Below are 57,671 nucleotides of genomic sequence, written 5' to 3' on the forward strand. Positions count from 1 at the left end.
AGAGGATTGGTCACGGCTCCTGATCCCAGGTCGACGGCAAGCAGCCCGTCGTCGAAGGTGTTCGCCAAGAGGCTGTTACCGAGGACTTCGGATGCCCCCTGCCTCAGGGGCGAGCCGGTTGCGGAGATCTGCGTTCGCCAGCGTTCGGTGCCGTCGGTGAGGTTGCGGGCAACCAGGTCGGACGACTTCGGCTTGCTGTTGCTCTTCTCGTAGGACAGGACGAGGTCGCCGGTCACCTTGAAGGAGTCGATGAGCCAGTAGCCGAACTGGTTCTTGAAGTCGTGCTTCCACAGTTGTTTGCCGGTTCGATCGATGCCGGTCATCCAGGTCTCGGTCATCAGGGTCTTGCCTTGATCGGACGAGCGGCGGGAGATCACTACCGCGACGTCCTTGCCGGTGCCGACGACGTTACTGATCCAGCCTCGATCGTCGGGTCCACGGTAGGACCAGGTCGGCGTACCGTCCGCAGCCGACCGCGCCACGACGGCACCCCGATCCCTGACCGGCGGCTCCGACTTGCGGTCCGGATCGAGTTTCCGCGAGCGGCCGATGTCGTCCAGGTCGGTGGGGAACCGGCTCAGCAGGACCTGGTCGTGCAGCAGCTGCACAGAATCGGCCTCGTCGAGGCCCGCGACGCGCTTGTTCCAGTTGACTTTGCCCGACCGGGTGTCGATGCGGGCCAACCGCACGTCATGATCCGATTTCTTGGTCGCGTCGGATGGGCGGACGACGAAGAGCGCATCCCCGGACGCCGCCGAGCCGAAGGTCCAGCGCGAGTCCGTATCGCTGTCCTTGCCGACCTTCGTGCACCAGGCGATATCGCCGTTGCTGGTGTCCACGGCCGTGATCCGTGGCGCCTTGTCCCTGGGCATGCGCATCAACAGCATGCGGTTGGCCAGGTCCCCACCGCCGGCGCCGTAGCCCACCTGGTGGCGTCCCCAGACCGGCTGTCCGGTCTCGCCGTCGACCTGCACGAGGGCACCGCCGGTACCCGGCCCTAGGAGGCCGCCGTCGCCTACCTCGAATCGGACGTCCCCGTCGTTCGAGTTGGCCAGAGTCGCGATAGCCGTACCCGTTTCACTGGGTAGGACGACGGCACTACGGGCGGCCCCGAGCGGTGCCACCGGATGCTGTGCGACCTCCAGCAGATTCCGGAGGTCCTGCCGAACCCCGTCGTAGAAGTCGTCGACCTTGACCTGGTCCAGCGGCACCGCGTGGAGCCTCGCCAGCTTCGCGACCGGAACCTCTCCGAAACTCGCCGCGCACCGCCCCGTCCACAAAGGCCGGACGATCAGAACTCCGGCCGCGATCACCGCGACGCCGGTGACGACGGCGATGGCCCGCCGGTTCATCGTGGTCTCCGTTCGAGGTAGGGATCCGTAGCGGGCCGAGCCCGGCCCATCAGAAGGTTCGGTCGAAGGTGATGAACAGGCCGTTGGCGTCGATCGTCACGGTGCGGCCGTCGCTGACGATGCGGTCGATCGGGCCGATCTTCCGACCCGGCAGCGGATTGGACACGGCTCCCGAGCGGAGGTCGACGGCCGTGAGGCCGCCGCCGTAGGTGCTCGCCAAGAGATCGTTGCCGAGGGTTTGGGCTGCCTCGGGCCGCAGTGGCGACCAGGTTCCGGTGAGCTGGGTTCGCCAGCGTTCGGTGCCGTCTGTCAGGCTGCGGGCGACCAGGGTGGAGGTATCGGCCTTACTGTCTCGCTGCTCGTGGGACAGGACCAGATCGCCCGTCACCAGGAAAGAATCGCGCCGGAGGTCGGTGAACTGGCCCTTGAAGTCGTGCTTCCACAACTGCTTGCCGGTCCGATCGATGCCGGTCAGCCAGTTCTCGTTGACCAAGAGCTTTCCCTGATAGGACGAGCGGCGTGAGATGACTACCGCGACGTCCTTGCCGGTGCCGACGACGTTGTTGATCCAGCCTCGATCGTCCGGTCCGCGGTACAGCCAGGTCGCGCTACCGTCCGCAACCGACCGGCCCACAATCGCGCCGCGGTCGTTCACCGGCTGCGACATGTCGCCCGACTCCAGGACCTGCCTTCGGCCGTTGGCGTCCAGATCGATGTGGAACGGGCTCAGCAGGATCTGGTCGTGCAGCACCTGCAAGGAGTCGGCCTGGCCGAGACCCTCGACGGGCAGGTTCCAGTTGACGTCGCCGGACCGGGCGTCGATGCGGGACAACCGCACGTCGTCGTCGGATTCGTTGTCCGCATCGGATTCGCGGACGACGAAGAGTGCGTCTCCGGACGCCGCCGAATCGAAGGTCGGACGGTACCGGGTCTCGCTGTCCTTGCCGAGTTTCGTGCACCAGGCGAGGTCACCGTTGCCGGTGTTCACCGCCGCGACGCGTGGCGCCTTGTTCCTGGGTGTGTGCATCAGGATCAGGTGGCCGGCGAGGTCGCCGCCGCCGGCGCCGTAGCCCACTTGGCGGCGTCCCCACACCGATTGACCGGTCTTCGCGTCGACCTGCACGATGGCACCAGCTGTCTCCGTCCCGATGAGACCGCCACCGTCGAGCTCGAATCGCACGTTCCCGTCGTCGGAGTTGGCCAGGCTCGCGGCACCCGAGCCTCCTACATGAGGTACGACAACGGCGCTTCGGGCCGGTCCGAGTGGGCCCACCGGATGCAGTGCGACCTCCAGGAGATTCCGGACGTTCTCCCGATACTCCTCGTCGAAGTCGTCGACCTCGACCTGGTCGAGCGGCATCGCATGCAGCGTCGTCAGCTCCGCGGCCGGGATCTTTGCGAAGCTCGCCGAGCACCGCCCGGCCCACAAGGGCCGGCCGATCAGAACTCCGCCGGCCGCGATCACCGCAACGCCGACGGCAATGGCGATGATCCGCCGTTTCATCGTGGTCTCCGTTCGGGGGTAAGAGCAGTTCTGATGCTATGGGCAACGATCGTCGACCTGGACGTCCGGTTCGGCATCGAGTCCGGTGCCGGTCAGGAGCCGCCGGGCACACCCGGCATCCGGTCGGCGGACACCCATTTCCCGGACCGTCCGATCAGATGGTTGCCGCCGGCGACCGCGAGCTCGGTCGCGCGCATCCTCGCAGAGTTGCGGTCGAAAGGCCGTCAGAAAGTCGTTGATTGCAGCAACCTGCAACAGGCAACTGCGTGGGACCGGTGCGGGCGACAGATGCGTCCGGCTCGATGGACGGCCGGTCCAGCCGGGCTGAAATCGTCAACGCGATGTCCTCTCGCGAGCAGCTGCCTGTGGTTCGCCGGGGTTCTCGTCGGTGACCAGGCCGAGGGTTCTCACAGCCGAGATTTTGAGGGGCCTGGGCACCTGGATGGGTGGGGCTGGGCCTACTTTCGGGCCAGTTCGGCCAGAATCGGGATCCGGTCGGTACAGAGTGGAGACAGCGAGCCGTACCGACGACTGGAGGAGACATGCGACAGGTGGTGCCGTGGCTGGTGAGGGTGTGCGTGGGGTTCGCGCGGGCCTGTGTTCTGGTCGGGGTGACCATGGTGGTTCCGGCCGTCTGGGCGATTGCCGCGGTGGTGTGGATCTGGTGGGGCGGCAACCCCTGGTCGCTTTTCGCACCGGTCGTGCTGGCGGCCATCGGCACGTTCGCCCTGGCCCGGCCGGTCTGCCGGATGATCCGGTACTTCGTAGCGCGCTGGACCGGCACCGTCATCCCCGGCGGCTACCTGGAGCCTGCACCCGTGACCCAGATGTCCACCGGCTACTGGTGGAACGGCCGCTCCTACTCCCCCACGCAGAAGGAAGCCAAGGAGGACCAGGAACTCGCGAACCTCTGGCGCGATCCCGCGACCTGGCGCGACCTGCGCTTCCTGGAGATCGCCCCCTTCGCCATCGGCCTGCCCGCCGCCATCCCACCAGCCGGCATCGCGCTGGCGATCCTCGCGTTCATCGAGCCGTCAGGCCTCACCATTCTGCTCGGCGCTCTGGGCGTGATCGCCGCAATCGCCGTCTCCCCCTACGCCTGGCGCACCACCGAGCCAGTGGCCATCCGCTTCCTGCGTCCGTCGCAGGAACAGCTCCTGGCAGAGCGAGTCGATGAGTTGACCGCCCAGCGTGCCGACAGCACCGTCGCCCAGGCTGCCGAGATCCGCCGGATCGAGCGCGACCTCCACGACGGCGCCCAAGCCCGACTGGTCGCCCTCGGCCTCGCTCTGGCCACCGCCGAGAAGCTGATGGAGACCAACCCCGAGCAAGCCAAGGCGCTCATGCGCGAAGCCCGAGCCGGCGCCGCCACCTCCCTGACCGAGCTCCGCGAACTGGTCCAAGGCATCAACCCGCCCGTCCTCAACGAGCGCGGCCTCATCGACGCGGTCCGAGCCCTCGCGCTGGACAGCCCACTCGCGGTCACCGTCAGCGCCGATACCCGCCTCACCCTCGACCCACCCATCGAGTCCGCCCTGTACTTCGCAGTCGCAGAACTACTCACCAACACCACCAAACACGCCCACGCAACGTCAGTACGAATCACCTTCACCCGCTCGCCGGTGCCGGACGAGGATCGGAAAGGCGCGGCGCTCGTCGTCGAGGTCTCCGACGACGGCAAGGGCGGCGCCACCGCTCGCAAGGGCGGCGGACTCGAGGGGTTGCAACGACGGCTGGCGGTCTTCGACGGCGGGTGCGAGATCGCCAGCCCGCCCGGTGGCCCGACGACGGTCAGAATGGTGGTGCCATGCGAATCCTTGTAGCCGAAGACCTGTACCTCCTCCGCGACGGAATGGTCCGCCTGCTCGAGGCCTACGGGCACTCGGTCGTCGCGACCACGAGTACCGGTCCAGAGACCCTCGCCGCCCTGCTGGAGCTCCGGCCCGACGTCTCGATCATCGACGTCCGGATGCCACCGACCCAGTCGGACGAGGGCCTCCGCGCTGCCCTTGCCGCGCGCAACGAAGTACCGGGCCTGCCGGTCCTGATCCTGTCCCAGCATGTCGAACAGCTCTACGCCCGCGAGCTCCTCGCCGACGGCACCGGCGGCATCGGCTACCTGCTCAAGGAGAGCGTCTTCGACGCCGACCAGTTCGTCGACGCCCTCGAACGCGTCGCCGCCGGCGGCACCGCGATGGACCCGGCCGTGATCGCCAAGCTGCTCAACGCCGGCACCCCCGGCAAGAAACTCGGCCGGCTCACCGAACGCGAACACGAAGTCCTCGCCCTGATGGCCGAAGGCCTCTCCAACCAGGCCATCTGCCGGCGCCTGTACCTGAGCGAGAGCGCGGTCAGCAAACACACCACCGCCCTGTTCACCAAACTCGGCATCACCGACGACACCACCACCAACCGCCGGGTCCTGGCCGTCCTCGCCTACCTGAACCAAGTCACAAGCTGAAGTGGGAACCGGCGGCGGCCGGAACAGGTCCAACTGGCCAAAGGGATCCAGGAGGACACCAGGATGAGAGCGGCTGCGTTGTCGTTGCACGAGTTGTCCTACCTCTGTGGTGGGGCTCGGCGGGCTGTGGTGACGGCGGTGCTCGCGCTGTGTCAGTCGGAGCAGTTGGAACTCGGCGCGGACGGGCGCGCCTACCGGGTGGACGAGGCACCCTCCGCGCCGGACGCGGTGAGCGCCGTGCCGGGTGCGGCGCCTTGCGCGCCGGGTTGGTCTGTTGAGGTCGACGGCGTGGAGCAGGCCGTGCTTGAAGCGGTAGGGGCGGGCGGGGTCGAGTTGAGCGCGATTGCGGACGCCGTCGATGGGTCCAGGGGCATGCGGCAGGCGCGGAGCATGTTGGTTGCGCGGGGGCTGGCGAGGAAGTGGTGGCCGGGGCTCACCGGGGCGGGTCGGCGGGCACGTCGTGAGGTGCTGGCCAACCCGCCCGATGGGCTGCGCCGGATCGCGGTGCTCGGGCCTGAGGCGATCGAGGACGCGCAGCTCCGGCGTACCCTCAGCGAGTCGTCGTACCGGCCAGAACGGCAGGGAGTTCACCCGACGCCAGTACGCCGAGGCGCCGCGTCGAGCGCGTGACCGCGACATACAGGTCGGACAACCCCCTGCCTGAGTCGGCGATGATCGCGCCCGGGTCGGCGATCAGCACTCCGTCGAACTCCAGTCCCTTCGACTGCGCGACATCGAGCACGACCGTCATCGAGTCGAGCACCGAAGGATCCGGCCCGTACGCGATCCCCGGCACCTTGGCCGCCAGCAGCACGGTCAAGGCAGCATGCCGTGACGACGGCACGATCACCGCTAGCCGCCCGTCACCGACCGCCTCCTGCTCAGCCAGAACGGCCTCCACCAGCGCTGAGTCAAAGGCCTCCGGAGCCACGACCTGGCTCCAAGGCGCCGCGCCGGTCTCACGGACCGACGTAGGCGGGGTGAGTGAGGGATTGATCGCCGCCAGCACATCGGCGGCGACCGCCATGATCTGCGCCGGTGTCCGGTAGTTGACCGTCAACTCCTCCGTCCGCCACCGCTTCGGCGCATACCGATCCAGTACCTCCGCCCAAGACCCGGTACCAGCCTCAGACCCGGTCTGCGCGACATCCCCGACCAGCGTCATCGACCGCCGCGGACACCGGCGCATCAGCGTCCGCCACTCCATCGCGGACAGCTCCTGCGCCTCGTCCACGATCACATGCGCGAACTGCCAGCTCCGATCCCCGTAGGCCCGCTCCACGATCGTCGCCAGCGGATCCCTGACCCGGTTGCGATTGGCCGCCTGCCCGATGAACTGCTCGATCTCCCACGGCATCAGCGTGATCCGGTCCGAGCCCGCGTCGAGCTCCTCCTTCACCACCGTCTTCATGTACTCGAGGTTCTCCCGTACCGCCGCCGTCTCAGCCGCAGCAGCGGCGGCCCGTTCCTGGGTCGCCGACTCCGGCTCCCCCAGCAACTCGGCAGCCTCATCCAGCAAGGGCACATCGGACTGCGCCCAAGCCGAATCACGCGGCCGAAGCAGCAAGGCCAGCTCCGCCTCGGACAAGTGCGGCGCCGCCGAGGCCAACCGCTCCGGCGAAGACAACAGCAGCGCGACCACCGGCTCCGGCGTGAGCTCCGGCCACAACTGATTGATCACCGACCGGACCAGATCGTCCTCACGCACCTCCTTGCGAAGATCCGCGACGTCCTCCTCCCCCATGTACCGCCCGCCGACCTGATTGACGACCTGCTGCGTCAGCTCCTCGATCACCCCACGCGCGAAGTGCCGCCGAGCCTGGTTGTGCCGATCGTCGCGACGCCTCGCCCGCTCCCCGAGCTTCAGCACGACGGCCGGCTTCAGCTGCAACCGATACCCACCGATCTTGATCGCGATCGGCTCGTCCGGCACCAGCTGGAAGTCCCGCACAGCCCTAGCGACGACATCGACCATCGCAAGATCACCCTTGAGCCGGGTGGCGGCGACTGACTCAACAGCGGTTCCGACGACTCCAGGGAACAACTCGCCGGCCGTCGACAGCATCACGTCGGTCTCACCGAGCGACGGCAGCACCTGATCGATGTAGCGCAGGAAGGTGGAGTTCGGCCCGACGACGAGCACGCCCTTCTCGGACAACTGCTCCCGATGCGTATAGAGCAGGTAGGCCGCCCGATGCAGCGCGACCACCGTCTTGCCCGTCCCCGGCCCACCCTGCACAACCAGTACTCCGGGCAGCCCCGACCGCACGATCTCGTCCTGCTCGCTCTGGATCGTCGCGACGATCTCCTTCATCCGCCCGGTCCGGTTCGACGCGACCGAAGCGAGCAACGCAGCCTCGCCGGTCAGCGAACTCCGATCGCTGATCCCGTCGAGGTCCAGCAGATCGTCGTCCACCCCCACCACCGTGCGGTGATGCAACTGGATGTGCCGCCGCCGGGTCGCCCCGAGCGGATTGGCCGCGGTCGCCCGGTAGAAAACCTGCGCGGCCGGTGCCCGCCAATCGATCAGCAGCGGTTCGTAGTCGTCGTCGAACAATCCGATCCGGCCGACATGGAAACGGCTCTCGTCCGCGTTGTCGACCCGGCCGAAACACAATCCACGCTCGACCGACGACAACTGGGTGTGCCGCCGGGAATAGAGCGTGGTGAGCGATTCGCGTTCACCCAACGCCTGGTCGGTACCGGTCGTCTGCTCGCCGAGCACCCGGCGCAGATCGGCCGCCGCACGCTCCCGGAGTACGTCCAAACGGTCGTAGAGCAGGGTCACCTGCTCCTGCTCTTCGGCGATCTCATGCTTCTGCGTTCCACCCGTCATGCGCGCTCCCCGATCCCCTGCTGCCCTTTCGGGCATTCCACGATTTGCCTTTGACACACCGCGCCTGAATGCGTTAAGCTGTTAGCAGTTGCTCCCTTGAGGGAGCTTTTTTTATGTCCAGACACAAAGACAAAAGGCTACTCCGGTAATACCGGGCCGGCAATCAGCAGTTGACCCTGACACCGTGTCAGACCGTAGAGCTGACGCCATGAACAGACTCCGTACCGCCACCGAGGCCGCCGCGGCGATCCGCACCGGCCAGACCTCCTCCCGCGAACTCACCGAAGACCTGCTGGCCCGCATCGCCGCCGACACCACCGTCAACGCGATCGTCGAGACCCGACCCGAGTACGCGCTGGCAGCAGCCACAGCCGCCGACAAGGCAGGCGGTGCCGGCCCGCTGCACGGCGTACCGATGACCGTGAAGGACGCGATCGACGTCGCCGGTCTGCACACGACCTGGGGCGACCCGGCCTTCGCCGACTACCTCCCGACCACGTCGGCGCCATTGGTCGAGCGGTTGACCAGGGCCGGCGCGATCATCGTCGGCAAGAGCAATGTCCACACCATGCTCGGCGACTTCGGCCAGACGGCCAACGAGCTCTACGGTCGCACCAACAACCCCCACGACCCCGCCCGTACGCCGGGAGGCTCCAGCGGAGGTGGCGCCGCCGCACTGGCCGCCGGCCTCACGTACCTCGAATACGGCTCCGATCTGGTCGGCTCCATCCGCCTCCCCGCTGCATATTGCGGCGTCTACGGCCTCAAACCCACCGCGGGCGTAGTGCCGCTCGACGGCTTCCAGCCCCCCGGTCCGCCCGCCCCCACCACCGAGTTCCCCAATCCCTCAAGCCTCGGCCCACTCGCATCCTCGGCCGCCGACCTCCGCACTGCTCTCGCGGTCACCGGCGGCCCGACTGGCAAAGCGATATCTTGGCACCTGGAGCGGCCTCGCCATCAAAAGCTCGCCGACTACCGGGTAGGCGTAGTCCTCGACCACCCCGACGCGCCCGTCACCGACGAGGTGGGCAAGGCACTCTCCAACCAAGTCGACGCGCTGGCAAGCCAAGGCGTGAAGATCGTCGAAGGCTGGCCGGACGGCGTCGACCCGGCAGCCCAGGCGGAGGCGTTCGGCTTCCAGATCGGACTGTTCTTCGCGACCCACGGCGAGAACGCCGACTTCGCCCCGCTCGCTCAGGTCATTCACGAGGAGCAGAACCGGATCGCCGCACGAGCCGCCTGGCAGACGTACTTCGAGGACATCGACGTCTTCCTCTGCCCGACCAGCTTCACGACCGCCTTCCCGCACGACGACCGCCCCTTCGAGGAACGGACGATCGACGGCCGCCCGTACGACGCGCAGGTCTTCTGGATCTCGCACGCCTCCCTGGCCGGGCTGCCCGCCGTCAGCATGCCGATCCCGGCCGACGGCCTGCCGGTCGGCGGTCAAGTGATCGGCCCGTTCCACGAGGACGACACCGCGATCACCTTCGCCGAACTACTGGCTGATTGACTTGCACCATGTTCGCGATCGGGGATTTCGCCAGGCACGGCCGGGTGTCCGTGCGGATGCTGCGGCACTACGACGCCATCGGGCTGCTCCGGCCGGCCCACGTCGACGAGGCGACCGGCTACCGCAACTACGACGCCGCGCAGCTCGCCGACCTCAACCGGATCGTCGCGCTGAAGGATCTGGGCTTCAACCTCGAGCAGGTCGCGACGATGCTCGCCGACGAGATCAGCCTGGTGGAGGTACGGGCCATGTTGTCGTTGCGGCGGGCCGAGCTCGAGTCCGCCGTGGCCGAGAGCGTCGCGCGGCTGACCCAGGTCGAGTCACGGTTGCGCAGCATCGAGCAAGGCGACGACGTGCCCGCCGTGGTCGTCAAGGACCTTGCGGCCGCCAGGTTTGTCGAGCTGACCAGTACCGCGGCCAGCTTCACGCCCGACGACATCGGACCGGTCGTCCATCCGCTCTGCGCCGAGCTCGGTCGACGGTTGCCTGAGGCAACTGGAGTCCGGCCGGCCGGGCGGTTGACCTGCTATTACGAGGCGTCCGGCGACGAGGTGATCGTGCATGCCGCAGTACCGGCCGCCGTCGACTCCGATGCCTCGCTCAACGGCCTGGCGGTGGTCGATCTGCCCGAGACCCGCGCCGCCACACTCGTCCACCGCGGGCGCATCGACGAAGTACTGCCGTCCTGGCAGGCATTGGCCCGCTGGATCGACGACAACGGCCACCGCTCCGGCAGCCCGTCCCGCGAGCTCTACCTGGACTGCCCCGACGACCCCGCAGCCTGGGTGACCGAGCTCCAGGAGGCTCTACTTCTCAGCGAGTGAAGCCAGCCCGGCCACGATCACCTGTACGCCGAACTCGAACCGCTCATCGCCCCCGGCGCCCGAGGTGAGCGCACCGGCCAGCGCGACCATCATCGGGAACTTCTCCGGTGGCAGCCCTTCGAAGAACCGGCGCAGTCCCCCGACGAACTCGGTGACGTCCTGTTCGCTCCACTCGTCGGCGCGCTGAACGCTCTCCTCGAACGCCGTCGCGGTGACGAACAACGGGATCAGGTCGACCGCGAAGGCCGCGACCTGATCCGGCAGCTTGCCCGCCTTGAGGATGCCGAGCATGTTCTCGCTGCTCTGCAGTGCGCGCTCCCCCAGCGGAACCTGCCCGATCGCCGCCCGCGCGACCCCGGGATAGGCGCGCATCATCTTCAGCATCTGCCGCATCGAGTCCTTCAGCTGCTCCTGCCAGCGCTCCGGATCGGGCTCCTCGAGCTCGAGCCCCTGCGCCGCCCGGTCGAGCATCAGCTGGTCGAGCTCCTTCTTGTTCGCCACGTGCGCGTACAGCGAGGCCGGCCCGGTGTTCAGTACCTGGGCGACCTTGCGCATCGAGACCGCCTCGTAGCCCTGCTCGAGCAGCACGCTCAGCGCCGCGTCGACGATCCGCTCCCGGCTGAGCGGCTCGCGGACCGGCCGGGCCGGCTTCTCGGGGCTGATGGGCTGCCACGGCGACTGGTTCATACCGACCACTGTAGCGAACACCGTACTTGACACGAACACTGTACGCGCGTAGAACAGTGTTCGTAGACGAACACTGTTCGACAAACGATACTTCTGGAAGGGGCGCCACCGATGAGCACCCAAACCCTGACCGAACCGGCCGCGCCGGCCACCTCCCCGGCGTACAAGTGGCGCTGGATCGTGCTCGGGACCGTGCTGGTCGCCGAGATCATGGATCTGGTCGACGCCACCATCGTGAACATCGCGGCCCCGTCGATCCGGGCCGACCTGGGCGGCTCCGAGGCGGCGATGCAGTGGATGCTGGCCGGTTACACGCTCGCCTTCGCGATCGGGCTGATCACCTTCGGCCGGCTCGGCGACCTGGTCGGCCGGCGCCGGCTGTTCCTGATCGGCGCGGCCGGCTTCACCCTCACCTCGGCGCTCTGCGGACTCGCCACCTCGCCGGAGTTGCTGATCGGCAGCCGGATCGCCCAGGGACTACTGGGCGCGGTGATGATCCCGCAGGGCTTCGCGATCCTGAAGTCAGTCTTCCCACCGGCTGAGATCGGCAAGGCGTTCAGCCTGTTCGGTCCGGTGATGGGTCTGTCCGCGGTGGCCGGCCCGATCATCGCCGGCGTCCTGATCGATGCCAACTGGTTCGACTCGGGCTGGCGGATGATCTTCTTCATCAACGTCCCGATCGGCGCTCTGGCCCTGTTCGGTGCGCTGCGCTACATGCCCGAGCTGAAGACACCTGGCGCCTCTCGACTCGACCTGCCCGGCGTGCTTCTGGTCAGCCTCGCCTCCGGCCTGCTGGTGTACCCGCTGGTGCAGGGCCGCGAGCTCGGCTGGCCGGCCTGGTCGATCGCGATGCTGATCTCGTCCGTGGGTGTGTTCGCGCTGTTCGGCTGGCGTGAACGCCGGTCCGGCAACCCGGTGATCGACCCGTCGCTGTTCCGCAACCGCGGCTACGTCGCCGGTCTCGGCGTGATCTCCACGTTCTTCCTCGCGATGTCCGGCTTCATGCTGGTGTTCAACCTGTTCACCCAGCTCGGACTGCACTACAGCCCGCTGAAGGCCGGCCTCGCGATGGTGCCGTTCTCGCTCGGGATCGCGGTCGGCGCGCCGCTGTCCGGCGGACTGCTCGCTCCCCGGCTGGGCCGGACCGCGCTGCAGCTGGGCATCGTGGTGATGACGGTGGCGATGGTCGGCGTCTGGTTCACGCTGCACACCCAGGGCGACGCGACGACGATCTGGAACCTGGTACCGGCCACGCTGGCGACGGGGATCGGCGCGGGCATGGTCTTCGCCCCGCTGTTCGACATCATCCTGGCCTCGATCGACGACCAGGCGGCCGGGTCGGCTTCCGGCGTACTGACCGCCATGCAGCAGTACGGCGGAGCGATCGGCGTCGCGGTGATCGGCACGATCTTCTTCCAGCTCCTGCCGGCCCACCAGTTCCTCGGCGCCACCAAGACGGCCACCCTGGTCGCCGTCGCCCTCTTCATCGTCAGCTTGCTGGTCACCTTCGCCCTGCCCAAGCGGGCGCGTGAAGGCGTACAGGCTCACTGATTCGTTGAACCGGCCGGCCTCCGTTGTCCGGGGGCCGGCCGGTTCATGCGTTCAGCCCGGGATCATCCACTCGAGGACCGTGGCTTGGAGCAGGGCGATGAGGCCGACGATGAAGGCGAGGATGAGCGACCACCAGAACGTCATCCGGAGTAGCTGGCCCTCTTTGCCGCTCTGGCCGATCGCGGTGGCGCCGATCGCGAGGTTCTGTGGCGAGATCATCTTGGCCATCACGCCGCCCGCGGTGTTGGTGGCGCCGGCCAGGATCGGGCTGATGTGCAGTTGCTGGGCGGAGATCACCTGCATCGGGCCGAACAGGCTGTTGGCCGACGCGTCCGAGCCGGTGAGGAAGACGCCCAGCCAGCCGATGTACGCCGAGAACAGCGGGAAGAGCACGCCGGTGGTAGCGAGCGCCAGGCCGAGGGTCTGGGTCGCGCCGGAGTAGTTCATGACGAAGGCGATGGCGAGGATCATGAAGATCGTCAGCAGGGCCCAGCGCATTTGGTGGAGGGTTTTGCGGTAGGTGGCGACGAGCAGGCCGGGCTTGGCGCCCATGGCGAAGCCGGCGATCAGGGCCGCGATGAGGGCGATCGTGCCCGGGGAGAACAGCCAGTCGATGGTGATCGTGGCGGCGTACGGTGCGTCCTTGGCGGTGATCGGGGCGTGCTGGATGACCTCGTTGTGGAGGCCTGGCCAGGGGAACTTCCAGTCGGCGCGATGGAGCAGAGCGCTCAGGTCGAGCCAGGCCGGCAGGTTCTTGATGATCGAGCCGATCCGGGACAGGAAGATCGCGACGATCAGGATGACGTACGGCATCCACGCGGAGAGCGTGCCGGTCCTGAGCCCCACACTCTGTTGTGCCGGGGTGGGCTCGTCGTCGAAGCGCCAGATGGCCGGGGGCTGCCAGAAGCGGGTGAGCAGCCAGAGCGCGCCCATCGCGGAGAGGGCGGCGATCACGTCGACGAGGCTGGGGCTGATGAAGTTCGACGTCACGTACTGCATGACGGCGAAGGTCAGGCCGGTGGTCAGTACGGCCGGCCAGACCTCGATCATCCGCTTCCAGCCGGCCATCACGATCACCAGGAACGCCGGGACGATCCACGCGATCAGCGGAAGCTGCCGGCCGACCATCGAGGAGTACAGGTCGGTGGCTTGATCCTGCTTCATGCCGAGGATCGGGGCCGTCAGCCGGCCCAGCACGATCAACGGGTTGCCCAGGCCGCCGAAGGCCACCGGCGCGGTGTTGGCCAGCAGCGCCAGTACGACGGCTCGGATCGGGGGGAAGCCGAGCGCCGCCATCATCGCCGCGGTGATCGCGATCGGCGAGCCGCCACCGGCGATGCCTTCGAGCAGCGCGCCGAACCCGAACGCGATCAGCAGTGCCTGCAGCCGCCGGTCCTCACTGAAGCCCGCCAGCACCGACTTGATCTGCTCGAACCGGCCGGTCGCGACGGTGACGTTGTGGAAGTAGACGGCATGGAACGCGATCCAGGCCACCGACCAGACTCCGAACACGATGCCCATCGCGGCCGAGTCGAACGCCAATCGGGCCGGCATGCCATAGCCGATCAGAGCGACGCCGAGCGCCGTGAGCAGCGACAGCGCGGCCGAGAGCGGTGCCGAGAGTCGCGCGATGCCGAGCGCGACGAGCAGTACGACGACTGGTAACGCGGCCATCAGAGCGGAGAGCCACAGTGGGCCGGCCGGTTGATAGTCCTGGATCCAACCCATGTCATTCTCCCCAGGTAGGTATGGCGCAAGTCACACCGAGCGAGGGGACGCTAACACCGGGTATCTCCGGCCGGGAAGAGTTTTCGGCAAGCGCTTACACACGTCACACTCCGGATGGAACTCGGTTCATCGGAGGTCCGCTACAAGGCCCTTTTCAGCCGGTTCAGGACATGACAAAGCCCCGCGCACCGGAGTACCGGTGAGCGGGGCTCTGCTGGCTAGCTCAGTTGAACGAGTCGCCGCAGGCGCAGGAGCCGGTCGCGTTCGGGTTGTCGATCGTGAAGCCCTGCTTCTCGATCGTGTCCACGAAGTCGATCGACGCGCCCTTGAGGTACGGCGAGCTCATCCGGTCGGTGACGACGCTGACGCCACCGAAGTCGGTCACCACGTCGCCGTCGAGCTGACGCTCGTCGAAGAACAGCTGGTACCGCAGCCCGGAGCAGCCGCCCGGCTGCACCGCGACACGGAGGGCCAGGTCGTCGCGACCTTCCTGGTCCAGCAGCGCCTTCACCTTGGCGGCGGCGCCATCGGTCAGCAGAATGCCGCTGCCCGTCGTGGTGCCCTCCGTAGTCTGCACTGCCTCGGTCTGCGCTTCAGTCATTCCTGACTCCAGTCATCTCATGAGCGCCCGGCCGCTTTGGGCAGGCGGCCACGCGCGGAAAGTCCGCTGTCATTCGAGCCAACATCAGCTGATCCCGAACCATTCCCATGGTCGCACACCATTTTCCAGACTCAACTCCCCACCACACCCCTGAGACCGCCCCGCCTCCCGCCGGCCCGCCCTCTCCGTCGACCTCGGACACCCACCCGCGACCCCGGACGCCCATCCGCGACCTTGAACACCCATCGGCGACCCTGAACACGTTATTTCATGTCCGAGGTCGCCATTGGGTGTCCGAGGTCGCCGGATCTGGTACGCGTCAGCGGGCCCAGGTGCGGGCTACGCGCTCGGCTACCGTCGCGAGCGAGCCGTGGGGGTCGGCGAATGCCTGGTCCTCGCCGACGGCGTCGACCAGCGAGTACGCCGACTCGACGCCCATCGTGCGCATCTCGCGGGCGCCGATCTGGACCTTGCCGGCCAGTACGACGCACGGCCGCATCGCGTCGTTGGCGACCTTCGCCACCCCCGAGATCACCTTCCCGTCCCGCGACTGGAAGTCGAACGCGCCTTCGCCCGTCAGCACCAGATCAACCTGCTTCGCCTTGGTCTCCAGCCCGGTCAGCCCGGCGACCAGGTCGATACCCGAGACGCGCTCCGCGCCGAGCAACAGCAACGCGTACCCGAGCCCACCAGCAGCCCCCGCGCCCTTCTGATCAGCCGTCTTCCGCCCCGCCAGCTCCGCGAACTGCGTCAGATAACCGTCGACCGCAGGCTTCCGCTCGTCGGCGATGCCCTTCTGCGTACCGAAGATGTTGGTCGCCCCGCGCAGCCCCAGCATCGGGTTCTCGACATCGCTGGCAGCAACGAACTCAACGCCAGCCAACCGACTCCGCGCCGGCTCCAGATCCACCGCCGTCAACGTCGCCAGCCCCGTGGCCCCTGCCTCGAGACTCCCGCCCTCGGAGGTAGCCCCGAGCGCCGCGAGCAACCCAGCCCCCGCGTCGTTCGTCCCCGACCCACCCAACCCGAGAATGATCCGCTTGGCCCCGGCATCCACCGCCGCCCCGATCAACTGCCCCACCCCGTACGTCGACCCGTCCTCCGGCCGCCGATCCGCCACCTCAACGAGATGCAAACCACACGCCTGCGCCGTCTCGATATAAGCGGTCTCCCCCGCCACCAGCACCGTCGCCGGCACCTCGTCGCCCAACGGCCCCCGCACCGTCACCGACAGCAACGTGCCATCCACCACAGCCGCCAGCACATCGATGAACCCCGGCCCCCCATCAGCCATCGGCGCCACCAACACCACAGCCTCCGGATCTCGCCGCCGCCACCCCTCCTCAATCGCAGCCGCAGCCTCCACAGCCGTCAACGTCCCAGCAAACTTGTCCGGAGCAATCAGCACGCGCATGCCCACATCCTCCCTTACCCCTCACCCACCCCGCCGCCACCCAGCCCAACCCCCGGACAAACGCTTACCCGCACCGGTACACCTGTCAGGCGCGATAGCCTCCGCGGAGTGGACTGGCCTACGACAGCAGCTGAAGCGATTGCGGTGCAGGAAGAGCTTCGGGGGCAGGTCGATGGCGTCGGGCCCGGACCGTCGCCCGACAGCGCGCGGTATGTCGCGGGGCTGGATGTTGCTTATGACGGGGATGAACTGGCGGCCGCCATTGTCGTGCTCGATGGGCAGAGCCTGGTCGAGGTGGATCGCTCGATCGTTCTCGGGCGCACAGGCTTCCCTTACGTTCCCGGGCTTTTCGCGTTTCGGGAGATTCCGGTGCTGCTGGAGGCGTTGGGCAAGCTGTCCGTCACGCCGGATCTGCTGGTCTGCGACGGGCAAGGGCTCGCGCATCCGCGGCGGTTCGGGCTGGCTTGTCATCTTGGGGTGCTGACCGGCCTCCCAACGATCGGAGTCGCCAAGAACGCCTTCGTCGGCACCTTCCTGCCACCCGCCGCTGAGCGCGGGGCCAGCTCCGACCTGGTGCTGGACGGTGAGGTGGTCGGAGCGGTCGTTCGGACTCAGAAGGCGGTCAAGCCGGTCTTCGTGTCCGTTGGGCATCGGGTTGATCTGGCGACCGCTGTCGCGCACACGTTGCACCTCACGCCGAAGTACCGGTTACCGGAGACCACCCGGGCCGCCGATCACGCCTGCAGGTCGGCGCTCACGAGCTGAGGGCGGTGGCTACTGCGTTGGCGGCTCGGTGGCCGGAGACCAGGGCGCCTTGGATGGAGGCTGTGTCTCGGTGGTCGCCTGCTACGAAGAGGTTGTCGCCTAGGGCTACGGGTTGGCGGGTGACGAGTGGAGCGGGTTGCTCGGGTAGTGCCTCGTGGATGTCGTGGCGGATGAGCAGGTCCCAGGCGCCGGCTGAGCGGCCGTAGAGGCGGGTCAGCTGGATGCGCACCTCGGCCTCCGTGGCATCTGTGGGCCAGAGGGTGGTGGCCTGGACCAGGTGGCGTCCAGGAGGCGCATACGACGGTGCCACGTTGGAGATGACCGCTGTGTTGAGCACAGGTCCGTTGCGGCGGCCGTCGACGACCAGGAGCTTGTCGGCCCTCGGCGCTTCCTCGGTGGCGAACCAGTAGGTGCGCAGTCCTTTCATCCGAGGACGCGGCAGGTCGGTGAGTCCTGCGGTCGGGTTGGCGGCGACCACCACGGCGCGGGCGGTCAGTTCGCCGTCGGCGGTCTTCACCGAGCGGCCGGTCACCGCCTCGGCCCGTACGCCGGTACGCACGGGCTCGGCCAGCCGGGCGGCCAGTTGCCGGGGTAATGCCGACATACCGGCGGCCGGCAGGCCCGGAGTACCGAGCAGGAAGGCCCGGAGCAGGAGTCGCACGAAGGCGGCTGACGTGGATCCGTCGTCCGAAGCCAGTACGCCGGCCAGGAACGGCTCGAGAATCTCGTCCCGCAGTCGGCCGCCAACCCCGGCGTCATCCAGCGACTCGGCCAGCGTGGTGTCGCGCCCGCCGAGCAGACGCGGTACCGGCCCCAGCGCGGGAGCTGCCCACGCGGCGAGACGGGCTACTTCGAGCGGACGGACGTAGCCGCTGAGGAGCGAGCGCCCGATGAGTCGCGGCTCACGCCGGGGGTCCGCGACCGTCGTAGTACCGGCATCTCCCCCGACCGCGACCCCCGCGGCGAAGGACTGCAGCTCGAGGGCCGGCAGGTCGACGTACCGGCGTACGGCCGGATAGCTGGGGTTGAGTAACTGAAAGCCACGATCACAGCGGAAGCCGTCGACCAGATCGGTCCGGACCCGGCCACCCACCTCATCGGCCGCTTCGACGACCGTGACGGTGAGGCCGTGCCGTTGCAGGCCGATCGCGCAGCTGAGTCCGGCGAGCCCTGCCCCGACCACGATCACGTCAGCCATCCACCGATGCTTGCACAAGCGTTCGCGCTTGTGCTTCCGTGCACAAGATTTCGCATGCTGGGCAGTGACGTGGACCATGAAATCCGCTGGCGGGTGCGTGGCACGATGGGTGCCGTGACAACCATTGCAGAGGGCTCGAAGTCTCTCCCGTTGCTGTTCCTGGGCCGCGACACCGACCCACATTCGGAGCGTGGGGTGGAGTGCCCGGGCGCGCTGCCGCCGGCCTCCGACCCCGACCTCGTCGAGCGCGCGCTGAAGGCCAAGGCGGCGCTCGGTGACCAGGTCTTCGTGCTCGGCCACCACTACCAGCGCGACGAGGTGATCCAGTTCGCCGACGTCACGGGTGACTCGTTCAAGCTCGCGCGCGACGCGGCGAACCGGCCGGACGCGCCGTACATCGTGTTCTGCGGTGTGCACTTCATGGCCGAGTCCGCCGACATCCTCACCAACGACAACCAGACGGTGATCCTGCCCGACCTCGCGGCCGGGTGCTCGATGGCCGACATGGCCCGGATCCAGCAGGTCGAGGCGGCCTGGGACGCCCTCGCCGACGCCGGGATCGCCGACGTCACCGTCCCGGTCACCTACATGAACTCCAGCGCCGACATCAAGGCGTTCTGCGGCCGCAACGGCGGAGCGGTCTGTACCTCGAGCAACGCCGACGTCGCCCTCGACTGGGCCTTCCAGCAGGGCGAGAAGGTGCTCTTCCTGCCGGATCAGCACCTCGGGCGCAACACGGCGGTACAGAAGATGGGGATCAGCCTCGACGAGTGCGTCGTCTACGACCCGCACAAGCCGGGCGGCGGCCTGACCAAGGAGCAGCTCGCCAAGGCGAAGATGATCCTCTGGCGCGGGCACTGCTCCGTGCACGGTCGCTTCACCGCAGCGTCCGTCGACGACGTCCGCAGCCGCGTCCCCGGCGTCAACGTGATCGTGCACCCCGAGTGCCAGCACGAGGTGGTCCTGAAGGCCGACCTGGTCGGCTCGACGGAGTACATCATCGACACCATCGACAAGGCCGAGCCCGGTACGTCGTGGGCCGTCGGCACCGAACTCAACCTGGTCCAGCGGCTGGCCAAGCAGCACACCGACAAGAACATCGTCTTCCTCGACAAGACGGTCTGCTACTGCGCCACGATGAACCGCATCGACCTCCCCCACTTCGTCTGGGCCCTGGAGAACCTGGTCGCCGGCCACGTCGTCAACCCCATCAAGGTCGACCCCGACACCGAGAAGTACGCCAAGATCGCCCTGGACCGGATGCTCGCCCTCCCCGGCAAGACCGCCCGGGACTGATGCCTTGAGCAACTCGGCCTTCCACCTGCTCCAAACCGGCACGGACCCAGCAGACGCCGAAGCGCTCGTCGCGCGGCTGCTGGACCTCAACGGCTCGGAGCAGGTGAGGGTCGAGCTCCAGCTCGACACCGACAGCCACGCGGCTACGCGGTACTTCGACCTTGCCCGGATCGCGCAGGTCCAGATGGAGTACGTCGTACCGCCGGAGCACGCCGAGCTGATCGAGTCGCTGCTGGTGGTCGACGATCGGCCGCGCACCGGCGTACCGGGCGACGACGGCGTCGACCTGTGGGTACTGCCAACGGACACCAAGGCGCTCGAGCAGGTCGGCGAGCTCGCGCCGATGCCGGTGTCGGTCCACCTGTACTACCGGTCCGCACGAGACTTCGACTGGGAGGTCGTCTCGCGCATCGGCGAGTCGGAGCGGGCGGCCGTGCAGTGGACCGACTGCTGGTGGCGGCCGGTTCCAGAGGCCGGCCTTCCGGGCGACTCGAAGCATGCCGGCGTGATGCTCTCGGTCAACTCGTCCGGGCAGTGGGAGCTCATCCCTGCTCCCCCAGGGTTTCGCCTGTACGTCGAGACCCGCGAGGGCAGGGACGACCTGGCCCGCTGGCTAGGAGCTCAGGTAGAACGGCCGATCCTGCCGGAGTAGCTCCGGTAAGTACGCCGGGGCGCAGGGCTAGTGCGGGACCCGTGTGGTGCTGTACCAGCCGGCGAGGACGTCGGGGAGGCGCTCAGGTGCCCAGCGGTTGACCGGGTCGATGCGGCCGGTCAGCGAAGCCAGTCCCTTGGCCAGGCCGCCTACTACGTCGCCCTGCAAGGGGACTACGGCGCCGTCTTCTGGGGAGACGATGACTGAGGGGCCGGCCCGGTCGATGCAGACGACCGGGCAGCCGCTGGCCAAGGCCTCGGCTACCGCCCAGCCGGCGGCTTCGCGCATGGCGGGGGCGAGCATGGCGTCGGCTCGCAGGAACGCAGCGAGGACCTCTTCGCGTGGGAGCTGGCCGACGAACTCGACCCGGTCCCGTACGCCGAGTTCCTCCGCGAGCCGTTCTGCGCGGCGCCAGTCCGGGCCGTCCCCGATGACACGGAGTTCCCAGTTGGCGGCCTCGGGGCGGGCGAGGACGCTGATCGCGATCAGCAGGCCCTTCCACGGGATCATCCGGCCGACGAAGACCGCCGTCTTCACGCCAGGCGCGCCGTACGGCTCGCGCGGGCCGCAAGCGGCGGCGAAGCGGCTGATCGCGACGTTGGGCTGGACGGTGACGGAGCGCGCGTACTTACCGAAGTACTCGGCGACATCCTTGTTCTGGGCAACGACCAGGTCGGCCCGCGCAGCGTGCTTGCGGCCGACCAGTCGCCGCATCAGCCCGGTGTAACCGCGGCGTACCAGCTCGTTGACCAGCCCCTTCGACCCCAGCCAGTGCGCCATCGACAACGGCACCGTCGTCGAGCCGCCGACCGGTCCCCAGATCACCTTCGCCGTCGACTCCTGGACGACGCCCGCAGGCATCCAGTCCGTCGCGAAGGTCAGGTGATGGATGACATCGAAGGAGTGCTTGGCATGCAGCCGAGCAGCCGTCCGCCCGGCCAACTTCTGCCAGAGCGGGTAATACCAGTAGACGTCCGCATGCCGCCGACGAAGCTTGAGCAGCCACTTCGGCAGTTCCAGCGGTACCACCGTCAGCGACGGAATCGGCCGGGCGGCCAGCTCCTCGGTGATCTCGTGCGCGAACTTGCCCCGGGTGATCAGCCAGACGTCGTGATCGCGCGCCGCGGCCTTCGCCCAGGCCCAGCCGGCACCCGGCTCGGACCCGCCCTTCGGCCGGCACGCATAAGCGCTGAGCAGGATCTTCGGCCGGGTCGACATCAGAGCGTCCCCTCCAGGAGCCTGCGGAGATCCGTGCTGGACGTGGAGGCCGTGTACGGGAAGTAGTGCACGCTGGCACCGACCTCGCCGAGCAGCTTCTCCAGCCGCAGGCCCTTCTCGGTGCCCTTCCAGTCGTCACCTTTGAAGAGCACGTCGTAGCGCAACTGCTTCCACATCTCGAACTTGTCGCTGGACCAGTCGCTGACCACCTCGTCGACCAGGCCGATCGCCCGGACGACCTCCATCCGCTCGTCGTGCGGAACGACCGGCGGACGGCCCTTGATCTTGGTCACCACGTCGTCCTCGACCACGCCGGCGATCAGGTAGTCGCAGTGCTCGCTGGCCCGGCGCAGGATGTTCAGGTGGCCGATGTGGAACATGTCGTAGACCCCGGGCGCATACCCGATCACGCCCATCAGCCGTTCACCCCGGTACTGCGCGGAGCCGGCTGCAACGCGGCCATTTCCCTGTACCACTTGGCGATCGCGGCCAGCAGGAAGAGCAGGTTCGCGGCCAGCAGTACGCCGTACAGGGTGGCGAACAGCCTCGGCCAGCCGAACGTCAGGAAGACCAGGCAGAGCACGCCGTAGTCGGTCGGTGCTATCAGCAACGACTTCACCACGGAGTCGCCCCGCACGTTGGCGGTGCTCGCGCCGTGCCGGCGGCGGAGCTGGTCGATCAGGATCAGCCCGAAGAACAACACCGCCGAAACGCACAGGTAAGCGAGCGGAATGAGCAGCACCAGCTCGTTGCTGAAGGCATCGAATCGGTAGAACGAGATCAGCACCGCGCTGTGCAGCAAGGCGATCTTGACGCAGTCGATCATGTGGTCGAGCCACTCACCCAGCGGCGACCCACCGCCCCGCAGCCGCGCCAGCTGGCCGTCGGCGGAGTCGAAGGCGTACCCGAGCACCAGCATCAAGGTCACCACCAGCGCGAGCGGAACGCTCGGCTCGACGGCGGCCAGCACAACGATGCCGACGAGCGAGCAGAACCCGCTCGTCAGGCTGATCTGGTTGGGCGTCCGGCCGGCCAGGAACGCGCCGGCAGCCAGGTACCGCCCGATCCGGCGATTGACGAAGCGCGAGTACGCCGGGGTGCCGGCGGACGGCTTCTGCGCGCGCGACAGTTCGCCGACGACGTCTCCGATGGAGCGCCGGCTCATGCGACCGAGCTGCGCGACTGCCGCTGGTCGATCGCGGCGCGCAGGATCTGGCTTCGGGAACCGCGGCCGGACGCCAGCACGCTGACTCGCTCGGCCGGGACCCCGTCCAGCTCGTCGGGACCCAGCACTCCGTCCGTACCGTCAGCGGCGAACACGATGGCGTCGGCGAAGTCATGAGCCGCCTCGGCGCCGTCCACCACGACGATCTCGTCCACGCAGCGTAACTGCTCGAGAATCTGCGCCCGCTCGACGATCGGCACGAACGGCCGCGCGCCCCATGCGTCCGCGGCCCAGTCGTCGGTGAGCACGCCCACGACGAGGCGGTCGCACTGCTGCTTGGCCCGCTCCAGCACGTCCAGGTGCCCGACGTGGAACAGGTCGAAGACCCCGATCAGATAGCCGATGCGTAGCGGCACCTTGTACTCCCCCACTGAGCCCTCACGGACCCTGCCCCGTCGCCCCCCGGGCGAGTTGAAAGACGAACTCCTGGTGAACATCCCGACAACCGGACCCCACCAGTGACCGACGTGACCCCCCACGTCTGGGCTGACCTTACACCGGGTAATCGCCACTCGCCTAGCTATCCGCCGGACGGCGTGCCTGGCTGCGCGGGCCGGTCCGTGGGTCGGCCGCGTGCCGCGCGATCGCATCGGTGTAGATCCTCTCCGTGGCCGCCAGGTCGCGCTCCGGAGTGAAGCGGTCGAGATAGACCTGGCGTGCTCGTTGGCCGAAGGCTATCGAAGTCGCGGGCTCGGTGAGCAACCCGAGGGCCTTTCGGAGCGCCTCCGTGTCGCCCGCGGCGACCAGCGCGCCGGTCTCGCCGTCGTCGACGAGCTCGGCCAGCGCCCCGATTCGGGACGCCACCACGGGTACTCCGTTGGCGAAGGCTTCGATCACCACGAGTCCGAACGTCTCATAGGACCGCGCCGGTACGACGACGGCGCGCGCGGACCGTAGTACCTCCATGCACTCGGCCCACGGCAGCGCGCCGAGCACCTGGACCGACGAGTCCCGGGCAGCCCGCTCGTCGGCCTCGGCCCGGAGCGGACCGTCGCCGATGACCTTCAACTCCCCCAGTGACGCGTCCCAGGCCTTCAGCAGATCGGCGAAGCCCTTCTCCTCGGTCAGCCGCCCCAGGAAGACGACGCCCTCCCCTGCCCCTTCCCGCACCGAGCCCTCATGGGGGACCGCATGGGGTTTCACCACGATCCGGTCGGCGTCGAACCCGCCGGCGACGTACCGGGACCGGACGAACTCCGACGGCGCGATCAGCGTGGTGACGTACCGCTGCCAGGTGTGGAGGGTGTTGTGCGCAGCGATCCCGGCGACGAGCGGCAGGCTCTGCACCTTGGAGTCGCGGTAGCAGCCGTGGACCGCACCACGCCACGGAAGCTTGCCGACGCAGGACTCGCAGGGGCCGCCGTCGCGCTGCAGCACCCCGTTGGCGCACATCAGCCGGAAGTTGTGCAGCGTGGCCACGATCGGCAGGTCCTGGCGGGCCGCGGCCCGCAGTACCGACGGGCTGAACAGCGGGAAGGTGTTGTGCACATGCACGATGTCCGGACGCGCCGATTGCAATCGGAATGTTAAATCGCGTTCGGCGGCGAATGACCATACGGAGCGGACCGGTAACAGCGCGCGATCTTTTCGGCTCATTTGCGCAATGTCGTCGCTGTGCTGCGCGTAAAGCTCAACATCATGTCCTGAACTACGCAAAAGATCAGCCGTTTGATCGACCACGGTGTTCTCGCCACTGGGTTGACCCGAACGGTAACGGTTGTGCAACATGGCGACCCGCATGACACCACCTTAAGTCTCGCGGTGGTGACAACTGGTACTTGACTGGCCGCACCTGGGGACGAACTACCGCGCGCCGAGACACCCGGAGGGTGCTTTGAGGTTGATTGGTTCGAGAAGGGTGTTGTTCGTCGCCCTTATCGCCGTGGCACTGGCTGTCGTTACAGTCGCCTACCCGGTTATCTCTCATCACAAGAACGCGGCATCGGCCGAGAAGTCACGCGACACGGCCCAGAACGGTCCGTCCGGCTCAGCAGTCCTCCCCTCGAAACACCCGACTGCGCAGCCGAGCAAGGCCCCTGGCACCGTCTCGAGCAAGCCCCCGACGGTGGCACCTCCGAAGAAGGTTGTGCCCAGCAACAAAAAGCCCGCGACCACCAAGCCGACGGCCGAGCCCACCACCGGGACGCCGCCGTCCAGGACCGAACCCGCCATCGGCGAGACCGACGCCGGCCCAGCCGTCGCCGGTCCCTGCAGCGGCGTACTGATCAAGCCCGGCCAGAACGCCCAGGCCGTGGTCAACTCGCAGCCCGCGGGCTCGACCGTCTGCTTCGCCTCCGGTCTGCACCGGATCAGCCAGACGATCCGCCCCAAGGCGAACATGACGATCGCCAGCTCCGCCCGCGCGGTCCTGACCGGCTCGGTGCCCCTCACCGGTTGGGCCAAGTCAGGCACTCGCTGGGTCAACCACGGTGCGCTTCCCTCGGCGTACGGGAAGGCCGGGCAGTGCGAGGACAACAAGGCGAACATCTGCTCGCTGCGTGAGCAGGTCTTCCTCGGCGGTACCCACCTGACGCGGGTCGCGTCGCTGGCCGGCGTCAAGGCCGGCACGTTCTACGCCGACTACGCCGCGAACGCGATCTACCTCGGCAGCAACCCGGCCGGCAAGCCGGTGGAGATGTCGAAGACGGCGACCGCGATCGAGTCGAACCAGCCCGGCGTCACCGTGCGGGGGCTGACCATCGAGCACTTCGCCAGCCCGGCCCAGGCCGGTGCGCTGGTCTCTGGCCCCAACTGGACCGTGAAGGCGAACGAGGTCCGCTGGAACAAGTCGGTCGGCCTGATGCTGGTGAAGGCGAACAACACCAAGGTCGAGCGCAACCTGGTACACCACAACGGCCAGCTCGGCGTGGGCCAGTACAACTCGCTCAAGGCCAACGTCACCCGCAACGTGATCACCTACAACAACACCGACGGCTTCTGGATCGCCGACTGGGAGTCCGGCGGGATGAAGTCGACCCGCTCGTCGGGCACGGTCAGCGCCAACCTGATCCGCTCCAACAAGGGCGTCGGGTTCTGGGCGGACGTCGCCGACGACGGCCGGGTGATCAGCTCGAACAAGATCACCGGCAACGCCGCCGACGGGATCCGGTTCGAGATCAGCCGCAACGGCGTGATCGAGAACAACACGATCACCGGCAACGGCTTCGGCACCGGCCGCGGCTCCGGTACGTCGCTGTGGGACGGCGGCGGCATCAACGTCAACACGTCGGCGAACGTGACGGTCCGGAACAACACCGTCTCCGGCAACGTCAACGGCGTCTCGATCCAGTCGCGGACCCGCGGCGACGGTCCCTGGGGCCGCTACCTGCTGCGCAACGTGCACGTCACCGGCAACACGATCGGGATGACCGGCGGCACCCAGGCGACCGGGATGGTGCAGAACTCCGGCGCCGAGGTCCCGGCCGGGCAGCTGACCTTCAGCGCCAACACCTACCTGCTGGACAAGCTGGCCGCGCAGCGGTTCAGCAAGTTCGGCACCAAGCTCACCGCCATCGGCTGGCGCAGCGCCGGCCTCGACACCGCAGGGAGCTTCTCGACGAGCTGAGCCGACGCGACACTCCCGAGCCCGATGCCCCGGGCAAGCATCACGGAGCGCAGTTTCGATGACAGAGCGCAATTGATGCACCCAGCAACAACGTGCCGATATCCACCTCGGCACGCCTGGGGCACCTGACTCGGAAGAATGCCGATTTCCCTGCGTACAGGGAGGCCTGGTCGGTATTGGGGGGCAGACGCAACCATTTGCGTATTGCCACGACTACCGCTAGTAGTAGTCTTCTGGGGAAGGCCGCACCAGGGGGGTGCAGAAATAGGTACCCAACCCCCGGAGGGTCGTCAGTGAAGAAGTCAGTGACCATCATCTGCGTCGCGGCAGCCGGTGCGGTCGCCTTGACGGGGATCGTGGCCGGGACGCGGACCAACATGGCGTCCGCGTTCGGCCAGGACAAGTCCGGTGTTCTGCCGGGCGACCGGCCGCACAAACCGTGGCCGCCCCGACATACCCCCAGCCCGACCGCCGGCGTGCCTACCACGCCCACCCCGACGCCCACGGCGACAGTTACCTCGGCCACGCCGACGGCGACGCCGACCACCACGAAGCCGACGTCGACACCGACGTCCACGCCGACCCAGCCGCCGACCACTCCGCTGCCACCTGGCGCCTTCCCGGCCGGCCCTTCGCTGGCCCCGGCGTGCAAGGGCACCACCATCGGTACCGATCAGAACGCGGCCGACGTCATCGACAAGGCCCCGACCGGTACCACGTTCTGCTTCTCGGCCGGGCTGCACCGGATCAACCGCACGCTGCAGCCGAAGGCGAACTCGACGCTGGCCAGCGACCAGGGCGCCGTGCTGACCGGGTCGATCCCGCTGACCAGCTGGACGGCGGACAACGGCGACTGGGTGACGCGCGGCGTGCTGCCACCGGCGTACGGGATGTCCGGGCAGTGTGAGGACAACGTCGCCAACATCTGCTACCTGCGCGAGCAGCTCTTCCTGAACGACAAGCACCTGACCCGGGTGAAGACCCGCGACAAGGTTGCGCCCGGCACCTTCTACGCCGACTACGCGGGCAACGCCGTCTACCTGGGCGACAACCCGGCCGGCAAGTCCGTGGAGATGTCCAGGACGCCGACCGCGATCCAGTCGGGCGGGACGAACGTCGCCGTCGTCGGGCTGACCGTCGAGCACTTCGCCTCGACGCCGCAGTCGGGCGCGGTCGTACTGGGCAACGGCTGGCGGGTGTACGCCAACGACATCCGCTGGAACCACGCGGTCGGCGCGATGCTCGTCAACGCGGACGGCGCGGTGCTGGACAAGAACCTGATCCGCAGCAACGGACAGCTCGGCATCGGCCAGTACAGCACCACCAACGGCCGGATCGTGGCCAACGAGGTGAGCGGCAACAACACCGACGGGTTCTGGATCGCCGACTGGGAGTCCGGTGGCATCAAGACCACCTGGTCGACCAACGGCGCCGTCACCGGCAACCTGATCAAGGACAACCGCGGCGTCGGGCTGTGGAGCGACGCCTACGACGACGGCCGGGTGTTCAGCGAGAACCAGATCATCGACAACGCGGCGGACGGGATCCGCTACGAGATCGGCCGCAACGGGGTGATCGCGGACAACGTGATCACCGGCAACGGCCTCGGCACCGGGCGCGGTTCGGGCCGGTCGCTGTGGGACGGCGGCGGGATCAACGTGAACACCTCGACGAACGTGGTGGTCCGCAACAACACGCTGCGCGACAACGTGAACGGCATCTCGATCCAGTCCCGGACCCGCGGCAACGGCCCGTGGGGCCTGAACGTGCTGCGCGACGTGACCGTCACCGGCAACAAGGTGACGATGCGCGGCGGCACCACCTCGACCGGCATGGTGCAGAACTCGGGCGCCGCGATCCCGACCGGTGAGGTCGTGCTCAAGTCCAACACCTACGTCCTGGACAGCCTGACGGCCGACCGCTTCCAGAAGTTCGGCCAGTGGTTCAGCGCCGCGGAATGGAAGGCCGCGGGCCTGGACACCGACAGCCAGTTCACCACCGGCTGACCCGATCGCCCGGCTGCTTCTCCCAGGGGTTGCCGGGCTACAGGTGGCGGCCGCCGCGGGCAGCATCTCGCGGCGGTCGCTCCCCTTCTATTTGGTGAGACTGCCGACCTGCTCGACCAGCAGCTCCCGAAACACCGAGTTCTCCCGAAGGTCGGCCCCGAAGATCGACTCGACCCCCAGCAACGCGTCGACGACAGCAGCCGGGGTGGCGCCGAGAGCGATGCCGCCGGCCCCGCCCGGAGCGCCCGCAGGACGGGCGAGCGAGGTGCCACCTCCGCGTGATCGGAGTCCCGGGGTGATGCCGGCGTCGGCGAGGGTTGCTTGGAGTTTGTTTGCTTGCGGGTCGTCGAGCTTCAGGGCGTTGCCGTTGGCATCTACTCCACCGGCGACATAGACCATCCAAGCGGCGACGGCGAGGCCGGCCAGCCTGGGCTCTGCGTTGGCGGCGAGGCGGTCGCGGATGGCTCCGAGCAGCCGGACGGGAAGCTTGACCGAACCGTCCATCGCCACCTGCGCCGTACGGTGCTTCAGCGCCGGATTCGCGAAGCGCTCCAGCACACTCTGCCCGTACGCCGTGAGGTCGAGCCCCTCCGGCGGCGTCAGCGTCGGGATCACATCCGCTGTCATCAGCTCATTGGCGAGCCCCGCCAACTGCTCGTCCCGCACAGCCTCGGCGATCGTCTCGTACCCCCGCAACGCCCCGAGATACGCGAGCATCGAGTGCGTCGCGTTGAGCATCCGCAGCTTCGCCTGCTCCCACGGCGCGACATCACCCGTGAGAATCGCCCCCGCCTTCTCCCACCCCGGTCGCGGCCCCGCGAAGTCGTCCTCGATCACCCACTGCAGAAACGGCTCCGCGACAACCACAGCCTCATCCCGCACCCCGAGCAGCCCCGCGGCCTCCTCCCGATCGGCATCGGTAGTAGCCGGCACAATCCGATCCACCATGCTCGCCGGAAACCTCGCGACCTCCAGCTCATCAATCAAGCTCTTTCCATCGGGTAATGCGGCGGCGTAGTCCTCCATCAGGCGGCGGAGGAACGGGCCGTTGGCCACCAGGTTGTCGCAGGACAGCACGGTCAGCGGTCCGGCTCCGGTCTGAGCACGCCGTACCAACCCAGCGGCCAACTGCCCGACCACAGTCCGCGGCGCCCGCCCGGCCAGGTCCGCCTGGATTTCCGGATCGGTGAGATCGAGCCCGCCTTGTACCGCCGCCCGGTACCCCTTCTCGGTGACCGTCAATGTCACCACCGACACCGCCGGGTCCGCGATCCGGGCAACCACCGCCTCCGGATCCTCCGGCGCGGTCAGCACCTCGCGAATGCTCCCGATCACCCGGATGCTGGGGTCACCCAACCCGCGCGTCAACACGGAGTACAGGCCGTCCTGCGGGGCGAGCTGCTCGCGGACGGCGGCCGACCGCTGACTGATCCCGCTGATCCCCCAGCCGGTCTCGCCGGTAAGGATCGCCGCCTCCTCGGTGAACACCGCCTGGTGCGCCCGATGGAACGCCCCCAACCCGAGATGGACTATCCCGATCTTGCTCGGCTCCACGACAGGCTGCAGCGCCGCAGGCAAGGTGGTCAGGCTGAGTCGGGCAGTCATGCAGATACCTCCGCTGTTCCGTTGGCTGCGTGCGCCCGGGTCTCCTCGAGCGTGGCGACATGGCCGGTACCTCCGAGTCCACTCACCGACAGCGAGGCGGCCGCCACCCCGAGCCGGACTGCCTCCTCCAACGCATCGCCGAGCGCAAGCCGCGCAGTCACTGTCCCGGCGAACGAGTCACCCGCACCCGTCTGGTCGACAACCACCGGCGCCGGGATCACCGGCACCTCCACGATGCGACCACCATCGTCCAGCAACACTCCATCGGCGCCACGAGTCAGGGCGACCGCGTCCACCCCGAGCCCTCTGATGGCAGCACAAGCCGCCACCGGGTCGGTAGCGTCGGTGACCAGCTGTGCCTCATGTGGCCAGCCGGGCGTGACCAGCCGCGTGTACTGCGCGAGCGCCCGCAGGTGATCCCCAGCACCGACAGCACTCACCAAGCGCGGTCGCCAGTTGGGGTCGTAGACGAAGCATCGCGAGGTGGACGCCGCAACCCGCACCGCCTTCGCCGACAGCGGGGAGATGGCACAAGCGATCCCACTCGCCAGCACTGCACCCACTTTGGCCACGAGGTCCAGTGGTACATCGCCCGGCCCCAGTCCAGAGCCCGCGCTCCCCCGCCGTACATAGGTGAACTCCCGCGCCCCCGACGGATCGGCATGCTGCAGATAGAGCCCATGCTGGCCGGCCACCCGCAACACCTGCGACGTATCGATGCCCAGAGCAACCACTCGCTCGAGCAGCCGATCGCCCAGCTCGTCGTCCGGCACCCGGGCGAGCAGCGCCGTGTGCGCCCCGGCCGCAGCAGCCGCGGCCGCCGAGTTGAGCGCGTCCCCGGAGAAGTTGAGGGTCAGCGCGGTCCCGGCGTCGAGCGGCTCGGTGGAGCTCAACTCCACCAGGATCTCGCCGATCACCAGTACGTCCGGGATCACCATGCGTGCACCGTTCCATCCTCCAGGCGGTTCACCGGCAAGTAGGCCGGGCGATACGGATAGGCGGCCGCGGCCTCTTCGTCGAGGTCCACGCCGAGCCCAGGCTGCTCACTGGGCTGCAGGTAGCCGTCCGCGAAGCTGTAGCTGTGCGGGAAGACCGCGTCGGTCTCCGCCGAGTGCGGCATGTACTCCTGCAGACCGAAGTTCGGGATGGAGATGTCGAGTTGCAGCGCCGCTGCCAGGCAGACCGGCGACAGATCGGTCGCGCCGTGCGAACCGCTGCGGACGTGATACAGCGCGGCCAGGTCGAAGATCCGGCGCAGGTGCGTGATGCCACCCGCGTGCACGACCGTCACCCGGATGAAGTCGATCAGCTGCTCCTGGATCAGCTGCTGGCAGTCCCAGATGCTGTTGAACACCTCGCCGACAGCGATCGGCGTCGTCGTGTGCTGCCGGATCAGCCGGAACCCTTCCTGCAGCTCCGCCCGCACCGGATCCTCGATCCAGTACGGCGCGTACGGCTCCAGGCTCTTGCCCAACCGTGCTGCCTCGATCGGAGTCAGCCGATGATGCACGTCGTGCAGCAGCCGCAGCGTCGGGCCGAACTCCGCCCGAACCGCCCGGAACACCGACGGAACATGATCCAGGTACTTCTCGGTCGACCACACACTCTCGGCCGGCAACGCCAGCGATGCGTTCGCGGGCTCGTACGTCGTACCAGCGGTGCCCACCCCATACGTCGAGGCGAGGCCGGGGACGCCGGTCTGGATCCGGACTGCCTTGTAACCGAGGTCGACGTAGCGGCTGACTTCCTTCAGCAGGTCCTCGGTCGTCTCCGCACCGGCGTGACCGTAGACCGTGACGCCGTCGCGGCTGCGACCGCCGAGCAGTTGGTAGACCGGAAGACCGGCCACCTTGCCCTTGATGTCCCACAACGCGGTGTCGACCGCGGCGATGGCCGACATCGTGATCGGGCCGCGCCGCCAGTACGCGCCCTGGTACAGGTACTGCCAGGTGTCCTCGATCCGTGCCGGGTCGCGCCCGATCAGCAACGGGATCACGTGATCGTTCAGGTACGACGCGACGGCGAGCTCACGGCCGTTGAGGGTGCCGTCGCCGATGCCGTACACGCCTTCGTCGGTCTCGAGCTTCAGCGTGACGAAGTTGCGTCCGGGGCTGGTGACGACGACCCGGGCGGCGGTGATCCTCATTCGGGCTCCTCCTTCACCCGGGCGACCAGTTGGGTCGGGTTCACGAAGCGCAGCGCGACGACGAGCAGCACCAGCATCATCGAGGTGTAGATGATCGCCATCGCGTCCACCGACTGCTGTGCGCGGATGCCGGCCGCGGACATCGAGTAGTAGAGCGCGACGACCAGCGTCTGCGAGTCGGGCCCGGCGGTGAGGAAGGTCAGCTCGAACATCCCGACCGTGCGGACGAGCACGAGGATCGCCGAGGCGAGCAGCCCGGGCACGAGCAGCGGCGTGAGGATCTTGAGGAAGATCGCGCGGGTGCCGGCGCCGAGCATCCGGGCGGCGCTCTCGATCCGGGGATCGACCTGCTCGATGAACGGGGTCATCGTCAGGATCACGAACGGCACCGAAGGCACCAGGTTCGCCAGCACGACGCCGGACAAGTGCCCGGCGAAGCCGAACTTGTAGAGGACCGTCGCGAGCGGGATGCCGTAGGTGATCGGCGGCATCAGGATCGGCAGCAGGAAGGTCAGGTAGACGAGTCGCTTGCCCGGGAAGTTCTGCCGGGCCAGCACGTACGCCGCCGGTGCCCCGATCAGAACGGACAAGACGACCACCAGCGCCGAGGCGATCAGCGTGACGGTGATGACATGCAACAGACCGAACTCGCGCCAGGCATCGCCGTACCAGTCGGTGGTGAAGCCGCTCGGCAGCCAGGTGTCGAACCACCGCCGCCCGAACGAGCTGACCAACACAGACCCGACAACACCGGCCAGGTTCACGAAGAAGAAGATCACAACGGCCCAGATCACCCAGGCAGTCGGCGTCCCCCGCAGAACCCGCCGTCGGGGCGAACCGCCCGGGGCCGGCTGGCCGGCGGGCGGCCGTCCAGAGGTCGTGGTTGCTGTGGTCATCCTTTGCCTCCGGTTGATCCGGTGTAGAGGCGGGCTCGCCAGACGAGGACGATCGCCACCACGACGAGCTCGACCGCGCCCATGATCATCGCGATCGCGGAGGCGTAGGAATAGTCGTACTGCTCGTAGGCCGCCTGGTATGCAGCGAGCGAGATCACCCGGGTGGAACCGGCCGGATTGCCGACCAGGACCGCCGAGGGGAAGACCGAGAACGCGAGCACGAAGGTCAGCAGGAAAGTCGTGGCCAGCCCCGGAGCCAGCAGCGGCAGCGTGATCCGGCGGAAGCGTTGCGACCGGGAGGCGCCCAGCGTCGCGGCCGCGCGCTCGAGCGTCGGGTCGATGCCGCTCAGGTAAGACAGCACGAGCAGGAACGCGAACGGGAACCCGGTGATGATGAGGCTGAAGAACACACCCCAGTAGTTGTTCGTCAACCGCACCGGGCCCTCGGTGAGGTGGAGGCCCATCAGCACCCGGTTGAACCAGCCGGTCGGGCCGAGGAAGTTCAGCAGGCCCTGGGCGGTCAGCACGGTGCCGAGGGTGATCGGCACGACGAGCAACGTCGTCATCAGCCGCTTGCCCCGGAACCGGCCACGCATCCGGAACGCGATCGGCACCGCGGCCAGCACGTTCAGCAGCGCGGCGGGCAGAGCGATCTTCAGCGTGGTGGCGATCGTGTCGCGCTGATAGGCGTCGCTGAAGAACTTGCTGTAGTTGGCCAGCACCCCGCCGCCGTTCATCGGCTGGAACGACAGGCTCAGGCCGTAGAGGAACGGGTAGATGAAGAGCACCAGCACGAAGACCGTTGCCGGCAGCAACAGCCAGAGCCTGCGATCGACACCCCGCTCGGCCAGCCGATGCCGCCAGTTCAGCGCTTGCCCCGAGCCCGCCAGTCCCGAGCCCGCCGGTCCGGAGCCCGCCGGCCCGGAGCCCGCCGGCCCTGAGTTCGCCGGCCCTGAGTTCGCCGGCCCCGAGTTCGCCGGCCCGGAGCTCGTCGTGGTGCTCATACCGCGAGGCCTGCCGTCGCCAGCTCGGCCGCTGGGCGGTCAGCCGGGTCTCCGGACGGGTACACCAGGAGCCGTCCGGGCGTGATCGTGATGGCGACCTGCTCACCCGGCTCGACCTTGCGATCGGTACGAGCATGCAGCCGGACACCATCCGGCAGAGCGACCTCGACGGCGAGCTCGCGGCCCTGGTACTCCACGACCTCGATCCGGCCCTTCAGCCCGGCGACATCCGCACTGCCCAACCGCACGTCCTCCGGCCGGACCGCGGCGACCACCTCGTCCCCGGCGTTCATCTCACCCTGGGCGACGCCGTTCACCGTCGTCTCGCCGAGTGGCACCGTGACGGCGTCGCCCTCGACCCGCGTGGCCGACACCGGCAGGAGATTCCGGTAGCCCATGAAGTCGGCGACGTGCCAGGTGGCCGGCTTGGTGTGGACCTCCTCGGGCGTGCCGATCTGCTGCACCCGGCCGAGCCGCATCACGACCAGGCGGTCGGCCATGCTGAGCGCCTCCTCCTGGTCGTGCGTGACATAGACCGTCGTCAGGCCCAGCGACTGATGCAGCCGGCGGATCTCGGTGCGCATCTCCAGCCGGAGCTTCGCATCGAGGTTGCTGAGCGGCTCGTCCATCAGCACCAGCGACGGCTCGAGTACGGTCGCACGCGCGATCGCCACTCGCTGCTGCTGGCCACCGGAGAGCTGGCCGGGCAGCTTGCTCGCGTGCTCCGCCAGCCGAACCATCTCGATCGCGGCCTCGGTCCGGCGGCGGACCTCGTCCTTCGGCAGCCGGCGCATCCGCAGGCCGAAGGCGATGTTGTCGCGGACCGTCAGGTGCGGGAAGAGCGCATAGTTCTGGAAGACCATGCCGAAGCCGCGCTTCTCCGGCGGCAGCGTGTCGATCCGCTGGTCGTCCTGCCAGATGCTGCCCGCGGTCAACGGCAGCAGCCCGGCCAGGCAGTTCAGCGCGGTCGATTTGCCGCACCCGGACGGCCCGAGCAGGGCGATGAACTCGCCCCGCTCGATGGTCAGGTCCAGGTCGGCGAGCGCATCCGCGGTACCGAACCTGCGGCCGACGCCCTCGAGCCTGAGCTGGTCGAATCCGCTCACGAGCTCTTCACCTTGCTGCCGCCGACCTCGCGGTCCCACTTGTCGAAGGCGGCAACCAGGCTCTTCGCGTCCAGCGGCACCTCGGTCGGGTTGTCCGCGATGAGCTTGTCGTACTCCGCCCGGCCGAAGTCCTTGATCGCGTCCTGGCTCTCCTGCGGTGCCTGCGAGAGCTCGACCCCCTTGATCGCCGGGCCGGGGTAGAAGTAGCCCTTGTCGTACGCCTTGGCCTGCTGCTCCGGGGTGAGCATGAACTGCAGGAGCTGCAGGATCGCCGCCTGCTTGTCGGTCGAGACACCCTTCGGCACGACGGCGTAGTGCGCGTCGGTGACCCAGTGGAAGCCCTTGAGCGTGGTGATCGCGGCTTCCTTCGGCACCGTGCCGAGCACCCGCGGGTTGATGTCCCAGCCGGTGGTGCTGACGATGATGTTCGACGAGCCGTTGGCCAGCGCCTTCATCGTGTCCGCGGTGCCCGACGGGTAGTAGTCGACGTACTGGTTGAGCTCCTTGAGGTACGCCCAGGTCTTGTCCCAGCCGTTGATCGGATCCTTCGGATCCTTGTCACCCAGGATGTAGGGCAGGCCCATCAGGAAGGTGCGGCCCGGTCCGGAGTTCGACGGTCGCGCATACATCACCTTGCCCTTGTTGGCCTTGGCGTAGGCGAGCAGCTCGTCCGCGTTCGCCGGCGGCTTCGCGACCTTGGCCGGCAGGTACTCGAGGAGCGGACCGGACGGGTAGTAGGTGACCGTGACGCCGCTGTTGCCCGCGAGCTCCTGCATCTTCTGCGCCGGTGGCAGGTAGTCCTTCATCCCTGGCAGCCGATCGGCGTACTTCGGGAGCAGCTCGTTCCACAAGCCTTGCTGGGTGCCGGCCGACAAGCCGTCGGTGCCGGTCAGCACCAGGTCGATGTCGACCCGGTTCGCGTTCTGCTGGGCCTTGATCTTGCCCGACAGCTCCGGGGCGGGAGCCTTGGAGTAGGTGACCTTCGAGATCACGTCGGAGTGCTGCTTGACGAACTCGTCGATCATGCCCTGTGTCAGCTGCAGGTCGCCGGCCACGTCGAGGATGTTGAGGCTGACTGCCTTGGCGGGCTTGTCCGGCACGTCGCCGGTGGTGTCGGCGGCAGGCTTGCCGGCGGTCGGGGCTCCACAGGCTGCCAGCACGGCGAGTGCGCCGGCGGCGGCGATTATCCGGTAGGGGCGCATCGGAATCTCCTCAGGATCAGGGTCGTGCGGGGTCGGAGGTCCGGTCGGCCGCGAGGCCGGTGGAGTCCCGCACCATCAGCTCGCCGTGCAACGTGCCCCGGGTGCCGATGATGGTGTCCGGATCGGGGTCGTCGATCATCGCCAGCAGCAGCTCGACGGCGATCTCACCCGCCCGCTGTTTGGGCAGCCGCACCGTGGTCAGCGCCGGCCGGGACATCCTGGACATGGCGATGTCGTCGATGCCGACCACGCTCAGGTCGTCGGGCACCGTGATCCCCCGTGCATGCAACCGGGCCAGCAGCCCGATCGCGACCAGGTCGTTGTAGGCCACGACCGCGGTCGCACCACTGGCGACCGCCTGGTCGGCCGCGGCCATCCCTCCCTCGTACGTCGGGGCGAAGTGGCCGACGTCGACCAGCTTCACCCCGTGGTCGTGCGCCGCGGCGTACAGACCGATGCTGCGGTGGGCGCTGGACCAGGACGTCTTCGGTCCGCCGACCCAGGCGATCTTGCGGTGCCCGAGCGCGACCAGGTGGGCGATCGCCTGCCGCATCCCGCCCTCGTTGTCGAAGGTGACGGCCGGGACGCCTTCGACCAGCCGGTTGACCAGGACGACGTTGGTGTCGGCCGCGATCGCGGCGAGCTCGTCCTCGTCTGCTCGTGGTGAGCACAGGATCAGCCCGTCGACCTGCTTGGCCAGCGCCAGCACGAGGCCCACCTCGGCCGCCGCGTCCTCGTCGGTGTCGGCCAGGAAGACCGCCACGTCGTGCATCCGGGCGCGAGCCTGGACACCCTTCACAACGCTCGGGAAGAACGGGTTGGCCAGGTCGGGGACGACCAGGCCGATATTGCCGGTACGGCCGGTGATCAGGCCTCGGGCGGCCTTGTTGGGCGCGTAGCCCAACTGCTCCGCCGCGGCCTGCACCCGGGCCCGGGTGGTCGCGTTCACCACACCGGGCATGGACAGCGCGCGGGAGACCGTCGACGCGGACACGCCCGCCAGCCGGGCGACGTCGCGAATGGTCGCTGCCATCTCCCACCTCCGGGGTCGTCGGGCCTGGTCGTGGAGCGAGTCTGCAACCGTTTGCAATCCTGTGTCAAGACGTCGTCAGCGAGCTGTGGACGACACGCTGGATTTCCTTTATTTGCTGGGCTTGTGTGACGCTGAGCGGGCTGCAATCCTTTTCAGCCGCCGTTGCAGCCCGACCCCACGGAGGACTCATGCCGAAGGCTCTGCAGCCTCATCCGGACCGCGCCCTGCCCGCCGGCGAGGCGCGCGACGTGGCCCGCCGGATCCACGCGTCCACGAAGGACCTGCCACTGCTCTGCTTCCACGGGCACGTCGACGCCGGGCTCTTCGCGACCGACGAGGCCTTCGGCGATCCGGCCGAGCTGCTGGTGGTGCCGGATCACTACGTCACCCGGATGCTGGTCTCCCAAGGCGTCTCCCCCGACCGGCTCGGGTTGCCGCGCCGCGACGGCGTTCGGACGGCGGAGCCGCGCGACATCTGGCGGGAGTTCTGCTCGCACTGGCAACTGTTCCTCGGCACCCCTAGCCGGTACTGGCTGGAGCACGAGTTCGCCGAGGTGCTCGGGTTGAAGGTCGCACCGTCGGCCGAGACCGCGGACGAGCTGTACGACGAGATCTCGGCCCGGCTGGCCGAGCCGGAGTTCCGGCCGCGCGCCTTGCTCGACCGCTTCAGGATCGAGGTCATCGCCACCACCGACGCCGCGACCGACGATCTGGCTCAGCACGCCAAGCTCGCCGCCGATCTCCCCGGCCGAGTCATTCCCACTTTCCGGCCGGACGCGGTCGTCCACGTCGACCGGCCGGGCTGGAGTGAGCTCGTGGTCGACCTCGGCGTACGGGCGGGCATCGACACTTCGTCGTATGCCGGATATCTGGAGGCACTGCGGCAACGGCGGCAGGCATTCCTTGCGGCCGGGGCGCTGGCGACGGATCACGGGCACTTGAGCGCGTCAGCCACACCGCTCGACGAGTCGGCGGCGGCGCGGATCTACGAGACGGCTTTGCGGGGCGAGGTGTCGACGGAGGATGCGGCCGCGTTCGCCGGACACATGTTGTTCCAGATGGCGGCGATGTCGGCCGAGGACGGGTTGGTGATGCAGCTGCATCCCGGCGTACTGCGCGATCACCACTCGGGGATCCATGGGACCTACGGGCCGGATCAGGGGCACGACATCCCGGTGGCGACTGAGTTCACGCGGTCGCTGCGGCCGGTGCTGGAGAAGTTCGGGCATGCCGAGGGGTTCCGGCTGGTCCTGTTCACGGTCGACGAGACGGCGTACTCGCGGGAGCTTGCGCCGATCGCCGGCGTCTACCCGTCGGTGCGACTGGGGGCACCCTGGTGGTTCCTCGACAGCCCTGACGGGATGCGGCGGTTCCGCGAGCTCGTCACCGAGACGGCCGGCTTCTACAACACCTCCGGCTTCGTCGACGACACCCGCGCCTTCCTCTCCATCCCCGCCCGGCACGACCTGTCCCGCCGGATCGACGCCGGCTACCTCGCCAACCTCGTCGTCGAACACCGGCTGGAGGAAGACGACGCCTTCCAACTGGCGCAGGACCTCGCCTACAACCTCGCCCGCAGCACCTACGTGCACTGACTCAACCTCGCCCACACCAAGCACCTCGGCATGCTCCTCGAGCACCTGCAATCGATGGTTGCGTATTCCTGGGTAGCTGATCTACTCTCGTGCAACCGATTGTTGCAGAAGAGGAGAGGTTGCCATGTCTGACTATTCGACGTCCTTCACGGTTCAGCAGTCAGCGGACGAGGTGTATGCCGCGATCCTGAACGTCGGCGCCTGGTGGACGGGTGAGATCGAGGGCCGGGCCGATGAGGTCGGTGGTGAGTTCGCCTACCGCCATCTCCCCCAGCACTACAGCCTGCAGCGCGTGGTGGAGCTCGAGCCCGGTCGCCGGGTGGCCTGGGAGGTCGTCGACAGCAAGCTGGCGTTCGTCTCCGAGCCGAGCGAGTGGACCGGCAGCCAGATCGTCTTCGACATCCTGCCGGGGACGGAGGCCAGCGGTGGCACAGACGTCGGCGGTGGCGAACACGAGGACACCCCCGACGGCGGTGCGGTTCGCGGACGGTCCATCGGCAGCGGGGCGGTTCGCGGGCGGTCTGTCGGTGGCCGGGCGGTTCAGGCGGGTGGTGTGGGTGCGGAGGTTCGGTTCACTCATCTTGGGCTGGTGCCGGAGGTTGAGTGCTTCGGGGCTTGTTCGACGGCTTGGCGGCACTACGTCAACGGGAGTCTGTACAGCTTGATCACTACGGGCGAAGGGCTGGCCGATCCGTGGTGAACCTATAGTTGGGCAACTTCTGGGGTCGGCTGTGTGGGGGAATTGATGGGACGCGGGTTCAGGTCGGCTGGCGGGGTTGTGCTGGCCGTCTTCTTGGTGGCTGGGTGCACGGACGACAAGGCGGCATCCCCGCCGCCGGATGAGCCGACGGTCGCGCTGCCGTCGGGTCCTCCCCCAGCGGCGAGCATCAAGCTCGGACCGACCGGGCCGGCGGCCGCGGCCAAGTGTGTCGGGGTCGCGATTCCGGCCGGCACGGATCCGCAGCAGGTGATCGACGCCCATCCGGATGGCGGCACGTTCTGCTTCGGCAAGGGACTGCACCGGATCACGCGAGCGATCCGGCCCGTGGACGGATCAACGCTGGCGAGCAGCGAAGGGGCCGTACTGACCGGGTCGGTGCAGCTGACTCGGTGGCTGCCCGAGGGTGGCCACTGGGTGGTGCGTGGCGCACTGCCTGCGCCGTACAAGTTGAAGGGGAAGTGCGAGGACGAGAAGGCTGATCCTTGCCAGCTTGCTGAGCAGGTGTTTGTGGATGGGGTGCATCTGACTCGGGTGATGAGCCTTGATCAGCTCACCAGCGGGACCTTCTACGGGGACTACCAGGCCAACGCGCTGTACCTGGCTGATGATCCGGCTGGGAAGGATGTCGAGATGTCGCGGACGCGGACGGCGGTCGAGGCGTCGGCGCGGGAGGTGACGGTCAGCGGGCTGACGATCGAGCACTTCGCGAGTCTGCCGCAGGGTGGGGCGCTGGAGGTTGGTACGGGGTGGAAGGTGGTTGCCAACGAGGTTCGCTGGAATCACGCGGTCGGGGTGATGGTGATCGAGGGCGATCGGGCGAGGGTCAGCGGTAATACCGTTGCCGACAACGGGCAGCTCGGGATCGGGCAGTACCACTCGGCCGATGTGAAGCTGACCGGGAATCTGGTGACTCGCAACAACACGGATGGCTTCTGGATCGCGGACTGGGAGTCGGGCGGGATCAAGTCGACGCGGTCGTCCGGTGAGGTGTCGGGCAACGACATCGTGGCGAACCGCGGGATCGGGATGTGGAGCGACATCGCGGAGTACGACCGGAAGATCGTCGGGAACCGGATTCGCGACAACGCGGCGGACGGGATCCGGTACGAGATCAGTTATCAGGCGGGGATCTCGGGGAATGTTGTCGAGGGCAACGGGTTCGGGACCGGGCGGGGGTCGGGGCCGAGTCTGTGGGACGGCGGCGGGATCAACGTGAACACGTCGGCCGGGGTCAGCGTGGTGGGGAATCTGATCAAGGACAACCGCAACGGGATCGCGATCCAGTCGCGGACGCGGGGTGATGGGCCGCGCGGGCAGTACGTGCTGAAGGACGTGCTGATCGAGGCGAACCAGGTCGTGATGGACGAGAAGACTGCCAGCACGGGTGTGGTGGAGAACAAGGAGTCGCCCGCTGCGGACGGTGCGATCCGGTTCAGCCGGAACAGCTACCGGATCGGCGGCCGGCAGGCGGAGCGGTTCGCCTATCGCGGCGAGACGATGACCTGGGAGCAGTGGCAAGCAGCCGGCTTCGACAAGGACAGCATCACCAGCTGAAGAGCGCCGCCCCGCCGTCAACGGCCGGGTGGCCGAGCCGACGGCGGGTGGTGGCCGACCGAGCCAGCCGCGGTGGGCGTGGCCGACCGAGCCAGCCGCGGTGGGCGTAGATGGCCGAGCCAGCCGTGGTGGGTGTGGGTGGCCGCGGTGGATGTGGGTGGCCGCGCCAGCCGCGGTGGGCGTGGGTGGCCGCGCCAGCCGCGGTGGGTGTAGATGGCTGAGGCAGCCGCGGTGGGTGGGTGGTGGTGGCTAGACCCAGCGCGGCTTTGGTGGTTTGGGTGGGGGTGGATGGGCTTTGGCTCTCATGCGGTCGGCGTCGCAGACTGCGGCTGCTACCAGGAGGTGCAGGGTCATGGAGCTCAGGTCGGAGAGGCCGCTCTCGTTGAGGGAGGCGACCGAGACGTAGCCGAGGAGCAGGGCGCCGCTGGCCTTCACGTACGGCGTGGGGGCCCGGAGGACCGAGATCCAGGCGACGATGAAGGCGATTCCGACGATGGTGACCGCCAGCAGGCCGGTCTCCCAGTAGAGGCTCAGCCAGCTGTTGTCGATCGCCATCACGTCGATGTCGCCCTCGCCGCGGCGCAGCAGGACGCGCTTGTTGCCGAGGCCGTGCCCGATGATGGCCGTCTGCAGCGACACCTCTTCGTCGATGACGTAGTGCCAGCTCGTGGTCCGGCCGCTCAGCGAGCTGATCTGCTTGGTCCCCTGCCCCCGCAACAACCAGTTGTGCAGCGTCGGGACCACCAGGAACGCCAAGCCCATCAAGGCCGGCACCGAGATCGAAGCGATCCGGGAGAACCAGGTCTTCCGGGTCAGGAACAACGCCAGCACCAGACCGACCGCGACCGCCGCGGCCGCCGTCCGCGTCCGGCTGGCGCCCACCAGGACGACGCCGAGGCCGATCAGCACGGTCGCCGGCACGAACGCCAGCTTGCGGGAGAAGAAGGCGACGATCGCCAGCCCGAGCAGAATCGCTCCGACCTCACCGACCCGCGGCGGCAGCATCGGGATCAGCACACCCTGCAGCCGATAGCCGCTACCGAAGGAAGTCAGCGGCCGCCAAGCCACAGTCGGCCGCCAGATCACACTGAGCACGACCGTGAGCGCCAGCAGCAGATGCGCGACCAGATGCGCACGGATCAATCGCTCCGGCACCCGGATCAGCGGCCGCCACAGCATCAGCAGCAGAACCAGACCGATCAGCAACCGGGCCAGCCGCAGCAGCGGACCGCCCGGATCGGCCAGCAGGAACGCCGTCGCCGTCGCGAAGAGCGCATAGACGACGTACATCGTGGTCGCCGGGCTCGAGCGAGTCCGGAACCCAGGCTTCGTCGCCGCCAGGCAGATCAGGAAGATCGCCCCGAGCAGCACGCCCTTCATCAAGCTGTTGGTCGACCCCGTCGACCCCTGCGGCGCGGCAGCACGAGAGGACCACGGCTGCACCCCGAGCACCAGCAGGCACCACATGGCGATCCAGAGCCAGCTCGCCTTCGTGCTGTCCGACTCTTCGATCGTCCCCGGCACGGGCGGTGCCGTCAGCGTCATCCCAGCACCATCAGCGCAGCGGAAGAGTGGAGATCTCGGCCGGGGTGAAGTTCGCCGGGATGCCCAGCGTCTCGTCGTGCTTCGAAGCACCGATCAGTACGACGCCCAGCACCGGCGCCCCCGCGAACCGCAGAGCCGCCGTGAGTCGCGTCAGGTCCGTCTCCTTGTCCTGACCGACCTGCACCACCAGCACCGACGCATCGACAGCAGCCGCCAGCGGCGTGATCCCGTGCCGGCCGAGCGAGGCCTGGCCATGGACGACGACCGAATACCCCGGCGGCAGATCCGCCACGATGCCCGGAACCAGCGACGGCGCGACGGCCAGCGCCGCCTCGTCGTGGGTCAGCCCGGGCGGCAGGACGTACAGATCCGCCACCGTGCCCGGACGGAACATCTTGCGGGCCCGCACCGCGCGGGTCGGAGCCGGCTCCGTCACGAGATCGCTCAGACCTTCGTGGTCGGTCACATGCGACAGCACCGGGGCGCTGCGCAGATCGGCGAGCACCAGCAACGTCTCGCGGCCGTCGCGCGCGCTGGCCTCGGCCATCGCCAGCGCGATCCCGGCCGTGTTGCTGTTCGGCGAGGCCGAGACGACCAGCAGAGCGCCGGCGCCGCCGGACCCGATGCCCTTGGGGTTCAGCTCACGGCGGGCCAGCGCGCCACTCGCCTCGGTGCCCAGCGCCGTCGTCTCCGAGGCCGGCAACTGCGGAGTGGCCCGGAGCCAGAACCGGAGGCGGAAACCGAGCCGGTACCGCCGGAAGCCGATCGCCGTGGTGATGACCGGGGCGCCGGCGGCGCGGGCCGCCTGGTCGCGGGTCAGGATGAAGGGGCTCAGATGCGTGCTGAGCAAGGCCAGACCGAAGCCGAGCACCAGGCCGAGAATCGCGCCGACGGTGATGTCGCGCGCTACCAAGGGTGACGACGACGCGGTGTCCACCGTGGCCGGCGTGACGAGCGTGCTGCTCGCGCCGACACCGGTCAGCGCCTTGTTCATCGCGGCCGCCTCGTCGGCGGCCTGCCGGGCTTCGGTCGCCAGGCCGACCCGCTGGTCGCGCAGCGAGCTCGCGCCCTGGGTGTCGTTCCGCCCTTGCGCCTCCTCGATCTGCTTGACCAGGGTCTTCGACTGGGCGTTCGCGGTCTTGGCCCGGTCGGTGGCCTGGCTGGCCAGTGTGACCAGCAGGTTCTTGGCCTCCCGGCTGCGCTGCGCGAGGTAGATCTGCGCGATCGCGTTGGCGCGGCGGACCGCCTCGTCGGCGGTCGGGCCGTCGATGGTGATCAGGTAGGCGTTGTCGGTGACCGCCTTGACCCGGGTCACGCTCGCCAGCGACTGGATCGAGTCGTCCGTGGTCGGCATCTGCAAGAACTTGGCGACCTCGCGCAGGATCGCCGGGCTGGCCATCACCCGGGCCTGCGTCTCGGCCGGCAGGTCGAGGCCGAGCGGGCCGGTCTTGTCCGAGCCGGTGGGCAGGTTGCCGACCAGGGCCGGCGGAACGGCCGGGCCGATCACCACCTGGCTGGACGCGGTCCAGCGGACGGTCTGCGACAGCGAGAAGAAGGCCGCGCCGCCGATTCCCAGCAGAACACATCCGATGATCAGCCACTTGTGCCTCAGCAGTGACTGCGCGGTGTCCCGCCAGACGACAGTGCCCGGTTCCATTCCGGTCCCCCAACTTCCCAAACCTTGGTCACGCGAGGTGACCGGCTCCTTGCCGGGGCCAGGATATAGGCATCGCCACACTGACGCGGCAATCGTCCACAACGATCACACGCAGTGACGAAGGCTGGCAACTCGCCGACGATAACCGTTTGGTGACTGGTCAAAGCTCACTTTGTGTGGCCTACTCTGTCTCGGGGGAATTCTGGGGATCACGAAAAACGGGAATCACTTGTAAGGCGCCGGGGATGGCGCCTGTCCGAGGGGGGACACCGCAGGATGAAGAAGAGATGGCTTTTCGCGCGCCTTGGCGCCGTCGGAGCGCTGCTGGCCGGGGCCGGCATCATGGTGCTCGCGCCGTCGGCCCAGAGCATCGAGGCCTCGCTCTCGGCGCAGGACAGCCCGGTCTGGCAGACCAACGCCAGCGTCCAGGGACTGGCCGTGGCCGCTGGAAAGGCTTACGCAGGCGGACGCTTCACCAGCGTCCGGCCGCCGGGCTCACCGCTCGGCAGCAACGAGGTCGGCCAGGCCTACCTGGCGGCCTTCGACTCGGCCACCGGGAACCTGGTCGCGTCGTTCAACCCGGTCCTCGACGGCCAGGTGTACGCCGTGGCCGCGTCGGCCGACGGCTCCCGGATCTTCGTCGGCGGTGACTTCACCACCGTCAACGGCCAGACCCGCAACCGGATCGCCGCCTTCGACACCGCCACCGGCGCGCTGGTCGCGAACTGGAAGCCCTCGGTCTCGTACCGGGTCAAGTCGATCGCCGTCTACGGCAGCACCGTGTACTTCGGCGGCTCGTTCGGGCTCGTCAACGGCGAGGACCGGCTCCGGCTCGCCGCGGTCACCGCGGACACCGGCACCCTGTTGCCCTGGGCCCCTGCCACCAACGGCGACGTGTACGCCGTGGACGTGGCCGACGACGGCTCCAAGGCGTACGCCGGTGGCCAGTTCAGCACCGTCAACGGCACCAACCAGAACACCGTCACCAGCCTCGACCCGGTGACCGGCGCGGTCCTGCCCTTCCCGGGCGCGTCCGCGGTCCCGCCGCCGAACGGCTCCTGCACCACCCGCGTCAAGACCATCGACGCCAGCGGCGACACCGTGTACTTCGGCAACGGCGGTGACGGCGGCGGCTGCTTCGACGGCACCTGGGCGGTCGACCTCGCGACCAACACGCTGAAGTGGAAGAGCCAGTGCCTGGGCGCCACCGAGGCGATCAAGATGGTGAACGGCTGGCTGTACAAGGGTTCGCACGCGCACGACTGCGCCAACCAGGGCGCCGGCGGCTTCCCGCAGGGCTTCGGCTACCGCTTCCTGCTCACCCAGAACCCGGTCGACGGCAAGCTCGGCCCGTGGTTCCCGAACACCAACGCCGGTCCGCCCACCGAGGTCGGCCCGCTGGCGTTCGCGACCGGCGGCTCGGACCTGTGGGTCGGCGGCGACTTCCTGCTCACCAACGGCGTCGCCCAGCAGGGTCTGACCCGCTTCACCAACGCGACCCCGGGCGCCGCTCCGGCCAAGCCGGCCAAGCTGCTCCCGTACTCCGTCCAGCCGGGCGTCGTCCAGATCCACTTCCCCACGGTCGTGGACAACGACGACAGCACGCTCACGTACCGGCTGCTGAAGGGCTTCAGCAACACCACGATCGCGACCTGGACCGTCAAGTCGACGCCGTGGGACAAGCCCTGGATCCACTACACCGACACCAACGTCACGCCGGGTGAGGTGACCAACTACCGGGTCGAGGTCACGGACGGCAGTACGACGATCCGCGGCAACTACTCCGACCCGCTGACCGTCGCGAGCACCGCGAGCACGGCGTACGACCAGCTCATCAACGCCGACGGGCCGCAGGCCTACTGGCGGCTCGGTGAGGCGGCCGGCACGACCACCTCGGTGGACGCGTCCGGGCAGAGCAACAACGGCACGTTCAGCGGCATCACGCTGGGCACCGCCGGCAAGGTGAGCGGCAACACGGCGGCGACGATCAGCGCGAGCAACGGCAAGATGGTCGGCGAGAAGGCGTACAGCATGCCGCAGCAGTTCACCGTCGAGGCCTGGTTCAAGCAGGGCTTCCTGAAGGGCGGCCGGATCATCGGCTTCGGCAACTCGAAGACGGCGAACAGCAGCCTGAACGACCGGATGCTCTACCTGCGCTCCAACGGCCAGGTCACCTTCGGGATCAACGACGGCAGCCAGCGGACCATCAACAGCGCGTCGAACAAGAACAACAGCGCGTGGCACCACGCGGTCGGCACCTACGACAACGGCGCGATGAAGCTCTACGTCGACGGCGTGTTGGCCGGCAGCCAGACGATCGGGCAGGCCTCCCTGTACTACGGTTGGTGGCGAGTCGGCAACGACACCACCAGCAGCTGGTCGGGTGGCGGCGCGACCCAGACCGGCATGGTCATCGACGAGGCGGCGGTCTACCCGTACGCGCTCACCGCGGACCAGGTCACCGCTCACTACAACGCGGGCTGATCCAGCCGCGCCGACGCGCACGCTGAGCGGACGGTCAAACGTTCATAGCACAAAGTCATAACGCCGGTGGGAGCCTGACTTCCAGTCGGGTTCCCACCGGCGCTAGGTTACGGACGCTAATGGACTTTCCCCCCGCCCAGTCCTAAGGAAGTTGATGAAGAAGTTAGTTCTGGCAGTCGTGACGGTCGCCGCCGTGCTCGCCGCGGCGCTGATCCCGTCCGGGCCACCCGTACAAGCGGCCAACGGCGGCTTCGGCTCCGCCGTGTCCGCGATCAAGCAGCTCTCGTGGCAGACGAACTCCAGCGTGAACGCACTCGCCACCGCCGGCAACGTGGTGTACGCCGGTGGCCTGTTCACCCGGATCCGGCAGCCCGGCAAGGCCGCCGGTCAGGGCGAGGCGGTGCGCACCTACGTCGCCGCCTTCAACCGCACCACCGGCGCGCCGCTGGCGTTCGCGCCGAAGCTGAACGGCGCCGTCTGGGCGATCGCGACCAGCCCGGACGCCAAGTGGGTCGTGATCGGCGGCGACTTCACCACCGTGAACGGGATCAAGCGCAACCACATCGCGATGTTCAGCGTCGCCACCGGCAGGCTGGTCTCCGCCTGGGACGCCTCCGTCGCGACCCGGGTCAAGGCGATCGCGATCTTCGGCAACAGCGTCTTCTTCGGCGGCTCGTTCGGCCGGGTCGACAACACCGTCCGCAACCACCTGGCCGCGGTCCGGCTGATCCAGGGCGATCTGCTGCCGTGGAACCCGAACGCCGACGACGACGTGTACGCGATCGACCTGTCCGACAACGGCACCCGGGTGTTCGTCGGCGGGCCGTTCACCAAGATCAACGGCAAGGACCACTACTCGCTGGCGATGGTCGACAACGGCCGCGGCAACGCGTTCGCCTTCCCGGCCGCGGCGGCGATCCCGAAGCCGACGATCGGCTGCACCACCCGGGTCAAGGACATCGACACGCTCGGCACCAAGGTCTTCGTCTCCAACGGCGGCGACGGCGGCGGCTGCTACGACGGCGTACTGGCCGCGGACGTCGCGACCGGCAAGCTGCTGTGGCAGAACAAGTGCCTGGGCGCGACCGAGGCGATCAAGGCGATCGGCAACTGGGTCTACAAGGGCTCGCACGCGCACAACTGCAGCTCGAGCGGTGCCTTCGGCGACGGGACCGGGACGCACTACCTGCTGGTGGAGAGCGGCATCGACGGCAAGATCGGGCCGTGGTTCCCGAACACCGACGCCAACCCGAACAGCACCACCCAGGTCGGCCCGCTGGCGTTCGCGTCCGGTGGCAACGACCTGTGGGTCGGCGGCGACTTCCTGCACGTCAACGGCAAGGTCCAGCAGGGCCTGACCCGGTTCACCAACGCCGCGGGGGGCGCGGCGCCGGCGGCACCGAAGGTCCCGACCGTGTCCACCGCAGTGACCAACCAGGTGTCCGTCAGCTTCAAGGACAGCTACGACCTGGACAACCTGACTCTGACCTACAACGTGTTCCGCGGCTCGACCAACATCAGCTCGCAGAAGTTCACCACGTACTACTGGCAGCCGCGCAAGACGATCACGGTCGTCGACAAGGGCGTCAAGCGGGGCCAGTCGGTCAGCTACCACGTCGAGATCCACGACGGCAGAAACATCATGAAGGGCCCGGCGATCGCCGTGAAGGTGAAGTGAGCCCGGGCATGTGACTCTCGGCCGCACCAGGCGGCCCGGGAGTACATCCTTGAGGGGGGATGTCGTGAAGAAGGTGGGGATATTCGCGCTGGGCGGACTGCTGGTGGCAGCGTTGCTGTCACCAGCAGCACCCGCACAGAGCATCGGAGCTTCGCTGTCGGCTCTCACGAGCCCGGCGTGGCAGACCAACGCCAGCGTGCAAGGACTCGCGGTGGCGAACGGCAAGGCGTACGTCGGGGGACGTTTCACCACGGTCCGGCCACCGGGGGCGGCAGCCGGCACCAGTGAGACCGCGCGGACCTATCTGGCCGCGTTCAACCAGAGCACCGGCGCGCTGGACACCGGCTTCAACCACACCCTGAACGGCATGGTCTGGGCGATCGCCGCGACCGCTGACGGTTCCCGCGTCTTCGTCGGCGGCGACTTCACCAACGTCGACGGTCAGACCCGCAACCGGGTGGCCGCGTTCGACACCGCGACCGGCGCCCTCGTCTCCAACTGGAAGCCGTCGGTCTCGTACCGGGTCAAGGCGCTCGCCGTCTCCGGCAGCACGGTCTATCTCGGCGGCTCGTTCGGCCTCGTCAACAACGTCGCCCGGCCGCGCCTGGCGGCGGTCACCACGAGCACCGCGTCGCTGCTCCCCTGGGCTCCCCAGGCGGACAACGACGTCTACGCGATCGACGTGGCCGACGACGGCAGCAAGGTGTACGCCGGCGGCACGTTCTCGACCATCAACGGTACGTCGAGCTGGGCCGTGGCAAGTCTCGACCCGACCGACGGTTCCCTGCAGCCGTTCGCGGCCGCGAGCGCAGTACCGGCTCCGAACCCGGGCTGCACGTCACGGGTCAAGGACATCGAGACCAGCGGCGACCGGGTGTACTTCGCCAACGCCGGTGACGGCGGCGGCTGCTTCGACGGGACCTGGGCGGCCGATGTTGCCTCGGGCAACCTGGTCTGGAAGAGCAACTGTCTCGGCGCGACCGAGACGGTCACCGTGGTCAACGGATGGCTCTACAAGGGCTCGCACGCGCACGACTGCAGCTACCTGGGCGGCAACGGCTTCCCGCAGGGCGCGGGACGCTACCTGCTCACCCAGAACCTCGACACCGGCGAGCTCGGCCCATGGTTCCCGAACACCAACACCGGTGGCCCGACCGTGGTCGGTCCGCTCGTGTCCGCGACCGGTGGCTCCGACCTCTGGGTCGGCGGCGACTTCACCACGGTGAACGGAGCCGGTCAGCAGAGCCTCGCCCGCTTCACCAACACCGGGCCGGGTGCTGCACCGGCCAAGCCGGCCAAGGTGACTCCGGTCAGCTACAAGGCCGGCCAGGTCAAGGTGAACTTCCAGACCGTCGTAGACAACGACGACATCACCCTGACCTACCGGGTACTCCGCAGCTTCAGCAACACCGTCGTCGCGACCTACACGGCCGACTCGCGGTTCTGGAACCGGCCCTGGCTGTCCTTCACCGACACCGGGCTGACCCCGGGCTCCTCGCAGGTCTACCGGATCGAGGTGACCGACGGGAACAGCACCCTGCGCGGTGACTACTCGGCAGCGGTGACAGTGGCCAGCGTGGACGCGCCGTACGACCAGCAGGTGATGGCGGACGGCCCGACGGCGTACTGGCGACTCGGTGAGCCCAACGGCACGGCCAACGCGACCGACTCGTCCGGCCAGGGCAACACCGGCCCGTACTCCGGGGTGACGCTCGGCGTTCCCGGCGTACTGACCAGTGGTGGCAACACGGCCGGCGACTTCGACGGTGCGGGCAGGCTGATCGGCCAGACCGCGATCAGTCAGCCGCAGAACTTCAGCGTCGAGGCCTGGTACAAGACCACCTCGACCAGCGGCGGCAAGATCGTTGGCTTCGGCAACAGCTCCAACGGGACGAGCAGCCAGTACGACCGGCACATCTACCTGCAGAACGACGGCACTGTGACGTTCGGGCTGTGGGACGGCTCGGCGCGGACGATCAGCTCCGCACCGGGGACGAACGACGGCCAGTGGCATCACGTGGTCGGCACGTTCTCACCGGGTTCGCAGAAGCTCTACCTGGACGGCGTACTGCAGGGCACCCAGAACGTGACCGCCGCGGAGGCGTACACGGGGTACTGGCGGGTCGGCGCCGACAACCTGGGCGGCTGGCCGAACGGCCCGTCCAACGCCGGTATCAACGGCACCCTGGACGAGGTGGCCGTCTACCCGATCGCGCTGGATGCGGACCAGGTCGTAACGCATTACGACGCACGCTAGATAAAGGGAGTGCCGGAGGGGGTCCGGCACTCCCAAGGGGGGAACACACATGCGACTACGAAGAATCACTGCTGCACTCGGTGCGGCAGGTCTCGCGCTGGCCATCGTGCCGACGCTCCCGGCGCCCGGTACCGGCGCCTCACTGACAGCGGTGGCCGGCTCCACCTGGCAGACCGACGCCAGTGTGCTCGGGCTGGCGGTGGCGAAGGGCAAGGCGTTCGTCGGCGGCCGCTTCACCCGGGTCCGCCCGCCTGGCGCCGCACCCGGCACCAGCCAGACCGTCCGGACCTACCTGGCGGCCTTCAACCAGACGACCGGCGCGCTCGACACCACCTTCAACCATGACGTGAACAACCTCGTCTGGTCGATCGTGGCGTCACCCGACGGCTCGAAGATCTACATCGGCGGCGACTTCACCCGCGTCGACGGCCAGGTCCGCAACCGGATCGCCGCCTTCGACGCGACCACGGGCGCGCTGCTGCCCAACATCAAGCCGAACGTCTCGTACCGGGTCAAGACGCTCGCAGTCGGCGGTACCAGCCTGTACTTCGGCGGCTCGTTCGGACTCGTCAACAACGTCGCCCGCAACCGCGCCGCGGCGATCAGCACGGTCGACGGCAGCCTGTTGCCGTGGAACCCGAACGCCGACGCGGATGTCTACGCGATCGACGCGGCCGACGACAACTCCAAGGTCTACCTGGGCGGCACCTTCGCCAAGGTCGGCGGCGTGGCCCACTGGGCCGTTGCCAGCGTCAACAACTCGACCGGCGCACTGCTGCCGTTCGCGGCCTCGTCCGCGGTACCGGTGCCGAAGCCGGGCTGCACGACACGGGTCAAGGACATCGAGACCAGCGGCGGAGTTGTGTACTTCTCCAACGCCGGTGACGGTGGCGGCTGCTTCGACGGGACCTGGGCGGCGAACATCGCCACCGGCAACCTGGTCTGGAAAAACACCTGCCTCGGCGCCACCGAGACGATCACGATGGTCGGCGGCTGGCTGTTCAAGGGTTCGCACGCACACAGCTGCCCGGGCGCCTTCCCGGACGGCACCGGAGCGCACTTCCTGCTCCTGCAGAACCCGGCCACCGGCGCGCTCGGGCCCTGGTTCCCGAACACCAACGCAGGCCCGCCCACCGAGGTCGGCCCGCTCGTGTCGGCGACCGGTGGTTCGGACCTGTGGGTCGGTGGTGACTTCACCACGGTCAATGGCGTCGGCCAGCAGGGCCTGACGCGCTTCAACAACCTGGGTGCGGGCGCAGTGCCGCTTGGCCCGGTGCTGCCGACGCTGTCCAGTACTACTGCCGGCCGGGTTCAGGCGACCGTCCAGACGTCACTCGACAAGGACGACATCACCCTGACCTACCGGTTGCTCCGTGGCAGCACCAACACGGTCGTCGCGACCACGACGGCGAACTCCACCTTCTGGAGCCGCCCGAACGTCACACTGACCGACACCGCTGCCCCATCGGGCACATCTCAGCAGTACCGGATCGAGGTCTCAGACGGCAACAACACCGTCCGAGGCGGCTTCGCCAGCGTCACCGTTCGCTAGATGCCTGAGGTCGTGGTGGCCATTGCCACCACGACCTCAGCACTACTTGGTGAGGTCCGGCACGCGCGCGGCATCGAACCCGTGCAGCCAGGCGACCTTGTCCTGTAGCTCCTCGACCGACAGCCCGGACAGCATCTCGTTTCGAGCCACCCGCGCCGCTCCTGCCGGGTGATACAGCTGCGTCCCGAGCTCCCGGGCCACCAGCGTCGTCCGGGCCGTCCGATCGCGTCGAGCCTCGACGAACCGCTCCAGCCGGTACTGCGACTCGCCAGCCGGGCAGTCGAGTAGCTCACCGAGCAGTACCGCGTCCTCCAGCGCCATGCACGCGCCCTGGGCGGCGTACTGGAGCATTGGGTGCGCAGCGTCGCCGAGGAGGACTACCCGGCCGTCGGACCACTCCGAGATCGGGTCTCGGTCGCAGAGCACCCAGACCCGCCAATCGGCCCCCAGCTCGAGCAGCCGCCGAGCGGTCTCCCCAAGGTCCGGGAACTGCCCGAGTACATGAGAACGCTCGGCCGGTTGGCCGGCCACCGCGACCTCCGCGCTGTCATCCCGTGTCGCAGCTAGGTTCAGCAGTGTTCCACCGGCGATCGGGTAGTGCACGAAGTGCCACTTCGGACCGGCCCACAAGGTCACCGCATGCCAGCGCAAGTCTTCTGGAACCAACTCCATCGGGATGACGGACCTGTAGATGGTGTGCCCGGACACCCGCGGCTCACCGTCGCCGACCAGCTGGCGACGGATCGTCGACCGGATGCCGTCAGCACCGACCAGCAGGTCGCCCCAGACGCTGCTGCCGTCAGCGAGCAGCAGGGTGACGCCATCTGCGTCCTGCTGATAGCCCGAGACCGCACTGTTGCTCCGCAGCTCGATCAGCGGCGACCGCTGCGCCGCCGCGAGCAGCGGGGCGTACAGGTCAGCCCGCGCGACAACGGCGTACGGGTTGGCGAAGCGTGCCCGGTAGTCCTCGTCAAGCCGCAGGCTCTGGACACGTTGCCCGGTAGTGCCGTCCATGAACCGCAGCTCGTCGATGTAGACCGCGCGCTCGCGGACCTCGTCGCCGATCCCGAGCCGGTCCATCGCGCCGAACCCGTTCGGGCCGATCTGGATCCCGGCGCCCAGCTCCGCGAAGGCCGCCTGCCGCTCGAGTACGACGATCTGGTGACCGAGTTCAGCCAGCGACACCGCCGTCGCGAGCCCACCGATGCCACCCCCGGCGATCAGGATCGTGCTCATCGAGACACCAGCGCGTTGCTCGCCAGCAGCCGGCTGAAGGCGTCGTGCAGCAACAGCACGCCTTCCTCGGTCAGCACGGACTCGGCATGGAACTGCATCGACGCGAACCGTGGGCCACGCAGCGCGTGCACCTCGTTGGTCACCGGGTTGCGGCTGATCTCGACGTCGCCGATCCGGTCCGTCGCGGACCGCGCGGCGAAGGTGTTGTAGAAGCCGACCCTGGCCGGACGGCCGAACAGGTCGATCTCCTTCTGCACCCCCTGGTTGGGCTTCGGGCAGCGCTCGATCTCCAGCCCGAGGATGCCGCTGAGCACCTGATGACTCAGGCAGACCGCCAGGAACGGGCGCTCCTCGGCGATCAGCCGCTTGATCGTGGCCCGCAGATGCGCGATCTTCGGGTGCTGCAGCTTGCCCGGATCGCCCGGACCGGGACCTGCCACGACCAGGTCGTAGTCCTCGATCCGGTAGGACTCGTCGTACCGGCGTACGGTGACCGTCAGGCCGAGCGAGCTCAGCTGGTGCGCGATCATCGAGGTGAAGGTGTCCTCGGCATCGATGACGAGCACGGTATGGCCGTCGAGGTCAGTTGCTGATGGCAACGACCGGTCGTTGAACCAGAACCCGGAGATGCCGGCGTTACGGCCCTCCAGCGCACGCCGTACCTGCGGGTGATCCGCGAATCGCGAACCACTGCCGCCCGCCAGCGCGGCAAGCAGCCCAGCCGCCTTGGCGCGAGTCTCGGCAACCTCGGACAACGGGTCCGAGTGCCGGACCAGCGTGGCGCCGACACCGATCGAGAGCCGCCCGGCGCCGGAGATCTCTGCGGTCCGGATCAGGATCGACGAGTCCATCGTCCGGCCACCGGCCGCGTCCGAGCCGATCAATGCGACCACACCGCTGTAGTAGCCACGGCCGTTGAGCTCGTGCCGGCTGATCACCTTGCAGGCGCTCTCCAACGGCGAACCGGTGACGGTCGGCGCGAACAAAGTCTCGCGCAGGATCTCGCGGACGTCGCGAGTGGTCCGGCCCTCGATCAGGTACTCCGTATGAGCCAGCCGGGCCATCTCCTTGAGGAACGGCCCGACCACCGTGCCGGCGCCGTCGCAGACCCGGGCCATCATCTTGAGTTCCTCGTCGACGACCATGTAGAGCTCGTCGGTTTCTTTGCCATCGGCAAGGAAGCCGAGCACGCCGTCCAGGGTCGGACCGGAGGCCGGATAGCGGTAGGTGCCGCTGATCGGGTTCATCACGGCGGTACCGCCGGAGACGCTGACGTGCCGTTCCGGGGTGGCGCCGACGAAGGTGCGGTCGCCGGTGTGGACGACGAAGGTCCAGTAGGCGCCCACCTCGGAGCTGAGCAGCCGGCGGAAGAAGGACAGCGCGTGGGCGACGCTGTAGCCGGTGATCTCGGCGGTGAAGGACCGCTTGATCACGAAGTTCGCGCCCTCGCCGGTGCCGATCTCGTCCTCGACGACGCGCCGCACGATCTCGGCGTAGGTCTCGTCCTCGACGTCGAACCGCTCGTTGACGAGCGGCGTCCGCAGATTCGGCAGCCGCTGCATCAGCTCGTCCAGCGGTACGACGGCCTGCTCGGCGACCTGCAGCACCAGCAGCGGGGCGCCGTCGTCGGTGCACTGGAAACCACGCTCGGCGAGCTGGCGATACGGCACGAGTACCAGCACCTCGTGCTCCCCCGCCGGTGCGTTCGCGGCCAGCGGTACGTCGGCCAGCGTCTGCACCGCGCCCGACTCCCCCACGATCAGGTCGACCCGGTCACGGCCGGCCGTCTCCGGCCGGTAGAGCAGGGCGAACGGCGGCACACCGTTGCCATCAGCAAGCACTTGATCGAGCAGGGCGGTCATACCAGGACCTCCTCGGCGACCAGGGACCCGAGCAGCACGTCGGTCGGCGCGACGACGGCGCACCGCTCAGCGGCGTACGTGAGAGCCGTCCGGTGGTACGACGCGTTGAAGTCGGCGACGGCGTCGGCGGCCAGGAAGGCCTCGATGTCGTTGGTGAAGGCGTCGCAGAGGCTCATCAGTACGCCGACGTGCGCATACACCCCGCAGACGATCAACTGGTCGCGGCCGGCCGCGCGCATCCGCTCGAGCAGGTCGCTCTTGTGGAAGGCGCTGTACCGCCACTTCGTGAACACCCAGTCGCCCTCGGCCGGCGCCAGCTCAGGCACCAGCGCGCGGTCCTCCGGGGACGGCGTCATGCCGGGGCCCCAGAAGTCCTTGAGCAGGCCGCGCTCGGCCACCGTCATCCCGCCGGGCTGGGCTGTGTAGGCCACCGGCATACCGAGCTCGGCGGCAGTCTTGCGAAGCCGCGCGGCGTTGTGCACCAGGGCTTTCACCGGTGCCGCGTCGCCGAACGGCCTGAGAAAGTACCGCTGCATGTCATGGACGAGCAGCACCGCACGCGCCGGGTCGGCCTGCCAGCCGGCCACGTTGACCGGCAGCTCCGATGCCACCGGCATCTCATAGGTCTCGATCAGGGGAATTCCAGCCATCATTGCCTCCTTACACGCCTAGGGTTGCGCCGCCGTCGACCGTGAGGTCGTGCATCGTGATGTGCCCGGCCTGGTCCGACAGCAGGAACAGCACTGCTGCCGCCACGTCGGCCGGCTGAGCGATCTTGCGCAGCGGGATACCGAGCTTGTACGCCGACGGAGTGCCCGCGATCGAGCTCTCCGGGCCGGCGCCGTCCTTCCAGAGGCTGGTCAGCATCGCGGTGTCCGTCGAACCCGGCGCCACCACGTTGCAGCGGATCCCGTACTCCGCGGCCTCCAGCCCGAGACACTTGGTGAACATCGCGGCCGCGGCCTTCGAAGCGGCGTACGCGGCCATCTCGGTCCGCGGGGTGCCGGCCGCGTTGGACGCGATCGTCACGACGGCCCCGGTACGCCGGGCCGCCATCCGCTCGATCACGGCCCGCGAGACGTAGAAGGTCCCGGTGGCGTTGACCGCGAACGTGCTGGCCCAGTCGTCGTCGGTCAACTCGCGAGTCGTGCCGAGCCGTAGTACGCCGGCGCCGTTGACCAGGTAGTCGATCGGGCCCAGCCGGCGCTCGACCTCGTCGACCACAGCGGCGACGTCCTGGCTGGAGGTGATGTCGAGCCCGAACGCCTCCGCCCGCAGGCCGTCAGCGACGAGCAGCTCGACCTGCTCCTTCAGCACCTGCTCGTTCCGGTCGGCAGCGGCAACGATGGCACCCTCACGGGCGAGCGACTCGATCACCGCAGCGCCGATTCCACCGGCCGCGCCGGTCACCAGGGCCACCCGGCCCGCCATACCCGTGTTGCCGCTCATGACTGCCACTCCGCCGCGACGGTGATGGCCTGGTTCGGGTTGAGCCGCGGGTCGCAGAAGCTCGTGTACACGTCGCCCACCTCGTCGAGGCGGCTCAGGTCGTCGGCGCACTCAGTCACACCGGTCGGCGTCGTCTCCAGGTGAAGCCCACCGGCCACACCACCCGCGGCCGGTACGACGAGCTGGAAGTCACGGACCTCCTGGATGACCCGCTCGACCAGCCGCGTCTTCAGCCCACCGGGCGCGGTCATCGTGTTGCCGTGCATCGGGTCGCACATCCAGATCACTGGGTGTCCGGCCGTCCGTACTGCGGCGACCAGCGGCGGCAGCAGCTCCGTCACCGCGTTCGCGCCCATCCGGCTGATCAGCGTCAACCGGCCGGGCTCGCGGTCCGGGTCCAGCTGCTCGCAGATCGCCAGCAGGTCTTCGGCCGTCGTACTCGGTCCGACCTTGCAGGCAACGGGATTCGCCACCATCGCGAGCATGGTGAGGTGAGCGCCGTCCACCTGGCGGGTGCGGTCGCCGATCCAGGGCCAGTGTGTCGAGGTGAGCAGCGACCGGCCGTCGGCGTCGCGACGGATCATCGAGAGTTCGTAGTCGAGCAGCAGTGCTTCGTGGCTGGTCCAGATCGGCGCGTCGGCAACGGGATCGCCTGCAGCACCACGGTCCCGTAGAGCACCGGACACCGCGGCC

46 protein-coding genes (2 of these 46 cut by a window edge) are annotated in these 57,671 nt (G+C 68.3%); 18 read left to right on the forward strand and 28 right to left on the reverse strand.

Annotated elements, in window-relative coordinates:
- Together ABD116_RS35405 and ABD116_RS35410 are read right to left on the reverse strand one after the other, a co-directional pair.
- A protein-coding gene (locus ABD116_RS35405; protein WP_343980850.1) for an outer membrane protein assembly factor BamB family protein crosses the window boundary here: on the reverse strand, window positions 1-1,352 show its 5' portion. Its footprint begins 103 nt before the window's first position; 1,352 of the gene's 1,455 nt are visible here — the first part of the coding sequence; its start codon is at window positions 1,350-1,352; its stop codon lies off the left edge, out of view.
- Between the two features lie 49 nt (window positions 1,353-1,401).
- Window positions 1,402-2,856, reverse strand: a complete 1,455-nt coding sequence (locus ABD116_RS35410) for an outer membrane protein assembly factor BamB family protein (RefSeq protein ID WP_343980853.1) — start codon at window positions 2,854-2,856, stop codon at window positions 1,402-1,404.
- Between the two features lie 542 nt (window positions 2,857-3,398).
- Between ABD116_RS35410 and ABD116_RS35415 the strand changes: the two genes are divergently transcribed.
- From ABD116_RS35415 to ABD116_RS35425, 3 genes are all read left to right on the forward strand, one after another.
- The gene (locus tag ABD116_RS35415; RefSeq protein WP_343980856.1) at window positions 3,399-4,679 is read left to right on the forward strand and encodes a sensor histidine kinase; all 1,281 of its coding nucleotides are present in this window, start codon (window positions 3,399-3,401) and stop codon (window positions 4,677-4,679) included.
- Window positions 4,664-5,317, forward strand: coding sequence for a response regulator transcription factor (locus tag ABD116_RS35420; protein ID WP_343980859.1), 654 nt, complete (start codon window positions 4,664-4,666; stop codon window positions 5,315-5,317). Before ABD116_RS35415 ends, ABD116_RS35420 begins: the two co-directional genes overlap by 16 nt.
- Before the next feature lie 63 nt (window positions 5,318-5,380).
- On the forward strand, window positions 5,381-5,947 hold the full coding sequence (locus ABD116_RS35425) for a DUF2207 domain-containing protein (RefSeq protein WP_343980862.1): 567 nt from the start codon (window positions 5,381-5,383) through the stop codon (window positions 5,945-5,947).
- Here ABD116_RS35425 and ABD116_RS35430 read toward each other — a convergent pair.
- Window positions 5,868-8,153, reverse strand: a complete 2,286-nt coding sequence (locus tag ABD116_RS35430; RefSeq protein ID WP_343980865.1) for a HelD family protein — start codon at window positions 8,151-8,153, stop codon at window positions 5,868-5,870. The two genes, ABD116_RS35425 and ABD116_RS35430, sit on opposite strands and share 80 nt — an antisense overlap.
- Before the next feature lie 208 nt (window positions 8,154-8,361).
- On the opposite strand from ABD116_RS35430, the gene ABD116_RS35435 reads away from it, so the two are divergent.
- Together ABD116_RS35435 and ABD116_RS35440 are read left to right on the forward strand one after the other, a co-directional pair.
- Window positions 8,362-9,666 carry an amidase family protein gene (locus ABD116_RS35435; protein ID WP_343980867.1) on the forward strand — a complete coding sequence of 435 codons (1,305 nt, stop codon included), beginning with the start codon at window positions 8,362-8,364 and terminating at the stop codon, window positions 9,664-9,666.
- Window positions 9,667-9,674: 8 nt separating this feature from the next.
- On the forward strand, window positions 9,675-10,490 hold the full coding sequence (locus tag ABD116_RS35440; protein ID WP_343980870.1) for a MerR family transcriptional regulator: 816 nt from the start codon (window positions 9,675-9,677) through the stop codon (window positions 10,488-10,490).
- On the opposite strand, the gene ABD116_RS35445 is transcribed toward ABD116_RS35440, so the two are convergent.
- Complete coding sequence (locus ABD116_RS35445; RefSeq protein ID WP_343980874.1) at window positions 10,473-11,177, reverse strand: TetR/AcrR family transcriptional regulator; 705 nt, start codon at window positions 11,175-11,177, stop codon at window positions 10,473-10,475. The two genes, ABD116_RS35440 and ABD116_RS35445, sit on opposite strands and share 18 nt — an antisense overlap.
- Window positions 11,178-11,288: 111 nt before the next feature.
- On the opposite strand from ABD116_RS35445, the gene ABD116_RS35450 reads away from it, so the two are divergent.
- Window positions 11,289-12,728 carry a DHA2 family efflux MFS transporter permease subunit gene (locus ABD116_RS35450; RefSeq protein ID WP_343980877.1) on the forward strand — a complete coding sequence of 480 codons (1,440 nt, stop codon included), beginning with the start codon at window positions 11,289-11,291 and terminating at the stop codon, window positions 12,726-12,728.
- 51 nt (window positions 12,729-12,779) lie between these two features.
- On the opposite strand, the gene ABD116_RS35455 is transcribed toward ABD116_RS35450, so the two are convergent.
- The 3 genes from ABD116_RS35455 to ABD116_RS35465 all read right to left on the reverse strand — a co-directional run bounded on the left by ABD116_RS35455 (window position 12,780) and on the right by ABD116_RS35465 (window position 16,471).
- The gene (locus tag ABD116_RS35455) at window positions 12,780-14,456 is read right to left on the reverse strand and encodes an L-lactate permease (RefSeq protein ID WP_343980879.1); all 1,677 of its coding nucleotides are present in this window, start codon (window positions 14,454-14,456) and stop codon (window positions 12,780-12,782) included.
- Between the two features lie 223 nt (window positions 14,457-14,679).
- A complete protein-coding gene (locus ABD116_RS35460) occupies window positions 14,680-15,057 on the reverse strand; it encodes a HesB/IscA family protein (protein ID WP_343980883.1) in 378 nt (125 codons plus the stop codon).
- 319 nt (window positions 15,058-15,376) lie between these two features.
- Window positions 15,377-16,471 carry a glycerate kinase family protein gene (locus ABD116_RS35465; protein ID WP_343980886.1) on the reverse strand — a complete coding sequence of 365 codons (1,095 nt, stop codon included), beginning with the start codon at window positions 16,469-16,471 and terminating at the stop codon, window positions 15,377-15,379.
- A gap of 108 nt (window positions 16,472-16,579) precedes the next feature.
- Between ABD116_RS35465 and nfi the strand changes: the two genes are divergently transcribed.
- Window positions 16,580-17,236, forward strand: coding sequence for a deoxyribonuclease V (gene nfi, locus ABD116_RS35470; protein WP_343980889.1), 657 nt, complete (start codon window positions 16,580-16,582; stop codon window positions 17,234-17,236).
- Here nfi and ABD116_RS35475 read toward each other — a convergent pair.
- Complete coding sequence (locus ABD116_RS35475) at window positions 17,226-18,434, reverse strand: NAD(P)/FAD-dependent oxidoreductase (RefSeq protein WP_343980892.1); 1,209 nt, start codon at window positions 18,432-18,434, stop codon at window positions 17,226-17,228. The genes nfi and ABD116_RS35475 overlap by 11 nt on opposite strands.
- A 105-nt stretch (window positions 18,435-18,539) precedes the next feature.
- Between ABD116_RS35475 and nadA the strand changes: the two genes are divergently transcribed.
- Complete coding sequence (nadA, locus tag ABD116_RS35480; protein WP_343981523.1) at window positions 18,540-19,730, forward strand: quinolinate synthase NadA; 1,191 nt, start codon at window positions 18,540-18,542, stop codon at window positions 19,728-19,730.
- 4 nt (window positions 19,731-19,734) lie between these two features.
- Window positions 19,735-20,382, forward strand: a complete 648-nt coding sequence (locus tag ABD116_RS35485; protein ID WP_343980895.1) for a hypothetical protein — start codon at window positions 19,735-19,737, stop codon at window positions 20,380-20,382.
- 27 nt (window positions 20,383-20,409) lie between these two features.
- Here ABD116_RS35485 and ABD116_RS35490 read toward each other — a convergent pair whose 3' ends face one another.
- From ABD116_RS35490 to ABD116_RS35510, 5 genes are all read right to left on the reverse strand, one after another.
- Entirely contained in the window at window positions 20,410-21,600 is a 1,191-nt protein-coding gene (locus ABD116_RS35490) for a glycosyltransferase (RefSeq protein WP_343980898.1), read from the reverse strand.
- Window positions 21,600-22,016, reverse strand: a complete 417-nt coding sequence (locus ABD116_RS35495) for an FAD synthase family protein (RefSeq protein WP_343980900.1) — start codon at window positions 22,014-22,016, stop codon at window positions 21,600-21,602. Before ABD116_RS35495 ends, ABD116_RS35490 begins: the two co-directional genes overlap by 1 nt.
- A complete protein-coding gene (locus tag ABD116_RS35500; protein ID WP_343980903.1) occupies window positions 22,016-22,765 on the reverse strand; it encodes a CDP-alcohol phosphatidyltransferase family protein in 750 nt (249 codons plus the stop codon). The genes ABD116_RS35495 and ABD116_RS35500 overlap by 1 nt, the downstream gene beginning before the upstream one ends.
- The gene (locus tag ABD116_RS35505; protein ID WP_343980907.1) at window positions 22,762-23,181 is read right to left on the reverse strand and encodes an adenylyltransferase/cytidyltransferase family protein; all 420 of its coding nucleotides are present in this window, start codon (window positions 23,179-23,181) and stop codon (window positions 22,762-22,764) included. The genes ABD116_RS35500 and ABD116_RS35505 overlap by 4 nt, the downstream gene beginning before the upstream one ends.
- Window positions 23,182-23,341: 160 nt before the next feature.
- Entirely contained in the window at window positions 23,342-24,565 is a 1,224-nt protein-coding gene (locus tag ABD116_RS35510; protein WP_343980910.1) for a glycosyltransferase family 4 protein, read from the reverse strand.
- A 346-nt stretch (window positions 24,566-24,911) separates the two neighbouring features.
- On the opposite strand from ABD116_RS35510, the gene ABD116_RS35515 reads away from it, so the two are divergent.
- On the forward strand, window positions 24,912-26,390 hold the full coding sequence (locus ABD116_RS35515; RefSeq protein ID WP_343980913.1) for a right-handed parallel beta-helix repeat-containing protein: 1,479 nt from the start codon (window positions 24,912-24,914) through the stop codon (window positions 26,388-26,390).
- A 293-nt stretch (window positions 26,391-26,683) separates the two neighbouring features.
- The gene (locus ABD116_RS35520) at window positions 26,684-28,396 is read left to right on the forward strand and encodes a right-handed parallel beta-helix repeat-containing protein (RefSeq protein ID WP_343980917.1); all 1,713 of its coding nucleotides are present in this window, start codon (window positions 26,684-26,686) and stop codon (window positions 28,394-28,396) included.
- An 87-nt stretch (window positions 28,397-28,483) separates the two neighbouring features.
- On the opposite strand, the gene ABD116_RS35525 is transcribed toward ABD116_RS35520, so the two are convergent.
- From ABD116_RS35525 to ABD116_RS35560, 8 genes are read right to left on the reverse strand one after another with little or no spacing between them, the layout of a single operon-like run.
- Window positions 28,484-30,001 (reverse strand): mannitol dehydrogenase family protein, encoded by a 1,518-nt coding sequence (locus tag ABD116_RS35525; protein WP_343980920.1) that lies wholly within the window; start codon window positions 29,999-30,001, stop codon window positions 28,484-28,486.
- On the reverse strand, window positions 29,998-30,939 hold the full coding sequence (locus ABD116_RS35530) for a sugar kinase (protein ID WP_343980923.1): 942 nt from the start codon (window positions 30,937-30,939) through the stop codon (window positions 29,998-30,000). The genes ABD116_RS35525 and ABD116_RS35530 overlap by 4 nt, the downstream gene beginning before the upstream one ends.
- A complete protein-coding gene (gene manD / locus ABD116_RS35535; RefSeq protein WP_343980925.1) occupies window positions 30,933-32,147 on the reverse strand; it encodes a D-mannonate dehydratase ManD in 1,215 nt (404 codons plus the stop codon). Before manD ends, ABD116_RS35530 begins: the two co-directional genes overlap by 7 nt.
- Entirely contained in the window at window positions 32,144-33,043 is a 900-nt protein-coding gene (locus ABD116_RS35540) for an ABC transporter permease (protein ID WP_343980928.1), read from the reverse strand. Before ABD116_RS35540 ends, manD begins: the two co-directional genes overlap by 4 nt.
- Entirely contained in the window at window positions 33,040-34,047 is a 1,008-nt protein-coding gene (locus ABD116_RS35545; protein ID WP_343980931.1) for an ABC transporter permease, read from the reverse strand. Before ABD116_RS35545 ends, ABD116_RS35540 begins: the two co-directional genes overlap by 4 nt.
- Entirely contained in the window at window positions 34,044-35,153 is a 1,110-nt protein-coding gene (locus ABD116_RS35550) for an ABC transporter ATP-binding protein (protein ID WP_343980935.1), read from the reverse strand. The genes ABD116_RS35545 and ABD116_RS35550 overlap by 4 nt, the downstream gene beginning before the upstream one ends.
- Window positions 35,150-36,355, reverse strand: a complete 1,206-nt coding sequence (locus tag ABD116_RS35555) for an ABC transporter substrate-binding protein (protein ID WP_343980937.1) — start codon at window positions 36,353-36,355, stop codon at window positions 35,150-35,152. Before ABD116_RS35555 ends, ABD116_RS35550 begins: the two co-directional genes overlap by 4 nt.
- A gap of 16 nt (window positions 36,356-36,371) precedes the next feature.
- Entirely contained in the window at window positions 36,372-37,388 is a 1,017-nt protein-coding gene (locus tag ABD116_RS35560) for a LacI family DNA-binding transcriptional regulator (protein ID WP_343980939.1), read from the reverse strand.
- Between the two features lie 188 nt (window positions 37,389-37,576).
- Here ABD116_RS35560 and uxaC point away from each other — a divergent pair, with 188 nt between their 5' ends.
- From uxaC to ABD116_RS35575, 3 genes are all read left to right on the forward strand, one after another.
- A complete protein-coding gene (gene uxaC / locus ABD116_RS35565; protein ID WP_343980941.1) occupies window positions 37,577-38,983 on the forward strand; it encodes a glucuronate isomerase in 1,407 nt (468 codons plus the stop codon).
- Window positions 38,984-39,107: 124 nt separating this feature from the next.
- The gene (locus tag ABD116_RS35570; protein ID WP_343980943.1) at window positions 39,108-39,683 is read left to right on the forward strand and encodes a hypothetical protein; all 576 of its coding nucleotides are present in this window, start codon (window positions 39,108-39,110) and stop codon (window positions 39,681-39,683) included.
- A 45-nt stretch (window positions 39,684-39,728) separates the two neighbouring features.
- Window positions 39,729-41,258, forward strand: a complete 1,530-nt coding sequence (locus ABD116_RS35575; RefSeq protein WP_343980945.1) for a right-handed parallel beta-helix repeat-containing protein — start codon at window positions 39,729-39,731, stop codon at window positions 41,256-41,258.
- 249 nt (window positions 41,259-41,507) lie between these two features.
- Here the strand turns inward: ABD116_RS35575 and ABD116_RS35580 are convergent, their stop codons facing one another.
- Entirely contained in the window at window positions 41,508-42,803 is a 1,296-nt protein-coding gene (locus ABD116_RS35580) for an O-antigen ligase family protein (protein WP_343980947.1), read from the reverse strand.
- Window positions 42,804-42,813: 10 nt separating this feature from the next.
- A complete protein-coding gene (locus tag ABD116_RS35585) occupies window positions 42,814-44,460 on the reverse strand; it encodes a Wzz/FepE/Etk N-terminal domain-containing protein (protein WP_343980949.1) in 1,647 nt (548 codons plus the stop codon).
- A gap of 276 nt (window positions 44,461-44,736) precedes the next feature.
- Between ABD116_RS35585 and ABD116_RS35590 the strand changes: the two genes are divergently transcribed.
- The 4 genes from ABD116_RS35590 to ABD116_RS35605 all read left to right on the forward strand — a co-directional run bounded on the left by ABD116_RS35590 (window position 44,737) and on the right by ABD116_RS35605 (window position 52,431).
- A complete protein-coding gene (locus tag ABD116_RS35590) occupies window positions 44,737-46,944 on the forward strand; it encodes a LamG-like jellyroll fold domain-containing protein (protein WP_343980951.1) in 2,208 nt (735 codons plus the stop codon).
- A 154-nt stretch (window positions 46,945-47,098) separates the two neighbouring features.
- The gene (locus ABD116_RS35595) at window positions 47,099-48,622 is read left to right on the forward strand and encodes a WD40 repeat domain-containing protein (RefSeq protein ID WP_343980953.1); all 1,524 of its coding nucleotides are present in this window, start codon (window positions 47,099-47,101) and stop codon (window positions 48,620-48,622) included.
- Window positions 48,623-48,686: 64 nt separating this feature from the next.
- Window positions 48,687-50,879 (forward strand): LamG-like jellyroll fold domain-containing protein, encoded by a 2,193-nt coding sequence (locus ABD116_RS35600; RefSeq protein ID WP_343980955.1) that lies wholly within the window; start codon window positions 48,687-48,689, stop codon window positions 50,877-50,879.
- Between the two features lie 49 nt (window positions 50,880-50,928).
- Window positions 50,929-52,431 carry a fibronectin type III domain-containing protein gene (locus ABD116_RS35605; RefSeq protein WP_343980958.1) on the forward strand — a complete coding sequence of 501 codons (1,503 nt, stop codon included), beginning with the start codon at window positions 50,929-50,931 and terminating at the stop codon, window positions 52,429-52,431.
- A 42-nt stretch (window positions 52,432-52,473) separates the two neighbouring features.
- On the opposite strand, the gene ABD116_RS35610 is transcribed toward ABD116_RS35605, so the two are convergent.
- The 5 genes in view from ABD116_RS35610 to ABD116_RS35630 are tightly spaced (at most 10 nt apart) and all read right to left on the reverse strand, a layout consistent with a single transcriptional unit that may run on beyond the window.
- Window positions 52,474-53,667, reverse strand: coding sequence for a 3-hydroxybenzoate 6-monooxygenase (locus ABD116_RS35610; RefSeq protein WP_343980961.1), 1,194 nt, complete (start codon window positions 53,665-53,667; stop codon window positions 52,474-52,476).
- A complete protein-coding gene (locus ABD116_RS35615) occupies window positions 53,664-55,529 on the reverse strand; it encodes an anthranilate synthase family protein (RefSeq protein WP_343980965.1) in 1,866 nt (621 codons plus the stop codon). The genes ABD116_RS35610 and ABD116_RS35615 overlap by 4 nt, the downstream gene beginning before the upstream one ends.
- A complete protein-coding gene (locus ABD116_RS35620) occupies window positions 55,526-56,179 on the reverse strand; it encodes an isochorismatase family protein (RefSeq protein ID WP_343980968.1) in 654 nt (217 codons plus the stop codon). The genes ABD116_RS35615 and ABD116_RS35620 overlap by 4 nt, the downstream gene beginning before the upstream one ends.
- Before the next feature lie 10 nt (window positions 56,180-56,189).
- Complete coding sequence (locus ABD116_RS35625; RefSeq protein WP_343980971.1) at window positions 56,190-56,978, reverse strand: 2,3-dihydro-2,3-dihydroxybenzoate dehydrogenase; 789 nt, start codon at window positions 56,976-56,978, stop codon at window positions 56,190-56,192.
- Window positions 56,975-57,671, reverse strand: the 3' portion of a protein-coding gene (locus tag ABD116_RS35630) for a 3-deoxy-7-phosphoheptulonate synthase (RefSeq protein ID WP_343980974.1). 530 nt of this gene lie beyond the right edge of the window; 697 of the gene's 1,227 nt are visible here — the last part of the coding sequence; its start codon lies off the right edge, out of view; it ends in the stop codon at window positions 56,975-56,977. The genes ABD116_RS35625 and ABD116_RS35630 overlap by 4 nt, the downstream gene beginning before the upstream one ends.

The sequence above is a fragment of the Kribbella koreensis genome (genome assembly GCF_039525325.1).
GTDB classification, from domain to species: Bacteria; Actinomycetota; Actinomycetes; order Propionibacteriales; family Kribbellaceae; genus Kribbella; species Kribbella koreensis.

What these genes read in the sequence shown, in the direction of transcription:
- ABD116_RS35410 (WP_343980853.1), bottom strand. Translation starts at nt 2,856, where the DNA reads ATGAAACGGCGGATCATCGCCATTGCCGTCGGCGTTGCGGTGATCGCG.
- ABD116_RS35415 (WP_343980856.1), top strand. Translation starts at nt 3,399, where the DNA reads ATGCGACAGGTGGTGCCGTGGCTGGTGAGGGTGTGCGTGGGGTTCGCG.
- ABD116_RS35420 (WP_343980859.1), top strand. Translation starts at nt 4,664, where the DNA reads ATGCGAATCCTTGTAGCCGAAGACCTGTACCTCCTCCGCGACGGAATG.
- ABD116_RS35425 (WP_343980862.1), top strand. Translation starts at nt 5,381, where the DNA reads ATGAGAGCGGCTGCGTTGTCGTTGCACGAGTTGTCCTACCTCTGTGGT.
- ABD116_RS35430 (WP_343980865.1), bottom strand. Translation starts at nt 8,153, where the DNA reads ATGACGGGTGGAACGCAGAAGCATGAGATCGCCGAAGAGCAGGAGCAG.
- ABD116_RS35435 (WP_343980867.1), top strand. Translation starts at nt 8,362, where the DNA reads ATGAACAGACTCCGTACCGCCACCGAGGCCGCCGCGGCGATCCGCACC.
- ABD116_RS35440 (WP_343980870.1), top strand. Translation starts at nt 9,675, where the DNA reads ATGTTCGCGATCGGGGATTTCGCCAGGCACGGCCGGGTGTCCGTGCGG.
- ABD116_RS35445 (WP_343980874.1), bottom strand. Translation starts at nt 11,177, where the DNA reads ATGAACCAGTCGCCGTGGCAGCCCATCAGCCCCGAGAAGCCGGCCCGG.
- ABD116_RS35450 (WP_343980877.1), top strand. Translation starts at nt 11,289, where the DNA reads ATGAGCACCCAAACCCTGACCGAACCGGCCGCGCCGGCCACCTCCCCG.
- ABD116_RS35455 (WP_343980879.1), bottom strand. Translation starts at nt 14,456, where the DNA reads ATGGGTTGGATCCAGGACTATCAACCGGCCGGCCCACTGTGGCTCTCC.
- ABD116_RS35460 (WP_343980883.1), bottom strand. Translation starts at nt 15,057, where the DNA reads ATGACTGAAGCGCAGACCGAGGCAGTGCAGACTACGGAGGGCACCACG.
- ABD116_RS35465 (WP_343980886.1), bottom strand. Translation starts at nt 16,471, where the DNA reads ATGCGCGTGCTGATTGCTCCGGACAAGTTTGCTGGGACGTTGACGGCT.
- ABD116_RS35475 (WP_343980892.1), bottom strand. Translation starts at nt 18,434, where the DNA reads ATGGCTGACGTGATCGTGGTCGGGGCAGGGCTCGCCGGACTCAGCTGC.
- nadA (WP_343981523.1), top strand. Translation starts at nt 18,540, where the DNA reads ATGGGTGCCGTGACAACCATTGCAGAGGGCTCGAAGTCTCTCCCGTTG.
- ABD116_RS35490 (WP_343980898.1), bottom strand. Translation starts at nt 21,600, where the DNA reads ATGTCGACCCGGCCGAAGATCCTGCTCAGCGCTTATGCGTGCCGGCCG.
- ABD116_RS35495 (WP_343980900.1), bottom strand. Translation starts at nt 22,016, where the DNA reads ATGGGCGTGATCGGGTATGCGCCCGGGGTCTACGACATGTTCCACATC.
- ABD116_RS35500 (WP_343980903.1), bottom strand. Translation starts at nt 22,765, where the DNA reads ATGAGCCGGCGCTCCATCGGAGACGTCGTCGGCGAACTGTCGCGCGCG.
- ABD116_RS35510 (WP_343980910.1), bottom strand. Translation starts at nt 24,565, where the DNA reads ATGCGGGTCGCCATGTTGCACAACCGTTACCGTTCGGGTCAACCCAGT.
- ABD116_RS35525 (WP_343980920.1), bottom strand. Translation starts at nt 30,001, where the DNA reads ATGACTGCCCGACTCAGCCTGACCACCTTGCCTGCGGCGCTGCAGCCT.
- ABD116_RS35530 (WP_343980923.1), bottom strand. Translation starts at nt 30,939, where the DNA reads ATGGTGATCCCGGACGTACTGGTGATCGGCGAGATCCTGGTGGAGTTG.
- manD (WP_343980925.1), bottom strand. Translation starts at nt 32,147, where the DNA reads ATGAGGATCACCGCCGCCCGGGTCGTCGTCACCAGCCCCGGACGCAAC.
- ABD116_RS35540 (WP_343980928.1), bottom strand. Translation starts at nt 33,043, where the DNA reads ATGACCACAGCAACCACGACCTCTGGACGGCCGCCCGCCGGCCAGCCG.
- ABD116_RS35545 (WP_343980931.1), bottom strand. Translation starts at nt 34,047, where the DNA reads ATGAGCACCACGACGAGCTCCGGGCCGGCGAACTCGGGGCCGGCGAAC.
- ABD116_RS35555 (WP_343980937.1), bottom strand. Translation starts at nt 36,355, where the DNA reads ATGCGCCCCTACCGGATAATCGCCGCCGCCGGCGCACTCGCCGTGCTG.
- ABD116_RS35560 (WP_343980939.1), bottom strand. Translation starts at nt 37,388, where the DNA reads ATGGCAGCGACCATTCGCGACGTCGCCCGGCTGGCGGGCGTGTCCGCG.
- uxaC (WP_343980941.1), top strand. Translation starts at nt 37,577, where the DNA reads ATGCCGAAGGCTCTGCAGCCTCATCCGGACCGCGCCCTGCCCGCCGGC.
- ABD116_RS35570 (WP_343980943.1), top strand. Translation starts at nt 39,108, where the DNA reads ATGTCTGACTATTCGACGTCCTTCACGGTTCAGCAGTCAGCGGACGAG.
- ABD116_RS35575 (WP_343980945.1), top strand. Translation starts at nt 39,729, where the DNA reads ATGGGACGCGGGTTCAGGTCGGCTGGCGGGGTTGTGCTGGCCGTCTTC.
- ABD116_RS35580 (WP_343980947.1), bottom strand. Translation starts at nt 42,803, where the DNA reads ATGACGCTGACGGCACCGCCCGTGCCGGGGACGATCGAAGAGTCGGAC.
- ABD116_RS35585 (WP_343980949.1), bottom strand. Translation starts at nt 44,460, where the DNA reads ATGGAACCGGGCACTGTCGTCTGGCGGGACACCGCGCAGTCACTGCTG.
- ABD116_RS35590 (WP_343980951.1), top strand. Translation starts at nt 44,737, where the DNA reads ATGAAGAAGAGATGGCTTTTCGCGCGCCTTGGCGCCGTCGGAGCGCTG.
- ABD116_RS35595 (WP_343980953.1), top strand. Translation starts at nt 47,099, where the DNA reads ATGAAGAAGTTAGTTCTGGCAGTCGTGACGGTCGCCGCCGTGCTCGCC.
- ABD116_RS35605 (WP_343980958.1), top strand. Translation starts at nt 50,929, where the DNA reads ATGCGACTACGAAGAATCACTGCTGCACTCGGTGCGGCAGGTCTCGCG.
- ABD116_RS35610 (WP_343980961.1), bottom strand. Translation starts at nt 53,667, where the DNA reads ATGAGCACGATCCTGATCGCCGGGGGTGGCATCGGTGGGCTCGCGACG.
- ABD116_RS35615 (WP_343980965.1), bottom strand. Translation starts at nt 55,529, where the DNA reads ATGACCGCCCTGCTCGATCAAGTGCTTGCTGATGGCAACGGTGTGCCG.
- ABD116_RS35620 (WP_343980968.1), bottom strand. Translation starts at nt 56,179, where the DNA reads ATGGCTGGAATTCCCCTGATCGAGACCTATGAGATGCCGGTGGCATCG.
- ABD116_RS35625 (WP_343980971.1), bottom strand. Translation starts at nt 56,978, where the DNA reads ATGAGCGGCAACACGGGTATGGCGGGCCGGGTGGCCCTGGTGACCGGC.